This window comes from Puniceicoccus vermicola (assembly GCF_014230055.1).
Classification (GTDB): domain Bacteria; phylum Verrucomicrobiota; class Verrucomicrobiia; order Opitutales; family Puniceicoccaceae; genus Puniceicoccus; species Puniceicoccus vermicola.
Map to the genome: position 1 here is coordinate 1 of NZ_JACHVA010000036.1, position 51,243 is coordinate 51,243.

Genomic DNA, 51,243 nt, shown 5'->3' on the forward strand with positions numbered 1-51,243 from the left:
ACAGGATAAAGGTTGTCACGCATTTGAATCGGCTGGCGACCTTCCGTCGCATTCGTTCTCAATAACGGATGAACGCTGGCAGGCTCGTTTTTACTCAGATTACCGATGGCTTGGACCGGAAGGAGTTCGACCGATGCATCAAGCTTTACCCGATGCCCAAGAGCAGTCGCGGATTTACCGCACGCGACCAATTCCTTGCCATGGTCTTTGCCCAGTTGACTTACCGGGAGGGGTTGCGCGAGATCGAGGCTTGTTTGCGCGGGAATCAAAACGCTTACGCGATGGGGTTTCGCGGCAACATTACCCGCACCAATTTGGCATATGCCAACCAATGGAGGGACTGGCGCGTCTACGAAGCCATGGCTCATATCCTCATTCGAAGGACGCGGAGACTTTAGGCAGGCGAGACGAACCCGATGGGTCTCGATGGCATGGTCGTCGCGGTCGATTCGAGCACCATCGATCTTTGCCTGACTCTCTTCCCTTGGGCGGACTTTCGTTCCACGAAAGCGGCGGTAAAGATCCACACGCAGTTCGAACTTCAAGGCTCTATCCCGCTGTTCATCGACGTTACGAAGGGACGGGAACACGATGTGTCTTTCCTCGACCGAATGCCAGTCTCTCCCGGAACGATCTATGTAATGGATCGTGGATACCTCGACTTCGGTCGACTCTTCGGCCTCAGCCAGGCCGGAGCGTTCTTCGTTATCCGTGCCAAACGCAACCTCGACTGCTATGTCCGGGAGTCCCGCAGAGTTGCCAAAATCACAGGTCTGCGCAGCGATCAAACAATCGGTCTGAGCGGAGCCCTGTCCAAGGAACGATATCCCATTGCTTTGCGTCGAGTTCGTTTCTTCGACGAGGAGACTGGCAAGGACTTGGTATTCCTTTCCAACAATTTTTCCATCCCAGCATTGACCGTCGCCTTGGTCTACAAGAGCCGCTGGCAGATCGAACTTTTCTTCAAATGGATCAAACAGAACCTGCGGATCAAGTCCTTCTTCGGAACCTCGGACAATGCCGTCAGAACCCAAATTTGGATCGCCATCTGCACCTATCTTCTCGTCGCCAGTCTCAAAAAGACTCTCTGCCTCGACCACAGTTTGACCCGGATTCTGCAAGTTCTGAGTGTTAACGCTTTTCAGAAAGTTCATATCAATCAGCTATTTACAGAATCCTTCACAAATTTTGACGAAACTCAATTATCTAACCAACTCAACTTCAACGACTTCCTAACTGGACAGTAGTGAGTTTGTATTTTACAAATTATTACGATCTATTATGAATTTCGGTGGCTTTTCTTCCGAAATATGCTCACGAAGTTCTTTATCGTTTCTTATTTTCCTGGGGATTGAAGGGGGGACATGGATTTGAGTAAGAGGAGTGATTCGGCTGATTATTCCCGGTTTTGGGTGCTCTCCCGTGAGAAAAGGAGTTTTTTAGTGGCCTCTTGACGCGTCGCAGTCTGTGGCTGCGTAATCCCATCCCGCCATAACTATCAACAAAACTTACTAAATTCGGGAAAAGGTCTCACGCAGGGTCTCATGACATCCTTTCCGGTCTTTGCCTGGCCAACCTTGTCAAAATCGCTTCCAGGCTTTTGCTCCGGAGAGGGGAGGTTTACTCGAATTCTGCCTTGGCTGGGAGGCGAGCGTCGTGGGAGAATGAGAAATTCGAGGATCGTAGCTGAAAAAGTTTTGAATCGAGGCTATTAGGATTAGAAATACTTTATGGAGTCGGAAAACAGATCTGAAGTTTTCGCGGAGTGTCTTGGTCTGGGCCGGGGGGTGCGTGAGTATCTTCTCGTGGTCTTGGCCGGGTCTCTTTACGCGATCGCGTTGAAGTACTTTGTTCTTCCATCTAAGGTGGTCTTGACGGGGACGGAGGGGATCGCGGCCGCTTTGTCCTACTATTATGAGAGTGAGGCGCTGTTTACGGGGCTTTATTTCGTCTTTCAGTTCATCTTGATTGTTTTTGCGTTCTTCGCGGTGGGCCGGATGTTTGCCCTGCGTTCGCTTTTGGTGGTGGGCACGGTGGTCGGTTTGCTCACCGTTTTACCGGAGTTGAGGGTGGCTGATCCTGAGCCGCAGAACGAACGGATCATTCTGGTGATTTTTGGGGGGCTGCTTTCCGGGGTCGCCAAGGCACTGGCGTTTACCAATCGCGGATCGACGGGGGACGAGGACATCCTCGGGGCTTATTTTGCGATGAAGTATCTGAAGCCGGTTGGGTTTATCGCAATTTTTGCCGCAATTATTTCAACGGGTTTCGGGCTGGTCATGGCTTTCCTGAAGAGCGGGGAGTTTGAGCCCGTGGTGAATACCCTGATGTATACCTGTATCTATATCTTTATCTCCGCGGAGACCCTGAATAACCTCTACAAGAAGTTCAAGCTGACCATGCTCTCGATGATCACGAAGGAGAGGGAAACGGTGGGAGAGGCGATCAAGAAGACTTTTCCGCATCGGACTTACACTTACCAACCTGTTTTCGGTGGCCATAGCCAGGACCCCTTTTGGTTGGTTCGGACAATCGTGACCCACGAGGAGTTGCCCGGGATCAAGGACGCGATCGAAGATGCGGATCCGAAGGGGTTCCTTTATCATAATGATATTGAAGGCACCTCCCGACGATATTTCATCTCGCCGATTCGATGAGCTGATCATATCGGAGCAGATGAGGGGTCTTGGGCCTTATTGAGACTCGTTTGCGAATATTCTGAGGGTCTCGGGCCGATTGAGGATTGTCCTTCTCGGAAGATTTCGTCATCAACAGGAACTTGATGCGATTGGTGGGACTTTTATTGCTCGTCTTTATGGTCAGTGCTCTCGGGGGCTGGTTTGGCGTGCGTTTCGCAGCGAATGAATCGACGAATTCTTCGCTAACGGCCGAGCTGTCGAGTGAGGTTCGGGCGTTGCAGAGTCGGCTGGAAGCGTTGGAGTCCGGTCAGGAGCCCGCGAAGGCCTTGGTCGCCGCCCTGGAAGACACTTCCGGCGAAGAGAATTTCGCAGAGGATCAGAGTTCTTCCGAGGTCGTGGAGGACGAGATGACGGAAAGCCCGCTGGATTCCAAGTGGCCTCCGGCGAAGCGTGAATGGTTTGAGGCGAGGGCGAGTCGCGAGATTGTTACTTTTACGGATCTGGAGGGCCGAGTGGTTGAAGCTAAGCTCGTGGATGTTACCGATGATAGCGTGAAAATCGTCCGGTCGAAGGATGAGCGTCAGTTTGTTTTGCCCTTGGATCGGCTAGTTTCTTCGGATCGTGAGTTTATCGAGTTTTTGGTCGAAACGGGAAAGTTTTCTCCCACCTCCGAGGAAAAATCGGATGAAGTCGACTGGGGCGCAATTTTTGGAGAGGAAAGTGCTTAATGACGAATTCATTGAAAATGAGGTCGGGGCTTGCGTTAAATTTTGATCGCCCAAGGGTTTGGGGAAGTAATTTAACAGGAATTTCCTTTTATTCCTCGAATCTTCGTTTTGAATGCAGGTGAGCCAGATATGGAGACGAAAAGCAGCCAAGTAGGATATAACTCTAAGGTCGAGGGTGACGTGATTGTCACCAAGGTCGACGCCGTAATCAATTGGGTCCGGAAGAATTCCGTTTGGCCAATGCCGATGGGGCTCGCCTGTTGTGCGATCGAGCTGATGGGGGTAGCCGCATCGCGGTTTGACATTAGCCGGTTTGGGATGGAGGTCATGCGCTTCTCTCCGCGGCAGTCCGATTGTATGATTGTAGCCGGGACGGTTACGTATAAGATGGCTCCAGTGGTTCGCCGGATCTATGACCAGATGGCGGATCCGAAGTGGGTCGTTGCCATGGGGGCCTGTGCTTCGAGTGGGGGTATGTATCGTTCCTATGCCACCCTGCAGGGAGTGGACCGTATCGTTCCAGTGGACGTCTACGTGAGTGGATGTCCTCCGCGGCCGGAAGCGCTCCTCGATGCAATGATGAAGCTTCAGAAGAAGATCGAGAAGGAGCCTTCGTTCAAGAGTCTCGGGAAAGAGGCCGAAGAGAAAAGGGTTTGGGCATGAACGCATTGATCGAAAGTTTGCAGCCTCGTTTTGAGGGGCTGGAACCTCGGAAATCCAGTGATCACCCAGCGGTCCAGTGTCCAGCGGACCTGATTTTGCCGTTGATCGAGTGCCTGCGCGACGAGTTTGAGTACAATCTCCTCAGCGATGTGACTGCGATCGACTGGAGTGAAGAGGAATCTCCGCGATTCTCGGTGGTCTATCACCTCTATTCCGTGAAGGAAGCGCGTTACATCCGAGTGGTCACGAACTGTGTCGACGACGAAAATCCATCGGTCGCCTCGATTGTCGCCTTATTCCCCGGTGCGAATTGGCACGAGCGGGAGACCTTTGATATGTTCGGGATCCGTTTTGAAGGGCACCCCGATCTCCGCCGAATTTTGATGTGGGACGAGTATCCCTATTATCCGCTGCGGAAAGAGTTTCCTTTGGCGGGGATTGAGACCGAACTTCCGGATTCTGAAATCGGCGAGGAAACGAAGGCGAAGGTATTGCCGGCTCCGATGATGGGCGGGCCTTTCGTCAGTAAGAGTGGGGCTCCGATGAGCAAGGCCGAACCTCGGGCGAAGGATCAGAGCTGGACCGAATGGCAGAAGAAAACTTCTCTTGAAGACGGGGGAGAGGACAAGTAAGCGACTATGGCTAAGACCAAAGAAATTTCGATTGGGGACATGGGGGCGCGTGCGAGCGCCTATCAGGATGAGCTCCAGGGCGAAGATATGGCCCTCAATGTGGGGCCTTCTCACCCGACAACACACGGGGTTTTGCGCCTTCTGATGGAGCTCGATGGTGATTTGATCACCAAGTGCGAGCCGGTGATTGGCTATTTGCACCGTGGGGATGAGAAGATCGCCGAGAACATGACCTACAACCAGTTCGTTCCTTATACGGACCGGCTGGATTATATCGCGCCGCTCGCCAATAACGTAACGTATGCCATGGCGGTGGAGAAGCTCGCCGGACTGGAAGTGCCCCCGCGCTGTGCGGCCATTCGTCTTTTGGTGACGGAGCTGGCCCGGATTTCTTCTCACCTCCTTGGGGTCGGGGTTTACGGGATGGATGCCGGAGCATGGACTCCGTTCATGTACACCTTTACCGAGCGTGAAAAGCTCTATACCCTTTTCGAGGAATTAACCGGAGCCCGTTTCACCACCTCCTACACCCGGATTGGTGGCGTTGCCCGCGACATTCCCGAGGGCTGGCTGAAGCGTGTGTCGGACTTCTGCGACCAGCACCTCCCGATCCTCGAGGAAACCACCAACCTGTTGACCCGGAACCGTATCTTTATGGACCGGACCGAAGGGGTCGGGGTGATTTCTCAGGAAGACGCCCTGGCGTACGGGATCACCGGGCCGAATCTTCGTGCAACCGGCGTCGATCTCGATCTCCGTAAGGATCGTCCCTATCTGGGCTACGATCAATATGAGTTCGATGTTCCCGTTGGCACCACCGGAGACTGCTACGATCGCTACCTGATCCGGGCCGAGGAGATTCGCCAGAGCATCCGGATCATTCGTCAGGTGATCAAGAGCTTCCCGGACGGGGCTTGGTACGCCGAAGATGCGAAAAAGATTTATAAGCCGCCGAAGGGCAAGGTCCTGACGAGCATGGAGGAGTTGATTCAAAACTTCATGATCGTGACGGAAGGCCCCCGCATGCCGGAGGGGGAAGTCTATTTCGAAGCGGAGAATCCAAAGGGGATTCTCGGGTTCTTCGTCGTCTCCAAAGGGGGCGGGGTGCCGTATCGCTTGAAGATCCGCTCCCCCAGCTTCTGTAATTTGAGTATCCTCCCGAAAATCTGCCCGGGACTCTACCTGACTGACATCACGGTGGTCCTCGGGAGTCTGGATTTCGTGATGGGGGACTGTGACCGATAATTGTCGCCGAATATTTGCAACCGAATTCCAAAACGATTCATGAGCCAACCGACTGAAATTGCGGAACCCTTCGCGCTCCCCAAGGAGATCATCGCGAAGATCGACAAGATTGTCCCGCGCTATCCCTCCGCACGGAGCGCGACCTTGCCTCTTCTCCACCTGATTCAGGACGAGAAGGGATACATCTCTGAGCAAGCCATTGAGTGGATTGCGGAACGTTTGGGAATCGAGCCGATCAAAGTTCTGGAGCTCGTCACATTCTATCCGATGTTCCGCCAGAAGCCGATTGGGCGACGCCACGTCAAAGTGTGCCGAACCCTTTCCTGTGCGCTCAACGGGGGAGCCAAGGTTTGTGAGAAATTCAAGGATGCCTTTGGCGTGGAGCTAAACGAGGTCTCGGAAGACGGCGAAGTTACAGTGGAATACGTGGAGTGCATCGCCAGCTGTGGAACCGCTCCGGTTGTGCAGATCGATGAAGTTCTCCACGAGAATGTGACCGAGGAGCGGGCCGACGAACTGATCGAGGAGATCCGGTCCAACGCAAAGGGGGGCTCCTGAAACCTGGAGAACTGGATATGGCAGCAGGCGAAAATAGAATTTTGTTAAAGAATGTGGATCAACCCGGTTACGGTCGGGACATTGATTCCTACATTTCGAAGGGTGGCTACGAGGCCTTGAAAAAGGCCGTTGGCATGAAGCCGGAGGAAATTTGCTCCGAGGTCATGGATTCCGGTGTTCGTGGCCGTGGAGGAGCTGGATTCCCCGCGGGGATGAAGTGGAAGTTCCTCGACCGGAAGTCGGGCAAGCCGATTTACCTCGTCTGCAACGCCGACGAATCCGAGCCGGGAACCTTCAAGGATCGCCAGCTCATCTACAAGGACCCGCATCAGCTGATTGAGGGAATGATGATCGCCGCCTACGGAACGCAGACGGCTCTCTCCTTTATCTACATCCGCGGGGAAATGTATGACGGCGCCCGCATTCTCGAGGAAGCGATCGAAGAGGCTCGTGCCAAGAACTTCCTCGGCGACGACATTCTCGGATCCGGTTATTCCTGTGATCTGATCGTTCACCGCGGAGCCGGAGCTTACATCTGTGGGGAAGAAACGGGACTCATCGAATCGATCGAAGGCAAGCGTCCTTATCCGCGCATCAAGCCTCCGTATTTCCCAGCGGTTCTCGGACTCTACATGTGCCCGACGATCGTGAACAACGTCGAGACTCTCTGTCACGTAAAGCACGTCATTGAACGCGGGGGCAAAGAGTACGCGAAGCTGGGTAAACCCGGCAACACTGGCACCCGAATCTGGTCGGTCTCCGGCCACGTGCAGAAGCCCGGCTACTACGAAGTGGAGTGCGGGGCTATGACTTACGGTGAGTTGATCAACGAGGTGTGCGGAGGGATGAGACCTGGCCGCAAGCTGAAGGCGATCATCCCCGGAGGATCCTCCTCGAAGGTCTTACGCGCCGATGAACGTTTTCAAGGGAAACTGAAAGACGGCACCGAATTTGACTGGGGGGTCGAAGACATCCCTCTCGATTTCGACGGACCGATGGCCGCGGGCACCATGTCGGGATCCGGAGCGATCATCGTCATGGACGATTCGACGGACATCGTTGCCGCCCTGGCAAATATTAATGCCTTTTATGCCCACGAGAGCTGTGGTCAGTGCACTCCTTGCCGCGAGGGTTCCCTCTGGTTGAAGAAAGTCACCGCCCGCATGGTCGCTGGCGAGGCGCGCGAGGAAGACGCGGATCTTCTCAAATCCATTGCGGATCAGATTGAAGGCCGCACAATTTGTGCTCACGGGGAAGCGACGGCATGGCCGGTGCAAAGCTTTATTCTGAAGTTCCGTGATGAATTTATCGATTACGCCCGGAAACAGGCGGCGGAACGAAAAGCGAAAGATTCCAAGACGGCGGCAGTTGCCTGACCCGGTCTGGAACGGAGCGAAGGACACGATTACAGATAGGACGAAATGAGCGAGAAAGGTCAGACAGAGAAGGTCACCGTAAATATCGACGGTAAGGATGTCGAGGTGCCCACCGGGATCACCATGATTGAGGCCGCCGAGATCGCCGGTAAGGAGATCCCTCACTACTGCTACCACCCGAAGTTGAGCATTTCTGGAAATTGCCGGATGTGCTTGGTGGAGATGGGGATGCCAATGCGTGACCGCGGAACGGGTGAGCCCGTGATGGATGACGACGGCAAGCAGAAGATCGGCTGGATGCCCAAGCCCGCGATCGCTTGTAACTCGAAGGTCTCTCCCGGACTCCATATCAAGACCGACACGGATCTGGTCAAAGATTGCCGCAACGGTGTCATGGAGTTCCTCCTCGTCAATCACCCCCTCGATTGCCCGATCTGCGACCAAGCAGGGGAGTGTCGTCTGCAAGAATTTGCCACGGATTACGGTCGGGGCTACTCGCGCTTTATCGAAGAAAAGAACGTGAAGCCCAAGCGGACCGTTCTCGGCCCGCGGGTCATGCTCGATGATGAGCGCTGCATCCTTTGCTCCCGCTGTATCCGCTTCATGAGCGAAGTGGCGGACGACCCGGTTCTCGGATTTACCGAACGGGGCAGCTATTCGACGCTTACCTGTTTCCCCGGGAAGAATCTTGATAGCAACTACTCGCTGAACACCGTGGACATCTGTCCGGTGGGAGCGCTTACCAGTCGCGATTTCCGTTTTAAGATGCGGGTTTGGTTCCTGAAGTCGGTGAAGAGCATCTGCACCGAGAGTAGTGTCGGGGCCAATACCGAGGTCTGGCAGCGCGAAGGGAAAATTTACCGAATCACACCGCGGCGCAATGACGCGGTCAATGATACTTGGATGACCGATAGCGGCCGAGCCCTTTACCAACAGGTCGAGGCGGAAGGGCGCCTACGTCAGCCCGTGGTCAAGGGCTCCAACGCCACCGCGACCGAAGCGGTTCGCGCGGCAGGCGAGATCCTCAAGTCATCGGAGAAGATTGCCATTGTGGCCTCCACGCACTCTTCGGTTGAGGAGCAATATTACCTGAGCCAGTTGGCGCGGTCTAAAAAGGCCAAGGTTTTCGCCGTTCAGCACCTCGGAGAAGAAGACGGTCTCCTGCAATCGGCTGACCGCACTCCCAACACCCGTGGAAGTCTAGTGACTGGGCTCTTGTCCGACCTGCCGAGCGCAGATCTCAGCGATCTTGCTTCGCAAATTGACAGTGGGGCGGTGGATACCGTGCTAGCAGTGCATGAGGATTTGGTGGCCGCCGGTTTGACGGAAGCGCAAATTGCCAAGGTGCAGCTCATTCAGGTCGCCACTCAGAAGAGTGCATCGACCGCGTTGGCGGCGATCTTGATCCCGTCATTGACGGTCTTCGAACGCTCCGGAAGCTTCATCAATCAGCAGTTCCGACTGCAGAAGTTCCACGCCGTTATCCCTGGACCTGCGGGTCTCCTTTCCGATTTGCAAATCTTTGCCTCTCTGAAGTCTTTGGTCGAAGGGGAAACGGCAGCGACCGTGCAGGTCAAAGACGCCTGGAACTCCCTTTCTTCGGAGATCGAAGAGTTGCAGGGCATTCAATTCCGTTCGATCCCCGACGATGGGCAAACCATCTCGGCGGGGAATCTCGCCAATCTTCCATTCCCGGAGAAAAAATCGCTGAAGTTCGATGCACGCGAGTTCGCTCGCGAAGCGATCGGCGTCTCGGAAGCCTCCTGATCATTTTTGCCAATCCAGTCAGATTCCAATGGAACTCACATCCGTCCTCCTGAAAATTGTATACGCGGTCTTGATGATCGTGGTGGTCATGACCATGGCCGGATACTCCGTGCTCATTGAGCGCAAGGTTTCCAGCTGGGTGCAGGGCCGAGTCGGACCGAACCGGGCCTCTCCGTTTTTCGTCAAATATTTGCCTGTGATCGGGCCCATGCTCGTGCGATGGGGGATTTTCCAACCGGTGGCTGACGGGTTGAAGTTCCTTTTCAAGGAGGAGATCACTCCGGGGCACGTAAACAAGGTGTATTACTACATGGCCCCGATCATCGCGTTGGTGCCGGCGTTGACGACGATGGTGGTCATTCCGTTTGGGCAGTATACGAATCCGGATACCGGAGCGGTCAATCCGCTCATGTTAGCCCCGCTCGACATTGGGATTCTCTTCATCTTTGCAGTCTCTTCGCTAGGGGTGTACGGGATCGTGCTCGCGGGTTGGTCCTCGAACAATAAGTATTCCTTCCTCGGCAGCATCCGGAGCTCGGCGCAGATGATCTCCTATGAGCTCTCGCTGGGCCTCTCCATCTTCCCGTTGTTCCTCTGGCTCAACGCACCGGGGGTCGAAGGCGGCTTGGGTCTGACCTCGGTCGTCGGCTATCAGCAGAATATCTGGTTCATTTTTGTCCAGCCGCTGAGTGCGCTCCTTTTCCTCGTCGCCATCTTCGCAGAGACGAATCGCCTGCCTTTTGATATGGCTGAGTCGGAGACTGACCTCGTCGGTGGGTTTCACACGGAGTACGGCTGCTTCAAATTCGGGATCTTTTTCGTCGCCGAGTACGCGCACATCGTCATCGGTTCCGCTCTTTTCGCCCTGCTGTTCCTCGGGGGATGGCATTTCCTTCCCGGCGTAGCCAATCCTTGGCCCGATGGCTGGATCGGAGGCGTTCTCTCAACGATCTGGTTCATCATAAAGGTCGTGGCGATGATTGTCTTCTTCGTTCTGATTCGTTGGACGATCCCCCGGTTCCGTTACGACCAGGTGATGAAGCTTGGCTGGACCATCCTCCTGCCTCTGGCGATCGCCAACCTCATCTTGAACGCGATCATTATCGCTATCATCGATACACAGTAAATTTTGACTCACCATGGCTGAAACCAAAGTAATCGAGCGCAAGCCGCTGAGCCTGTCGGAGAGAACCTATCTCCCGCAGATCGTGTCCGGCTTGAAGACGACGATCTCGCAAATCTTCAAGCCCTCAGTCACCTTGCAGTACCCGGAGGAGCGTCCCCCGATCCCGAAAGGGTATCGAGGTGTGCCGACCCTGGTCAAAGACCCCAACGGTCGCGAGAAGTGTGTCTCCTGCCAACTGTGCGAGTTTGTCTGCCCTCCGCGGGCGATTCGGATCACCCCGGGCGAAATCCCTGAGGGCTCCGAGTATGAGCACGTCGAGAAAGGACCGGAAGAGTTCGAGATCAACATGCTGCGCTGCATTTATTGCGGGCTCTGCCAAGAGGTTTGTCCCGAGGAGGCTATTTTTCTTCAGGACGTGTTTTCACTTTCTGGATACTCGCGTGAGGAAATGGTGAACGATAAGAAGAAACTTTACGAACTAGGTGGAACGCTCCCCGACGAACATTTCAAGTGGGACAAAAAGAAGGCAGCAGAGGAGGCTGCGGCAGCGGGCGGACACCATTGAGGGCGCAATCCTTTCGATTTTTGTCTTTTCCCGCTAACACCTTTATTACAGGTTGATTTCCCGTGGACGTGCTTTTCATTATTTTCGCGGTATTGACGGTGCTACCGGCCTTTTTGATGGTCGTAGCTCGCAATCCGGTCAACGGCGCCATGTTCATGATCGTCTCCTTTGTGGGGATGGCCGCGCTCTTTGTGCTTCTGGAGGCCTTCTTTTTGGCCATTCTCCAGATTCTCGTCTACGCGGGCGCGATCATGGTGCTCTTTCTCTTCATCATCATGTTGCTCGACATGGATGAGGTGGAGAAGATCAAGCCTCGAACCGTAACGGCTTTTGCCAGCGGGATTTCCTTGGCCTTGATCGTGGTCGGGATCATTTCACTGCTCGGCTCGGACGGTATGTCCGGGCAGGCGTTTGCTTCCCTTGCGGCAGCCCCGGATTTCCCCTCCGCTGCGGCTCCGATGGAACTTTCTCTGAGCACCAAGTCCTACGGATTCGGGCTCTTCACGAAATACATGCTTCCGTTCCAGTTGACGGGGCTGTTGTTGTTGGTGGCGATGATCGGTGTGATTGTCATCAGCAAGAAACGGGAACCATCCCAGGAGCAGAGCGCTTCCTGACCTTTGATTGGTACGGATATTCGTCATGACACTTAGTCTGAATTCTTTCCTTTTCGTTGCGGGGCTGTTGTTCGCCATCGGTTTTTTCGGAGTGCTTCTCCGGAGGAACGTTCTGGTGATCTTCATGTCCCTGGAAATGATGCTCAACGCCGCGATTTTGGCGCTCGTCGCATTCTCACGGTTTAACGGCATTATGGACGGAAACATCTTTGTCTTTTTCATCATCACGGTCGCAGCGGCGGAAATTGCCGTCGGCCTGGCCATCATCGTGGCGCTTTTCCGGAAGCGTCAGTCGGTGATGGTTGAACAGCTCAGCAGCTTGAAGAACTGATCCGATGGAATTAAACACCCTCATGGTTCTTATCTTGGTGACCCCGCTTCTGTCGGCGGGGCTCATTGCGCTTTTCTTTCGCGATCGCGGAGGAATCGCTTCGGGGATCTCCGTCATTGCGAGCGGTCTGATTCTCGTCTTGTCGATTTTCCTCCTGCTGAACGCTCCGGACAAGCCTTACACCACCTCGATCGACTGGTTCACAGTGGGCGACCTCACGATCTCGTTGGGGTTCCTGCTCAATGGGCATACCCACCTGCTGCTGTTTGTGGTCTCCTTCGTCGGATTCTGGATTCATTTGTTCAGCATCGGGTATATGGATGACGACAAGGCGAAGGGGCGCTTCTTTGGCGGACTTTCGATCTTCATGTTCTCGATGCTCGGGATCGTCCTCGCGGACAACCTCGCGATGATATTCATCTTCTGGGAGTTGGTCGGATTCAGTTCTTACATGCTGATCGCCCACTACTGCGATACGGATGAAGCCGCCGAAGCTTCGAAGAAGGCTTTCATCGTCAATCGGGTAGGGGACTTTGGTTTCCTGATCGGGATTGTCTGGTGTTTCTGGAAGTTCGGCACCCTGAATTTGAGTGAAATCGATTTGGCGGTGGGAGCGAATCCAGCATTGGCCGTGACCGGATTGGGGCTGCTCTTGATCTGCGGATTCCTCGGAAAGTCGGCTCAATTCCCACTTCACGTCTGGTTGCCGGACGCGATGGCGGGCCCGACTCCGATCTCTGCTCTCATCCACGCCGCAACCATGGTGGCCGCGGGGATTTTCCTCCTCGTGCGGATCGATGTCCTCCTCACTCCTTTCGTTCTGGAATGGATCGCTTGGACGGGTGCTGGCATGGCCTTGATTGCTGGTTTTGTCGCTTTGGGGCAGAACGACATCAAGAAGATCCTCGCCTATTCGACGCTCTCGCAGCTCGGTTACATGGCGGCGGCAGTCGGGATTGGGTTGCCGGGATTGGGTCTGTTCCACCTGACAACCCACGCATTTTTCAAGGCTCTGTTGTTCCTCTGCTCGGGCTCGATTATTCACGCCTGCCACCACGAGCAGGACATCTTCAAGATGGGCGGATTGCTCAAGAAGATGCCCGTGACCTCGATTGCCTTCCTCGCCGGAATGCTCGCTCTCATGGGGGCAAACTTCACTGCCGGATATTGGAGTAAGGAAGCCATCATGACGGCCGCCTTCGCAATCGACGGACCGATCTTTTGGTTCCTCATCGGAGGTGCTGTGCTGACAGCCCTCTATATGGGACGACTCTTCCTTATCGCCTTCCTGGGCAAACCTCGCACTGAAAAAGTGGAGCATTGCAAGGAAAGCGGTCCGGTCATGCTTCTGCCGCTTCTGGTTTTAGGGGTCTTGGCGTTAATCGGTGGTTTCTACACCTTCTGGCCTGAGGTTCTCTCTCAGTCGTTTGTGGGTGAAGTAAATGCCGTATATCACGGGGAGGAGTTCCACCACGCTCACGAAACCCTCAAAATCTGGGGAACGGTTGCCTGGATTTCCGGGTTGGTCATTGCCCTCGTTCTCTACGGAATCGGCAGCTCCAAGGATCGCTTGGCTGAGAAGGTTCCGGCGCTCTACACAGTTTTCCGCCGCCGTCTCTTCATCGACGATGTCTATGATTTTTACGTCACAAAGATTCAGCAGCGGTTTGTCGATATCCTCGGTTTCATTGATCTCTTCCTGATTTCAGGAGTGATGGTCAGGGGATCGGCGGGAATCGCCGGACTTGTTGGGGTTTTCACTCGAAGTCTGCACGTCGGCAGTCTTCACGGATATGTTTATTGGTTTCTCTTGGGGATCGTTCTGTTTTGGGCGTTTTCCATGGGCTGGTTCTGATCGGAAATGGTTTTTGATAGTACACTTCTCCTCCTGGCGATTTTGATTCCCCTTTTCGGGGGATTAACGCTGCTCGGGTTCCGAAATCTTTCCGCTTCGGTGGTTCGGCTCGTGGCGTTGACCGGGTTCACTCTCCCTCTGCTGATCGCGATCTGGCTCTACTTTATGTTTGCCGGTGCGGATCAGGTGGATGGATACCGATTCTTCACTGAGCTTGATACAGGGCTGGGCTTCTTTGGCATCAACTTGACTCTGGGGCTGAACGGGATCTCTCTCCCGCTCTTTTTCCTCGCGGGACTCGTTGGGTTGGCCGCGGGTATTCAAGCGCTGCATTCCGACGCCGGACGCCGTCAGCTCTACTTGAGCTTGCTTCTGATCATGCAGGCAGGGCTCATGGGAACCTTCGCTTCAGTCGATATCTTCTTCTTCTATTTTTTCCACGAGCTCGCCCTCATCCCGACTTTCGTGATGATCGGCATCTGGGGAGGATTTGGCCGACGCTCCGCGGCGATCGAGATGACGATTTATCTGACGCTCGGTGCGATGCTTTCGCTTCTCGGGTTGATCCTCATCTACTCAGCTTCGGGAATCGATTCCTTCAATCTGATCGATATTCGCCAATACCTGATAGAGCAGCCATTGAGTGAAACCTTGAGCAATAATATCTTCGGATTGCTGCTCTTCGGTTTCGGGATTCTGGTTTCGCTCTTCCCCTTCCACAGTTGGGCTCCGCGTGGCTATGCGGCGGCGCCGACGGCAGCTGCGATGCTGCACGCCGGGGTATTGAAGAAGTTTGGCCTCTACGGGTTGATTCAGATCGCCTATCCGCTGCTTCCACAAGGGGCAGCACATTGGGGCCCTCTGCTCATGTGGTTGGCTTTGGGGAACGTGGTCGTCATCGGCCTCATCACCATGGCTCAGCGTGATCTGAAACAGATGGTTGGGTACAGCTCGGTGATGCACATGGGCTATTGCTTCCTCGGATTGGTAACCCTCAACTCGATCGGGGTAGGGGGAGCCGTGATCCTCATGTTTGGTCATGGTCTTTCCGTGGCGCTTCTCTTCATGCTCTCCACCGCGGTTTTCCATCGGACTCAGACTTACGACATGAAAGAGATGGGAGGCCTCGCCACCCGGACTCCGATTCTGGCCGGAATGTTCGTTGCCGCGACCTTTGCCAGCATCGGGCTTCCCGGATTTGCCAATTTCTGGGGTGAGTTTGCGATCTTCGTCTCGCTCTGGCACTACAATCCATGGGCTCTCGCAGCTGCGGCTACGGGCATCATTATCTCAGCGATTTACGGACTGCGGGCCGTGGCTTGGATCTTTTTCGGAAAGCCGTCCGAAGCCTTGGCTGAGCATTGGAAAGAGAACAAACCTTTCGAGTTGCGGCAGGGCGAACGTCTCTCGGCGACCCTGCTATTCTCCGGTCTTATGATCGTGGGATTCTTCCCGCGGATCTTCTCTGACTACGTCGATATGGATCTTACGCCTTATTTCTCGTCGGAACCGACTGCTTCGGTGCAGGCCGCCTCACCGGCGGAAATCGCCGCCCAGCAGAACGATTCCGAAATGTTTGTCGCCAACGCGACGTCCAATGATCTTTCCGCGAAAGTGGAGGTGGCTCGATGAATCTCGAAGTTTTTAAAACACTCTCGGAGTCCAACCGCTGGGGACTCCTTCTGCCCGAGATCTTTCTCGTCGGGCTGGCCTTGGTTCTTCTCGTCTTCGAGATGTTGTTCAAGCGCCAAGACCTTCTTCTCATCGTACGTCTCGCCATTTGGGGGCAGGTCTTGCTGTTGGGCTTGATCGCCCTCAGCTACTTGGAAGGTTTCCCCACCGAAACCGTCTCAGCATTTTCCGGGTTGATTCAGCAGAATCCGGCGACCGAGGTGATGCGGATATTCTTCATCACCGGTTCTCTTCTGGTGAGCTTTTTGGCGATGACCTACTTGAAGAAGCAGGATCTGCCGCGGACGGAGTTCCTCTCCATCACGATGTTGGTGACGGTGGGCATGATGATTCTCGTCCAGAGCTCGCAGTTCGTTCTCTTTTTCGTCGCTCTGGAAACCGTGACCGTGGGGTTCTACGTTCTGGTGGCCTATTGCCGGAAGAGCCCGTTCTCTCTGGAGGCTGGTTTGAAGTTCCTCGTCCTCGGGGCGATGAGCTCGGCGATCCTCCTCTTCGGAATTGTTTTTCTTTACGGTGTAGCTGGGAATCCCTCGTTGCCCGGGCATGTCTCGGATCCGATGAATTTCTCGCAGTTGGCCTCCTTTATTGCTGCCAACCCCAGCCATCCTTTGGTGCTGATTGGAGCTTCACTGGTCTTGGCGGGCGTTGCCTTCAAGGTGGGAGCGGTTCCTTTCCAGATCTGGATTCCCGACGTCTACCAAGGCGCGCCCACTCCGGTGACGGCCTTTCTGGCGGTTTCTTCGAAAGCCGCCGGTGTCTTCGTTCTCATGACGCTGGTTCGCGGTCCGTTCGCTCCGTTGAGTTCTTTCCTCATCCCGCTCCTTTCGACGGTGGCGGTCTTGACCATTCTCTTCGGAAACCTGACTGCACTGCCTCAGCGTAATGTGAAGCGCTTGATGGGGCTCTCTGGAATTGCCCACGCTGGATATCTCCTCGTCGGAGTAGTGGCTTCGATGACGGTCGATTGGGCCGTGTATGCGGTGGTCTTCTACCTAATCACTTACCTCTTGGCCTCCTTTGGCGTATTCGGGGTCATGATCCACTTGGCAGGAGATGATGACTCGGATCAGGAAGTGGACCATTACGAAGATCTCGGGCAGCGGCAGCCATTTCTCGCCGGAGTGCTGACAATCGGACTTTCAAGCCTTGCAGGAATCCCGCCTCTCGGCGGATTCATCGGGAAACTCCTCATCTTCATTGCCGCCTTCCAAGCCGAACTCTACGGACTCTTGGGCGCAGCCATCATTGGTGTGGTCCTGTCGATTTACTATTACTTTGGCTGGATTCGGGAAGCGGTTTTCCGCGTTTGGCGCAGTCCGGAAGGCAGTGGTGCCAATTCGTCCGAGGCCAATCCCATTACCGTATCAACGGTGGAGACGGTGACTCTCGGGGGACTCTCCGCGCTTACGATCGGCATTGGGCTCTTCCCCACATTGGTGGATTGCCTGATGCGGCTTTAGTGGAGCCTCCTCGTCAACATCTTTCGCCGACAGGGTTTAAGTCTAGCTCCACGACCGGAGGTGGGTTTTCTCTGGCCCGCCGGAGTGTGCCAATGCGTAGGTGTTCGCCATTGAATCGCCGGAGGCGAATGATCCATCGTCGGTTCCCTTTTGGGCGTAGCGAATATTTTAATAATAAGGTGGGTAAGGCTAGAGGCATTTCGAACGGTGGGTGGGTTGCTTCAGCGCCCACCTTGGATTCGACGAAGAGAGACAATTCAGCGGATGGGTATCCTTCGTTCTCTACGAATCCTCTTCGATCTTACACGGGCAAGGCTGAAGCCATGCCCCACAGCAGGTGTGTTGCTTTCTCGGTCCCGCCGAAGTGTGTGGATGCGGAATGCACTACCTTGAACTCCATCTTGAAAAAATCCTAATGCTCGAAGGTGTAGAAAAGGTCTTTTTTCTCGGAATTGGGGGCACGGCCATGGGTAATTTGGCCGTCTGCCTCAAGAGGGCCGGAATCGTTGTGGGAGGATCAGACAATGTTCTTTATCCGCCCATCTCGGATCTTTTGGCGGAACAGAGCATTCCTGTATCGGCTCCCGATGACCTTGCCGTAATGCAGGATTGGAGTGGTTCCTTGTTCATTGTCGGGAATGCGGTTTCCCGCGGGCATCCTCAGGTCGAATGGTTGATGAACCACTCTGCGGAAGTGCGATGTTCGTTTCCGGAGTTTCTTGGATCCTACATGCTTCGGCAGACGCGAAATCTCGTGGTTGCGGGAACTCACGGAAAATCGACGACGACCTCCGTCGCAGCGAAACTTCTTTCGGAGGGGCGCGCGACCGCAGGATGGTTTGTCGGGGGAGTTCTTGCCGATCAGACCCCGGCTTTTACTTGGGATCCGGGATGTGAGGTTTTTGCCATCGAAGGCGATGAATACGATTCAGCCTTTTTCGATAAGCGGTCGAAGTTCGTTCACTACCGCCCGAAGGTCCTGCTCATCAATAATCTGGAATTTGACCATGCGGATATCTTTCGGGATACGCAGGACGTGCAGCGATCTTTTCGTCAGGTCATTTCGCTTGTGCCTGGCGATGGAACGATTCTCTACAATGGGGACGATCCACGACTCGCCGAAATGCTTCCGGTTCCCTGGGCTCCGTGCCTGAGCTTTGGAACCGGGGAGGACAACGATTTTATCATGTCTCGGGTGTCTAATGATGGTGTGACTGAAGTGTCCGTTCGGCGGAAGGAGGAGGACGCGGCTCTATTGACTGTCGAAACGCGTCTGCTCGGGGACTTCAATGCCCGGAACGTCGCTGGGGCGGCTCTGGCAGTCCGTCATCTCTGCCCAGACAGGAATGAGACTACGGTCGATCTCCGGGATTTCCGTGGATTGAAACGGCGGCAGGAAATTCGTTTTCAGGATGAGAGACGAATCCTCATCGAAGACTTCGGACATCATCCTACGGCACTTTCCCTTGCTCTGAAAGCCTTGCGGGAGTCCTTTCCCGGATGGAGGCTTCACGCCATGGTCGAACCGCGTAGTAACACCATGAGGACCAATCGACTGCAGTCGGACCTAATCGAAGCTCTTCGTTTGGCCGATACGGTCACCTTGGCCCCCATTCATCGCCAGGAACGGATCCCCGAAAAGGAACGTTTGGACTCTGAAAAGATCGTTCAAGTCTTGGCCGCGGATTCAATTCCCTGCCGTTTTTGTCGCCAAGAAGCAGAACTGCGCGAGTCCTTCCAGCAGGAGATTCAGAACAACAAAACCCTGACCGTGGTTTTTTCCAATGGCGCCTTCTGTGGGCTGCTGGGGGAATTCGTAGAAACGTTGCGACAGTAGTCGACTCCGGATCAGGAAGAGGAATAAAACCCTCGCCCGAAAAGAATATCGGTCGGGATGATCATTCTCGAGGATACTTTCATTACTGGATTTACTTCAGTTCGGTTCCGGAAAATATCGATTCCTCAAAGCCGAATTTTTGTGGCGACAATTCGGTGATATCCTCGGAACCGAGGAGCCAGTTGAAAGCTTTCTCCTGGCTTTTGGTGGGCGGAACTTGATGGGCACCTTCGAATGAAATCACGGCCACCTTGGCCTTATTTTCTTGGAGGATGGAGACATCACGATCCAGATAATAGTTGGCTCCCTTGTCATTGTTGCCATTCACCATAGCAACTTTGATCGGGAGGTAGCTTGATTCGAAGTATTGCTCGGTCCCGAGCCAGCCACCATTGGAGTAGATTCCTGCCCAAGGCCGGTCAATACGAATGGTGGTGCGAATTGCTCTCAATGCGCCTCCGGAGGTTCCTCCGATGAAGAGTTGGTTCGGATCATTCTGAACGATCTCTTCGATCTTGGGTAGGATCTCTTTGAACCGTTCCGTACTAGCCATTGATTCTTCATGGGAATGGGTGTTTCCAAAATGGTCTAGGGTCACGATAGTCATTCCGGTCGATTCAGCAGCATCCAGATGGCGAAGAAGATATCGCAACCCCTTGGGCCCGGGGCTGAAGAGGATCATTAGCGGGCCGCCCTGCGATTCATACACGGTAGATGGCTCATAAATGTAGAAGTCATAGTTAAATAGATCTCCGATGTAATTGTAGTGGCTGAACCTACCTGAGAGATCGTCTAGCTTCGCATTCAGTCTTTCGCTGACCTCGAGCCATTCGACAAGCCATGCCTGGTCGACTGTTGAAAAATCGGACAATCGGTAAAACTGTGGATCCCGTTCGTTTTTGCGGAGGTAGACGAAGTTTCCAGATGGGTCGACTTCGATGAGCTCTGCTCGGAGCTTCGTTCCATCAGACATGGTCCAAGTCCGGAGATTGGTATTGCCGAATAGGTCGATGACGCAGGCGGTGAAACCGAGCAGGAAGAGAGCAATTTTCATGGTGCCGAGGAGTTGAATACGGAATCGTCAGATCTTTGGGGGAGACTCGATGGAAAATCCCTCCTCGTTTAGAGACTCAAGAAAAGCGTTAAATTCTTTTCGGTTTTTGAAAGAGCGATGCTGTGGCATTTGCGCCTCCTTGATCGAAAACTCGATCTTCACCCCGTCCTCCGTCTCGAATACAGTTTTCTCGCCGACTTTTATTTTTCCGGCAAAAAAGAACTCCCGGGTATTGAAGCTCGCGACGAATTCTTCTTCTGGATTTCCGATCGTGTAGTTCAGTTCTCTTACGCGGAGAACGTTTGTGTAAGTGATGGAGTCTCCATCCTTTTGGGTGATGGAGTCGAGTTCGCTCCCCAAGTTTATGGAAAGAGTGCCATTGGGATCATACCTCTGAGCGACGAGGACTCGGGAAGGGTAGTTGGTCATGTTCTTCCAGTTCATTTCGGAGATGATCTCACCATCCTGCTCGGCGCGTATTTGGAAATCGAGCAACTGGGCGGAGGTGATGGAAGGTATGATGAAGGAAAGGACGATCAGCAGAGGAATGCAGGATTTCATAGTAGGTTGATTTAGCGGCGGGGTCGCGAAAGTGCGGATTCTCATTTTTCACTTATAGATACAGAGCCCGGATGGAATGATCATTGTTGAGGAAGTGTCTTCGGGAGTGGGATTACCGTAGGGTTTTGAAACAGGTGATTTTTCGATTATGTTTGATTGGGGTAACTTTCTGATACGACTCTGGAGATGATCAGTCGGATCGTTTTGTTGTTCTCAAGTGTAAAAGTGGTCGAGCTTCCAACCTCCATTTTTCCGGTGAGAAAGTATTCCTCGGGATCGAAAGTCGCGATTAGCTGCGTTTCGGGATCTCCTTTGTCTTCTTTTAACTTCCTTACACACAGAACCACGGCATAGGTGACTTGATCCCCGTTTAAGCTACAGATAGACCCCGCTTCGACGCCAAGATTCATGGTGATACTATCGGTCGGTTTATATTCCTGTCCGACAGAGATATGAGCTTTTGAGCCCGGGACGGTCACCCAGCGAGGGGCGGAAATAAGATCGTCTTCCTTCATGAGTTGTATCTCGAAGGTAAGCTTCGATCGGCTTTCCGCCAAGACGGGTGGGCCGAACGTAAAACACAGTAGAATTGCGATCAGAAGCTTCATAAGATCAGGGGTGTGTGGATTGGGATAAGGATTCTCTAGCGAGGTTCTGTTATCGGATCAAACGAATAAGCGTCGATCCCTTTGTAGGTCTACAGTTAAACGCCGAAATGCGTAGCTCTCCTTGGTAAGATGAAACCTACTATTTCTATGATGAAGAATCCCTATCCCCTCTACCTTCTGGTTGCATGCTGCGTATTCCTGATCGGATCCAATCTCTTTGGAGAAGAGGTGTTGCGAGAGAATATCCCGTATTTGAGAAACGGATTGCCGATCCAGACGTTAACCGTTTTTCGTCCCGAGAACGCCGAAACTTTGCTTCCGGCGGTGGTGATGTATCACGGAGGGAGTTGGAAGAAAGGCACTCCGGGTCAGCTAGCGCAACTCGGGAACTATTTAGCAGAGAGAGGAATTGTACTGGTCTCGGCTGGATATCGTCTGGTTGGGAAACAAACGGAGGACGTGGGAGATTGTGTGAAGGACGCGATCGTTGCTTATGATTGGGTTTGCCGAAACGCCGAATCGATCGGTGTTGATCCGGATAGGATCGCAGTCGGTGGAGCCTCCGCTGGGGGGCAGCTCGGATTGAGCGTCGCGCTTTTGAGCGATTCTGCCTTTGAGGAGATTGCGGGCTCCGAGAGACAGGCTCCACTCGCGTACCTGGGACTGAATCCTGTGGTCGATACGAATGACCCTCGTTTTCTAAAAACGTTCGAGGAGTATGGGGATGACTTTAATCCGGTCGCTCTCTTGGAAGGGGGAGCGCATCTACCTCCGACATTCATTGCCCACGGACAGAAGGATGCGGTGGTTCCTCTCAATACGGTTGAAAGGTTCGCGGAAATTGCGACCGATCAGGGAGATGAAGTGGAAATTATGATTTTTGAGGGACAGTCGCACGGATTTTTCAATCCTCGGAAGGGCCGTGAAAAGATGCTGAATGAGCTCTATGTGGCCGTGTTTGGCTTCTTGAGTGAAAGTTTTGATTCGGCCGGGTCGTGAGTCTTTGATTGGTCGTCGTATTTGGGCGCAAAAAAAAAACGGCGAACCCGAAGGCTCGCCGTTTTACAGCTAAAATCGATTGAAAGGGCGGTTATGCCTTTTCTTTGTCCTTACCCTTGGAGCCGTCACAGCTGCCGGAGCAGAGAGAATCGGCGGAAACCGTTTGGGTGATGCTGGTCTTTTCCTTTTCGGACTTCTTGTCCTTGGAAGCGTCACCGCCACCGCAGCATCCACCTGCGTAGACGGAAGCGCTCAGAGCGGGAATAGCGAGAACGAGGAGGAGGGTTTTGATGGATTTCATGGTATATCTTGGGTTCGTTTTCCGTTGTTCGAATGGTGAATAACGAGGAAAAAATCGGCTTTTTCAACTCGAGGAGGCAAATTTCTGGCGATTTTTTGGATTGTTTCTCAAGTGGCTGATATCCAGAAGCTTTTGTTGCCGGAATAGGAGTGATTTGGAGCGCAAAATCTTCTCCGTGATCCGGAGACCAGAACAGGGGTTAGCTTGTCAAAAATTCGACCAGTGCTTCGCCAAAGGCCGGAAGGTCCGGAGGACGGCGGGCTGAGATGAGGTTCTGGTCCCAAACGACCGCTTCGTCGATCCACTTGGCGCCGGCGTTGGTCAGATCATCCTTGATTCCGGGAGTGCTGGTGACGCGGCGTCCTTTGACGATCCCGGCGGATATCGGAATCCAGCCCGCATGGCAAATCATCCCGATCATTTTGTTCGCTTCATCGAACTCGCGAGTGAGTTCCAGGATCTTCGGGTTGCGGCGTAGTTTGTCGGGCATAAAGCCTCCGGGAATCACCAGACCGGTGAAATCTTCCGTGCGAAGGTCATCGACCAGGCATTCGGCTGAAGCCGGATACCCGTGCTTTCCAGAAAACTCTTTCATCTCTTCCCCCGCGACAACCGTCTCCGCTCCCGCCGCTTGCAGGCGATAAAGCGGATACCAGAGTTCAAGGTCTTCGTAGATGTCGCCCACGAAAAAGAGAATGCGGTGATCGGAGAGTGATTGGGTCATAGAGGCAGGGTAGGGCATGTTTCCGGGATTTCCAATGAAGGAGGGAAAAAGGTGGCAATTCGCGATTGTCGAATGAGAAGGAGGTACCGTGCAGCTTCAGCAAACGGACGCGTGAGAAAAGCAGCGTCTGAGGGGCGGCATCCGCTTGCTGAAGCTACAGGCTACGAAATTCCAAAGTATCAATTCATTCTGGATTGCGAAAATAGAGCAAAGATGCTCCGTTAAAAACATGTCCTTAATTCCGACTCAGGAACGATGGCGGTCTCGTTTGCCGCACTGGGAAGTCGAAGGGCATTGGCACTTTGTCACCATTCGATGCAAAGGGAGCTTGCCTCAAGTAGCAAAACGCCAGCTCGAGGAGATTCATCAAACAATGGCTTCAGTTCAGCCGCGCTCTGACTTATTCGAAAATCTCCAGCGACGATATTTCCAAACCGTCGAAAAGTATCTGCACCAGGCTCAAGGTTCATGCCCTCTTAGCAGCAATTCGGCCTCTGAAGCGTGCTTAAAGGCCTGGGAGGAAATGGAGGAGGAAGACTGGCATATTGGCGAGGCCACCATCATGCCCAACCACATTCACTTCCTCACTTTCAGACATGGATCAGCATTTTCTCTTAAAGAAGTCCTCCGAAGATTCAAAGGGCGCTCCGGCAGATGGATCAACCAAGCCTTGGGGCGCTCCGGTCGATTCTGGCAGGAAGATTGGTTTGACCGATGGATGCGCACAGAAGCTGAACGAGACAAGACTATTGCTTACATTCGTAACAATCCGGTGAAAGGGAAATTGGTCACAGACTGGGAGGATCACCGGTGGAGAATCAGTAGCAAATTTCCGAAATAGGAAAGGGCCGGAGAGAAATCTTATCGTGCCGTGCATCCCGCATGTGCGGGAGAACGGGATGCCTGCCTCTCAGAGGTTACCTTTCTAACGGGCCGTTTGCTGAAGCAGCACGGTAAGAGGAGAGTTAGCGTCCTTTTATTGCAGTCCCTCGATGGCTTGAGCGACTGCTTCCTCCTTACCCGCTTCGATGCGGATGAAGAGTTCTTGGAGGCCTTTCGCAGACTGGGTGACTCCCTTGAGTCCACCGGGTTCGCGCCGTTGGATTTTGACAGCGCCGGTGCGGCCTTTCTGGCCGAGGGATTTTCCTCCGTAGGAGAGACCAATGATGACACCAATCACTCCGTCCAGCGACTCGATCTTTTTGATCGTTCGCTGGCATTCTTTTGAAGTGCTTTGATGGCGTCCGCGTGAGGGCATGGGGCTGGACTAGGGCAAGGCCGAGGATCGGTCAACGGGTTAAGCGGATTGCTGGCGGGATGGGTTCCCCTCCAGAACCTCTTGTGGGCGCGGATACTTTGCCATTTCAGTTGTTCCTTCGGGAATAAAATCGAGGGTGGGGGTTCCTATGTGAAAGGACTGTTACGGACTGGGGATGCTTCAAAATATTCCTAGCGCATCCGTCTTTTTGTCGATATCAGTATCCCGATACATCAATCACCTCAACTTATGAAGACGATAAGAAGTCATTATTCATTCTCCCTCCGCGCGCTTTCGATCCTCGGTGCCGCTTTTTGTCTTTCCTTCGCTCCCGCGCTGCAAGCAGCAACCCTCCACGGAAATCTCGATGTGGCTGGAGGAAAATCGAAAAAGTTTGGGAAGAACGTGTTGGTGACTCTCTATGAGGCGGCCGAGTTTACTCCTCTGGCTCTGGCCACGACTCAGACCGACAGCAGCGGCGATTTCCGGATCGAGATCGCCAAAGAAAAGTCGGACAGCATCTTCTTTCTCTCTGCCAATCTTTCTCCGGAAGTCCGTTTCATGGCGGTTCTCGGAGAAGAGTTGCCCACACAAGCGGTCGTGAACGAGCTGACCACGGTGGCCGCTTCCTATTCGATGGCGCAGTTCTTCCGGACCGGGCAGATTGCTGGGAGTGCGTATCGATTGCAGATCGCTGCGCAAATGGTGCCAAACATCGTCGATCCGGCGACGGGCCAAGTTTCGGATGTTTTGCTGACCTCTCCCAATGCCGATGAAACCAACTCTCTGCGACTGACCCGTTCCCTCGGCAATGTGCTCAATGCCTGTGTAAGAAATTCGACCGCCTTGACCTTCTTCCTTCAAGCGACGGATGACGAATACGGGCGGACTCCGATCGACACTGCGGAAGCCTTGGCCAATCTGGCCCGCGATCCGTCGCAGAACGCCTCTTGGATTTACTCGATGTCGAAGTACAATCGTCCCTATAAGCCTGACTTGACCAGCGAACCCGACAATTGGTCTGTGACGGTGAAGTTGAACCGCACGGGACGCGATGATGTCTTCTTCGGTGGCGCGGCCAACGTCGCGTGGGATTCGCGGGGATACGCTTGGGTGGCGAATAACGTGGTTCAGGGCACTCCTAATTCCACGACTTACAATGTTGTCCTCAAGCCAGACGGAACGCCTTCCGACGGGACCAACGGCACCCCGGATTCTCCCATCAGCGGTGGCGGCCTTCTCGGAGTGGGTTGGGGAGTCACGATTGACTACGAAGACAACGATTGGTTTGGCAATTTCGGTTGGGGGAAGCCCAAGAGCCAAACGTATCCGACTCAACGCGAAGGCGGCAAGAGGGGTGCGGGGACCGGAAGCGTTTCCCGTTTTCTCCCCGATGGAACCCCGACCTCAGAGAATGGATACTACGGCCCCTTGCGGGTTCAGGGCATCGAGCCCGATATCTACAACAACATCTGGATGGCCAGCCTCGGAGACACCGACCGCACGCTGGGTAGTGGCGTTTGGGTATATCGAAACGGAGATCCGACGGATGTGGTCTCCTCCATTGTGGATTGGGAATACGCTCCCTTCGGAGTCGCCCCAGTGCCCAATGGCAATGCAGCCTGGGTCACCTTCTCTGGTGGTCTGGCCGGACAAAACCAGAGCGGGCTAGCGAAGTATCGTCTCAATGAAGACGGCTCGCTGGAGCAGACCTTCTATGAGGATTTAGGCAAGACCCTCAAGATTGTCACCGTCGACTTTGCGGGCAATGCTTGGGTCGCCTCGCAGGGTACCAGCTCCATCTTTGCCTTTAGCCCCGACGGAACTAAACTCGGGGAATACACGGGTGGAGGCATCTTCGGGCCGTGGGGGCTCGCCGTCGACGGCGAAGGGAACATCTGGATATCCAACTTTGGGGACATCGCCGCCAACAACGATTACCCCTATGGACGGGTATCCAAGATCTGCGGAGCGAACCCTGCGGCTTGGCCCGAGGGAATGACAATGGGGGATCCCATCTCTCCGAATAGTGGTTACACCGTTCCGAATGAGGGTGACGAAGTTCTTCTTCCCAATGGAGATCCTCTCTACGGCCCCGGAGCGCCCCCAAGCTACAAGCCCATCATGCGTCAAACCAGTGTCCAGATCGATGCCGCCGGAAATCTCTGGAGCATCAATAACTGGAAGCCTCGTTTCGACGTCGATGCCACGGTTAATCCGGGGGGCGACGGCATCATCATCTTCGTTGGTATCGCCCCTCCACCTCCGTTGCAGTTCTAAGATCGGGTTGACCGAAAATCCAGAATTTCCGTGCTCGAAAGTAGGGGTGCAGCTTCAGCTGCCCCCATCTCGTCGTTCTTGCAGACGGTTTTGTCGAAAGGAGTGAGAGCTTCCAGCTCTCTCCCGCGTATCAGAAGACAGATGGCGAATGTCCAAGTCCGAACTCTCAAATTCGAGGAGGTAAGAATTCAGACCCGCACCCGCATGGAAGATGCAGAACTTCTCGATGTTCACCAAAAGTAGCACAGGCTGCCAGCCTGTGTGTTTTCTCGGGAGCACCCATGCCTCAAGCTACAAGCCCATCATGCGTCAAACCAGCTGTCCAGATCGATGCTGCCGGAAACCTCTGGGCCATCAATAACTGGAAGCTTCGTTTCGACGTCGACGCCACGGTCAATCCGGGGGGCGACGTCATCATCTTCTTCGTTGGCATCGCCCCTCCACCTCCGTTGCAGTTCTGAGATCGGGTTGACCGAAAATTCAGAAAATCTGTGTTTAAAAGTAGGGCCGCAGCTTCAGCTGCCCCCATCTCGTCGTTCTTGCGGACGGTTTTGTCGAAAGTAGTGAGAGCTTCCAGCTCTCTCCCGCGTATCAGAAGACAGATGGCGACCGTCCAAGGTCGAACGCTCAACTTCGAGAAGGTAAGAATTCAGACCCGCACCCGCGAGGAAGATGAAGAACTTCTCGATGTCCACCAAAAGTAGCACAGGCTGCCAGCCTGTGTCTTCCCCTCTGGCCATCAATAACGGGAAGCTTCGTTTCGACGTCGGCGCCACGGTCAATCCGGGAGGCGACGGCATCATCATCTTCGTCGGCATCGCGCCTCCACCTCCGTTGCAGTTTTGAGTTCGGGTTGACCGAAAATCCAGAATATCTGTGCTTGAAAGTAGGGGCGCAGCTTCAGCTGCCCCCATCTCGTCCTTCTTGCAGACGGTTTCGTCGAAAGTAGTGAGAGCTTCCAGCTCTCTCCCGCGTATCAGAAGACAGATGGCGAATGTCCAACGTCGAACGCTCAACTTCGAAAGGGGATGAATCCAGAGGCGCACCCGCATGGAAGATGCAGAACTTTTCGATGTCCACCAAAAGTAGCACAGGCTGCCAGCCTGTGTCTTCCCCCGGAGGACTCACGTCCCAAGCCCGGCAGCTACCCGGCTTGGGGGCGCTAGGGTGGTTGAGGCCTCAGCCTGCCCGGCCTGCCTTTCCGTCGAAACCGTTTGCTGAAGCGGCACGGTCCGAGAAGAGGGGGACGTCAACTATTGTATTCAGCTGGGGAATTCGTGACGCGCAAATCTCTTCTCCAATGTTGAAGTTGGAGTTACTCTTCGCCTTTCCGGAGAGTCATAGTGACGGTGTTCTGCGGATTCTTCATGAGGACCACGGGTTTGTCCAATTTGAGGACCGCCGTGGAATTCCAGCCGATCGAGGTCGCTGATCTGGATATCCCGACTGAAGAGTCCCCGTAAGTCATCCAAACATTTCGTTCAATGGAGTAGGTGATAAAATAACGAATGCCGTCGAGGTTCTGGATCTCCCCTTGGGCTTTAAAAGGAGAAGGATCGTCGTTATCCGCGATGCCTTGAAATGAAAAAAGGGTTAATTTCTTTTTCTCAGGATACGCGGCGACGACAAACTCGAAGGTCCGGCTGTTCTCTTCACTCGTTGCAAAATCCAATGAGACGATCAGATTTTCTGCGGCATTTTGAGTGGAAGATTGTGAAGCCGATCCGGAAGCTTTGTCCGGCACGGACGTGGTTCTAGTGATAGGGATTGGGGTGGCGTTTAGGATTGCTCCTTGGATCAAAACGAATCCGTAGAACAAAAGAAAGGTAGGCCATTTTATATTGATCATCGTTTGCATATGCTGAGGGTGACGGATGGGTGAGTGCTCTAATATTGGAATTTGCGGGAGAAAGGCGATCCTAGATTCTCGAAAAGTCTATCTTTTCGGTCTCTAGAAAGCCTTAACCCACCCGAATAATCTTCACCGGGCAGCCTTCGGCGGCGGTTTCCAATTCTTCGCGATCTTGGGGAAGTCCCTCTGCGTACTCGAACTGCTTGTCCTTCCGCTTCACCTCTCGCAGTTGGGCCTCGCCCCGGTCGTCTAAACACCAGTACTCCGGAGCCACCTCGGTGCAGAGGGCGCAGCCGATGCATTCGGACTTTTTGTGGGAAATTTGTAGAAAGGCCATTGCGGCTACGCTTGTGCGGGCTCGGCGGTGCGGACAAGGAAGAACTTATCTCCGGCACGAACCTTTTGACGGACGGGGATGGAGACCGTTTCTCCGGATTCGGCTGCCGTTATGGGTCCCTCGTGATTGTGGAGGGTTTCAATCTTCCCTTCGAGAACCCCGGTTGTGTTGCCAATGATGAGAAACGGGTCTCCGACGGCGACGGCCTGGTGGGTCTGGATTTCACCAACGCCGATCTTCGGGTAATAGTGGGTCACTTGGCCGGCGAGGATCTTTTGCTCGGTGGCTTTGGAGCCGTAGGTCCCGGACCAGCCTTGTTCCCGACCGACGTAGTATCCGCTGGAATGGCCCCGGTTGTAGACGGTCTGGAGTTCGGCCAGCAGTCCTTGGACGGACTCTGGGCCGTATTGCCCGTCCTGAACGAGCTTCACGGCAGACCGGTAGGCACGGGTGACCCGCTGCACATACTCTGGTGATCGGCCGCGCCCCTCAATCTTCAGGGTGTGGATGCCTGCGGCGAGAACCTGATCGAGGAACTCGATCGTCGCAATGTCGTTGGGAGACATGATGAAGTTGTTGTCAATGACCAGCTCCTTGCCGCTCTCCTTCTCTTTGACGGTGTATTCTTTGCGGCAGTTCTGGAGGCAGGCGCCGCGATTAGCGGAGGCGTTGTCGGTGAAAAGGGACATCCCGCAGCGCCCGGAGACGGCAATGCAGAGGGCTCCATGGGCAAAGGCCTCGATTTCAACTCTCCGGCCTGACGGGCCTCGCAGGTCATTTTCGAGAACCTTCTCACGAATCTTGCGGATCATCCCGAGGTTCAATTCACGGGCGAGGACGATGCGGTCACAAAATTGGGAGTAGAATGCAAATGACTCGTAGTTGGAGACGGAAAGCTGCGTAGAAAGATGAACCTCAATCCCAAGCTCCCGGGCTTTCAGAATGCAGGCCATGTCGGAGGCGATCACGGCATCCACTCCATTTTCTTTGGCCGTAGCGAGTAGCTCGTAGCAGAGTTTTAGATCGTGGTCATAGAGAAGGGTATTGAGGGTCAGATAGCCCCGGATCCCACCGGTACGGCATCGTTCCATGATCTCCGGCAAGTCTTCCAGGTGAAACGAACGACGAGCCCTGGCTCGCATATTCAGCTGGGCCAGCCCAAAGTAAACGGCATCGGCCCCCGAGTCGATGGCCGCCTGCAGGGAGGCGTAGCATCCGGCGGGAGCGAGGATCTCGACATGTGATTCGGCGAGAGATTGATCGATCATAGCACGAATCTTCTCTGGAAAATTCCTCGGATTGGCGACCCTTGTTTTCAGGGTCGGGACGATTTTGAGTCGGTTTATTTCGAGTAAACCGGAGGGATGGCTGGGCCGGTATCGGATCTAGATTGCCATATCAGGGACGAAGTGGTGAGATTTCATACGATGTTAAAGAGAATCACTCGGTTTTTGGGGATAGTCGTTTTTATGGGGGTTATGATGAAGAATTTAGGTGCAGATCCGATCGTGGTCATCAAGGCGGATGATCTTGTCTGTCATAGTAATGGAACCGTTTTCGGATCCCAATGGGATCGCTTTTTCGAGCTGGCAGCGGACGAGGGGATAAAGGTTTCGGCTGGAATCATTGGTAAGTCCCTCCAGCAGGGAACTCCGGAATATTTTGATCAAATTCGGGCTTTGGAAGAGAGCGGGCAGGTCGAGTTTTGGAATCACGGATACACGCATGGTCGGGATTCGGAGACAGGGGAGAGTGAGTTTAAGGGACCGGATTTCGAGACCCAGTTGGAGACCTTGGTCCGAACTCAAGACCTTGCTAGTGAGAAACTAGGTTTCACTCTTCACAGTTTTGGTTCTCCGTTTAATGCGAACGACGCGAATACGGTTGAGGCGATCCGTGCAACCCCGGAGATTATGTCTTGGCTCTATGGCTCGAAGGACGCCGAACTCCTGCCGGGGCAGGTTGCTTTAATCCGTTTCATAGACATTGAGCAGCCAGTGCATCATCCCAACTACGAGGCGTTCAAAAGCGATTATCTCGAGAAACCTGATATTCCGTACTACGTTCTCCAGGTTCATCCCGGCGGATGGGATTCCGAGCGATTGGATCAATTTCGACAGGTCGTGAATTTCCTTCAGGAGCAGAATGCAGAGTTCCTCACTCCTTCAGAATTGAAGGAGCGGCTTCTTTCCAAAGAGTAGAACAGGCAGCTTGCCTGTTGGCGTCCAGTTAAGGCGCTTGCGGAAGATGGGAAGGTTCGGCTCTGGAGATTGAGAAAGCAAGTCTGCGAACGGAGGCGATCCTTCTTCTCAGAAATTTGGATTCAAGAGGGATGCCATTTCCGCGTCATCAAGCGTGATGATGACCAAATCGTCAAAACGCAGCTGTATGGGTCCGGTGTTTGCTGGGAAATTGATTCGGAAGATCATTGGGATCTGAGTGACCTCAATTTCCAAGCCTTCGATTTTTCCCACCTGAATCCAGTCTTCCGACTCTCGGTCGTAGTGTTCCAGCTTGACCCGCATTTCTTGGGTTTCCCCTAGAGCTGTGGGGATGAACCACGTGATCCGGTTCCAAACCTCCCGATCAAAGTAATTCACGGCTTTCGTTTTCCAAGTGCCGTCGGCGTTGACGAGAGTAATCGGGTCTTTCCCTTTTGAGGAACCGATATTAGCGTAGTAGAGTCGATTATTCGATTCGGTTCGGACTTCCAAAGAGGCTTTGGCTTCAGTGGCGGAACCCTCGAATTTGAAAGCAAGCCGGACTCCGAGCCAATCGGCATTGTAGGATGGAAGAGTCAATCCCACGCCCCAACTTCCGGGAGTGGCATCCTCTTGACGGTCGAATAAGAGACAGTTTCCGGTGCCGTCGTAGGTCTCCAAATTGTCCACGCGCCAGATGTCCTCCTTCGCCCTTCCCCAGTTTCGTTGGATTGGAGGAGTTTCTCCGGGAACAAGATCATCTGCGTTGATCGAGGCTAAGGGAGTTCCCGCTGCGAGAAATTTTGTAGCCAAGAGAAGAACCGGGATTAGTGAGGGAAGGGTTGAGCGGAGCCGGATCTCCCTTATCTGTATCGGCTTACCAATAGTGATATTCATAGGGGTCGAAGGGCTTGGGTAAAGGCGAGTACAGTTTCGTTTGTTCTTCTTGTTCATCTTGTTCCGCCTTGAGCTCGTCAATGTTTCCTTCGGAGAGACTTGCCCAGAAGCCGAAACCTTTGGATCCGGAGACCACTTTCACGGTGATCACATTCTCACCGGGTTGAAGCAGAATCTTGACCGATTGGGTGTTGGCACGCGGAGATCCCTTCCGGTTCACGAAATGATAGATTTGCTTTCCATTTAAATAGACGTCCGCCCAGTAATCGGCTCCCAGTTTCAGGATTGCAGCGCGAGCCTCCTCGCTTTCCACGACCGTGGTTGCGTAGGCAAGGTAGCCATCGAACTGGTTCACGGCTGACCCAATATTCACAAAGCCATTTTCGTCGGCCAAGGTTGTCTTGCGGAAGTCGATCTGATTGCCGTCGGACTGTTGGTATTGGAAATTCGGATTCGTATCTCCTGCGAGGGCGGCTTCTTCGCCAGGGTAGGAAGGCTTGAGGGCTGCCTCACCTTTGCCATTGGTGGGAATGGGGCCGAGAATATGCCAGTAGGAGATCCATTTGAACTGAGGTCCGCTTTTCATGGTTGTGACACGTTGGGCGAATGAGGGTGCCGGAGAGGCGCCTTCCTCTGTTAGGAGTTGGGAGGTGAGCTGTCGAAGGCGTTGGGCTGCCACCTGAGAAGAATAGGGCTCTGCGTCATCAAACTGTTCGGGGAGCCACTGAGCAAACAGAACGCTTCCATTTTCTCGATCTTGTTGCAGGAGGAGTCCGTCTCCCAGAACCGAGGCTCCGGTTGGTTGAGAGTATTGGGAAAACAGTGAGGTTTTCAAGGGGGAGCGCCAGCGCAGAAGGTTTGGTCCGAAGCCCATTTCTTGCAGTTTGGCTGAGTCTTGAACCTTATACAATTCGGTTTCCTCAATCTGATAGCCGAATTCGGCGAGAAGTGATGAGGGGGCTCGGAAATAGATCAGGCGTTTGCCGTCGCGGATCATGGATTCAATCTTCTCGCGGGATAGACCACAGTCACTGGCGGCGATTACCAAGGGCGTATCGCTATCCTCCTGGATTGCTAGACCGAGAGCGGAAAAAGCTTCTTTCTCCTGCGTCTGACCAAGGAAAGTTACCGCTTCGGTCGTGTGATCGGAAGTGTCCTCCAATAAGAAATTCGCAAGCAGGGTGGGAGCGGGATCGGATCCGACTCGGTGAGTCAGCGCCAGGCTACTGAAGAGGACCTGTCCTTTTCCATCCGAGAAGCGGAGGAGAGGAGAATAATTCATGTCGAATTCGCCAGCGATGAGAGGGGTGAATCCAACTCTCTGTGGGATCTCCAGCATGACCGGAGCGACAACATGCTTGTTGTTCACGCGTGGGGCTCGGCGGGTGTCGTAGCTACGGGCCGGTTTGTTCTCGGGGAGAAGGTCCGCATCGCCGGACCAGGTCGACAAATCCGTTCCGGTCAGTGCCGTCACTCCTGGGCGGTTTAGGTTGCGGGGTTCGAGGATTCGGGTGCCTACCTCGATGCTATTCAATCCGAGCGTTTCCCAATCTTCGGGCATTTGCTGAAGAATGAGGACATTCAAGCCGGATCGAATGTCCTCGGCAGAATAGGGGAGCGCTTTGAGATCTTTCAGCGATTCCCGCCCGAGGACGAGAAGATCGACACCTGCGAGAGATTGATTTGGTTCCCAGGATTGAGCTTTGGGGGCTAGGGATTGAATCCACGGTAAAGACATTCCTTCCGGGTCAAAGACGACGATGTTCCGTTTTAGGGATTTGGGAGCAAAGGGCGGGAATACCTCGATTTGAATCTCGTCCTCGGAAATCAGTTTTCCCTCCTTCTGAACGGTGAGTTGGATCGTAAGCGACTCCCGCTCCTCGACTGTGGGGGCTCGGAATGAAAAGGGTTCGAGGAGAACATCACCGGCCTGTAGGTGAACCTCTAGATCTCCTTCGTCAATCACGTCTCCGGTGGAATTAACGGCTTTCCATTCTACGGAAAGATTATTTTCTCCGGGGCCATCCCAAACGAAAGCAATTTGCTTCTTTATCTTATTCCCCGAGTAGAACGCGTGGGACCGGTCGGTGTGGGTCGGGAAACCAGCGATGTAGGTGAGCAACGGTTGTTGGCCCTTTCGGTGAATGTAGAAATTTTCATTTACCCATTCCGGCACCTCGGTTGGAATTTCGGTGAAGTATTTTTCATAGCGGGTGAAGGGTTTGTCGATTCCGGGACGGAAGCCTGGCGGATTCCCAAAGCCAATGGTGTAGTCCCAGTGGTAGCCAAGAGCGGTAAGGCTGTAGGTGCGCCAGGCGCGGTTTTTGTTGCCGAGGATAAGATCCTGGAAATCCCAATACAAATCCTGGTAAAGTGGGATATAGTTATGACCGGAGACCGCCCACCGCCCATTGGGAAGAGCGCCGATTTGCTCGATGGACTCAATCTTTTCGCGGTCATAAACTTCGTCTCCTAAAAACATGGCCATAAATTCGGGGAGGTAGACCTGCTGGCCTTTGATGAAGTTGGCTGTAATCGGATTGCCTAGCTCCACCGCGCAAAAGGGCATGTTGCCGGACTCGGCCCAGTACATCGGCCAGTCGTCCTGTTCCTGCAAGGGAAGGAAGTTTGGGTACAGATTCGAAGTGCTCATATCGAGCTGGTTCCCATCCGCGTGCGAGTAGACGAGAGTGTTGGGGTCTATCTCTTTAGCGGCTTCGGAGACCAATTCCATCGCCTCGGACAATGGGTGTTGATAGTCTGATCGCCGTCCCATCTCCGTGGGGTGGATTGCGTCCTTCGGGTTCATCATGTTCATCCCTAGGGTCCAGAAGAGCACACTGGGATGCCCGCGATAGCGTTTGATGAACGCCTCCTGCTCTCGGAAATAGACTTCGCGCAGTGCGGGATCGGAAAGGAGCTTTTCGCGGAAATGGTCGATTCCGGGAATGGGCAAGCTCAGGCCGATCCCCTGCTCATCGGCGAAGGTGAGGGTACTCTCTGCGTAAGAGCGGCTTTCCTTCCAATCCTGCCACCATCCGGTGGGGTTGGGCTGGATGTAAATGAAGTTGTAGCCCATTAGTTGGTAGAAGGCTAAGGTTTCGGCCGATTTCCCACCTCCGACGGAGGAAGAGGTTCGCAGCCGGGTGTTGATTCCATTGATGTAGAGCTTCTTGCCATCGGCCCAGAATTCACGAAACCCGAAAGGCTGTGGTTCGGTCTCGTCGAGATTGTCATCCCCCCTGGAAATGGAAACTTGAACGGTATACAGGTACGGGGCGTCCAGTTGCCAGCCGGTCGGATTGGGCCAAGTTTTTTCCAAGGTGATTGTCTGGCGCCCAGACTTGAGAGTCAGCGATTGCGATTCGAACCGCAAGACTTCCCGGCCGTCGGCATCTTGGATAATCGCGTCGAGCTTTGCTCCGTCAAGATTGTCGGTGGCGTCGATTTCGATCTCCAGTTCGATGTTCTTGTTGCGCCAAGAGCAAATGGGGAAAACGTCAGTGACCGCTGCGGGCGTCGGGAGTTTCTCTACCGTGATGGGATTGCTAATACCCAGCCCCCAGCGTCTCATGGGGATTTCACGGCGCTCTTTCCGGGCATAGTATCGGAGAAGGTCTTCTTCGAAGCCGCGGGAGATTCCCTGGTAGTCTCGGGTGTTGTAGAGGAGGAGTTCGTTGTTCTTCCCAATGTTTGCGAAGCCGGTGAGTTCAACCTCTCCGCCGGGCCGGAGGAGTTCGGTCACTCGTTGGCCATTACAGTACAGGATCGAGTCGCCTTGGATGTTCTTTAAATCAATTAGGACACGTTGGTCTTTCCAGGTTTCCGGTAGTTCAAACTGGGTTCGCCACCAAACGGCATCGACATTGCCGTTGTTCTGATCCTTCCAGCTGGCGGGCTTGTTAGGGATTCTGAGGTATCGCCAGTCGTAGCTTTGGTTGGGGGATAGATGGGGAAGTTCCGCCCAGTCTTCTTCCGACGGCATTGCGGGGAAATCGCTAGCAGGTTGAATTTGCCATGGTCCATTCAAAACGAATTGTCCGGAATCGCCGCCGGTCTTCGAACTCTCATTTCCGCACATACTCGAGGGGATGAAGGTATACACGGCTAGCAGCAAAGAAGGGAGCGGAACGAAAAGATGTTGTACTTTCATCATTTAGTAGAGTTTTAAAGTTTTCGGAGGGGTGGAGGATTTTTCGGGAGATTTTGAAATTTCGGTGGCGGTTCGCTGATCCGAGCCCGCTTATTCGAGCACCGATCGGGCCACCGCATCGGAGAGGGCTTTGTATCCTTCCCGGGAAAGGTGGGGATTGCTCTCTGTGCCCCGGTCATAATATCGGTTTGCAACCATTTCGGCATGAGGCACGAGTTCCGGGAGCAGGATGCATCCGGCGTGCGGAAGCTCATCGGCAAGATCGAGAGCTTCTTTGCGATAGGGGCGAAGCGATCCGTCTTTCTCATCGCTGAGGACGTGGCTGGGCATGAAGGCGAAAAAGAGGGAATCCGGGTCGCCTCCAGACTTTTCCCAAGCCGATTGGAGGGTTTGAACAATGCGGAGGAGGTTGTCGCGGAATCCTTCGGGGCTGGAGCTGGAGAATCCGCTTTGAGGTCCCTCGCTGGGCCTGTGCTCGTTGCGATCGTTGAGCCCAGAGGAAATCATGAGGATGCACCGCTTGTCCCCGTTCAGAGGGGCTCGAATATGCGTGAAGTAGTCGATGAGTTTGGCTTCGCCGAGGCTGTTCCGGAAATAGGTCAGCATGTCAAAGAGCGATTGCCCACCTTGAGCGTAGAGGGTGCTGTAGGCGATACCGGTCGACTTGTCGGTATTCACCGCCTGCATGGATTCTGCGTAGAAGGGGCCGCGAATCTCTTGGTTTACCGGGGAGACGGAGAACATGATCTGGGTATCTCGCCCGGCGTCCGCGGGCAGTTTCAGGGAGACAGTCTGGAGACTGTATTCGCCAGTGACGGTGGATATCGGTTCGTGGGTCTCGAGAATGTTGAATGGGGGTTGATCAATCCGAATGCTGGGGCTGAAGGAGCCGGTCTCTCCCTTTGCGAAAGTTCCGTAGGTCAGGGAGAATTTAAGAGGGCCGCTGACATCTATTGGGTCGTCGGCGGGTATGTGCATGCTTCCATGTTTCCAGCTGACTTTGTCCGTGTTTCCCTCGGGAACGTACCATCCGGTGAAGGTAGGACTGGTGAGTTCAGTCGGGGCCGGTCCGTAGTCTTCTTCTTCGCCTTGATAGGCTGAAATCCATTTGAGTTCAGTGCCCCAGCAACCGAAAGTCTCGGCTAGGGCCGCCGCCATGTATTTGGACCATCCATGACCGCCAAATCGTTGATTGCTGTCCCCAATACCGACTACGGCAATTCTTTCCGTACGGGAAGTGGCAAACGCTGCGCGTGTGTCTTCGGAGACAGTATCGGCCTGAGTCAATTGAGAGCCCAGAAGACCGCACAATAGGGAGACCACGAAGAGGTTAGGTTCTTTCATGAAGGGGATTTTTTAGGTTTTCAGGGAGCGGACTCACCGCGATCTCCTGTGTTTCGACGCCAAATTGAAAAAGATAAAGGTTGACTGCAAGAACATTTGCGGAAACATTTCGGCAAACGTAATGGTTGCTACTCCTCACAGACCCACTCCGAAGCGTGTCACGATCAAACATGTCGCCGAAAAGGCAGGTGTGGCTGTGACCACCGTGTCGGCTGCTTTGAACGGCACAGGGCGGGTAAGTCACGAGCAGGGGGAGCGCTTGCGGAAGATTGCGAAGGAGATCGGCTATCGTCCGAAGCTCGCGGCCCAGCTTTTGCGGGCGAACTCCACGGGTTATATCGGACTGCTCTTTCTGCAGAGTGAGGGTTCGTGTTTGGACAATGTCTTTCAGAGTGGCCACTCCGGGCCGATTACCTCCAGTTTTATCGGGCTTTGCGAAGAACGGGGGCTGAACTACCATTTGGATGTCTACAGTCCTCACGGTGACGAATCCCAGCCGCCGCGATTGTTGGCGGGAGGTTTGGTGGATGGATTACTGATCGAGGGTGGGGGGATGTCGAGTCGCCTGCGCTCGTGGTTTGAGGAGCTACAGATTCCCTACGTCACCTTGGACGAGCCTTCCGACTATTGCGCTCTTTCCGCGACGGACGAAGGGACGGCCCAAGCAGTCGAACGTTTGGTGGCTTTGGGGCACCGCAGAATCGGGTTCACGGGTGGGCCTGCGATTTATGAGACACACCGACTGGGGCGCCTCGGGTTCGACCGGGCCGCTCGGGAATTCTTGGTGGATACCGGTGAGGGGCGTTTCATCAAAGACTATTTCGGTCCGAAGAATGATTTGAAAGACGCTGCTGCTTGGGCGAAGAGCATTTTGGAATGCAAGGACCGACCTACCGCAATCATCTGCGGTGGTATGATGGCGGCCCGGGGAGTGGTATATCAGGCAGAGCGCATGGGATTCGACGTTCCCAAGGACCTGAGTGTCTTTGCGATTGGGACCGCTCAAAATGCAAGCTCCGCTCTGCCGTTGCTGAGTTCGATCGAAATTGATTTTCCCGAAATGGTGAGCCACGGGCTCTACATGCTCAATGGCTTGATTGAAGGCACGCTTCGCAAGCCCAAGACGGAATATGTGCGCCCCTCTCTGGTCATCCGGGAAAGCACAACATTTTGCCCTGAGTAGAATTCCTTCAACCGACCCTAACCTCAATCCCCCCTATAAATATGAATACTCCAACTCTATCACGTGCCGCGCGCTGGTCTCTTGCTGTTTTCGCCCTGAGCGTTTCATCGAATTCTGTCGTTCATGCGCAGGTGTCGATGGATGCTTCAGATCTGGGCGGAGAGACTAGTTTTAATACAGGACTCCATTGGAGCGACGATCTGGCACCTTCTGCTGGAAAAGACTACGTTGTCGACCAAAAGACATTAAGGACGCCGAGTGGGACCCATACTTTTCAGGGCGATTCATTGAATGTCGGCAATGGCAGCTATGGATTTATTCGCCTGGATCAAAGTAGTAGCGATATTACGATTGATGATTTGATCCTCCAAAACGGGGAGATCTATGTCGGTGCGTTTGGGACGTTCACCTTAAATGGAAACATGAATTTGTTGGGCAATGGCCGCTTGGAGAATGATCATAGCACTGGCAAAACTTTTGTGGTTACGTCGACGATTTCCGGAGGTTCTGTTCTGACCCTCGCGGGAGGTGGAAGCTCAGGTGGAGTCATTCGTCTGAATTCGACCAATTCATTTTCTGGAGGAACCAGAGTCGTGGACTCCGGGTTCGCGGTCGGAAACGCCATGGATGCATTTGGGACCGGGAATGTGACGGTCGCAAACAATTCCACCTTGACCCTCAATGTAACCCAGGCCCTGAGTAGCACGGCTTCGTTGATTCTAGATGCCAATTCTATGGTGAATCTTGATTTTACGGATGGAAATACGATTGTCTCGGGGATTTCGCTTGACGGTGGCAGCTCCTTTCTGACGGATTCAGGCACCTACGGGGCGATTGGGTCTGGAGCCACCTACGAATATGCTCAGTTTGCGGGTGATGGTTTTATCGCGATTCCAGAGACTTCCATGTCAGTGCTCCTTATCGGGGGCTTGAGTATTCTCTTCGTGCTGCGTCGCAATCGTCATCGGTGAATCGGCTATCTGGTCGTTTGCAACTCCTACCATGTAAATGGGTTGGTTACGGTGCGCGGAATTCGATCATCGGCCAGATGTTCTCTTGATCCTGTCAACCTACGCTGAAGCTCTGATGCCTAGAAAAAGTCGATTTATTCGCTTTGTCTCTCGTGGCTTCACCCTCGTCGAATTGCTCGTGGTCGTTGCCGTTCTGGGGGTGCTCGCTTCGATCCTCCTGCCGGTCATCGGCTCGATGGTCGACCGCTCCCGAATGGTAAAAGCGACCAGTAACATCCGGAGCTTGGTGCAGGCCCAGAATTTGTATGCCAATGATCATCGCGGGTTCTATACCCCATTTTACAAAGCTCCGGTCAATACCACGACTTGGCAGGCGGCACTGCTTCCGTACCTTTACGATGTAGAGGGAACGAATCAGAATATGAAGCCGATTCGTGAAATGGGGGGAGGCGTCTATCAGGTGCCCGAGGTGGATTCGCGTGACCCGGAGTACGAGTATGCGAAGAGTATTGCGCTGAACTGGAGTTTGTATGGAGGCCCCAGCGGAGGTGGGGGATGGTTCGGAAATCGTCAGAATGTTCCTCGTCCGGGATCCATAATTCTTCTCGGAGAGATCGAGCCGAGAAATACGGATTCCATGGTGCCGTTTGAGATCAATGGAGCCCATCCGGGACTTCGCCGTGACGGGGGCACCAAAGCCTTAATTGGTTTTTGCGATGGCCATGTGGAGGCTCTGACGGCCGCTGAGCTCGCCTATCAAGGCGTGGACAAGGAAGAGAACCCTTGGCGCTGGTGGTGATGCCGACCTCGGATGGGGTCGATCTGGAATAGTTTGATGGATACAATTAGAGTCTCTCCGTATTCTCTGCAAAAGAAAGAACTGACCGATTGGGTCAGTGTGCTTGGGAATGACCCAGCATTTGCAGACCCTCGAACTTCTTCGGTTGATTGGTGTCGGGTTCGTGTTCCCCATAACTGGGACGACTATCATGGTTACCATGCGGTGTCTCATGGAAACCTTCATGGCACGGCGTGGTACCGAATTGTTTTCGAAGAGGACGCTCTTGATGCGGGTGCCCGGCGCTATGCGTTCTTCGAAGGGGTGGGCAGTTATGCAACGGTCTACCTGAACGGAGAAAAATTGGGATACCACGCAGGGGGAAGAACCACTTTTACCGTGGATCTTACGGACGCGCTGATCGAGGGTGAGAATCATCTGGCAGTCAAGGCCGAGCATCCGGAGGGGATTGACGACCTTCCTTTTGTCTGTGGAGGATGTTGGGGATCTCCGAATTCGGAAGGGTCGCAACCCTTCGGCATTTTTCGCCCGGTCTGGTTGGAGTCTACGGGGCCTGTTCGTGTGGATCCGTTCGGGGTCCATGTTCTGACTCCGCTCGTTTCGGCGGACTTGGCAAAAGTAAAGACCCGGACCTCTTTGTCTAATCCCGGCGACGAAACCCGCTTGGTACGATTGAGGCAGGAGGTTTGGGATGAATACGGAAACTGTCTCGCGGAGTCGGAGGCGGAACTTTCTCTCGCACCGTTCGGAAAGCGGACCCTGGAAATCGATATCCCAGAGTGGAAAAGCCCGAGACTTTGGTCGCCGGAATTCCCGGAGATGCACCGAATTCGTTCAGAAGTGTATGTGGAGGATCAGCTGTCTCATGAGGTCGATACTTCTTTCGGACTACGGTGGCTGGATTGGCCGAAGATTGTGGAGCCGGAGAAGGGGGCTCTTGGCGCTTCGTCGAGAGGAGCGCTCATACACGATGGTGAACAGCCTCGAACTTTCGAAAACAATGGGCTTAGTCATATTCTTCATCGCGAAGACGAGTCGAAGGTGGTCTCGGCTCCGATGGGAATTGCGGTCCGACAACTGGAGGATACCAACCTCGACCGGGCCGAACTCTCGGTGGAGCTGAGTCTGCGAGGGAGCGCTTCTGCCGGGGAAGAGTTTCAAGTGCTTTTCGAAATTCAGAACGAGGCGGGGACGGTATTCTTTTATCAACACAGAGTCTCTGTGCCTCTCTTCGAGGGAGAGAACTCAATTCAATGGGAAGTTCCTACGATCCGCTATCCTCGGAGGTGGTCGTCTCCGGACCATTATCTGCATCGTTTGTTGATCGAGATTCGCTCTCCCGCAGGTGAACTGTGGGAACGCAGCGAGACTTTGTTCGGAATACGCGGGCTCGATTGGAACTCGGACCTTCCCTTGAATCTCGATCGCCCTCGTTATGAGAAGATCGAAACAAAGGCGGGGGAGGAGGAAAAGCGTGAGCGCCGTTTGAAACTCAATGACAAACCTCTCTTTCTCCGGGGAACGTGTGAGTACGAGACGATGTTGGGGAATGACCACGCGTTCACCGACGATCAGATCGAAGCGGACGTTTCGATGATGCTGGCCGCCGGATTCAATGCCTTTCGGGATGCTCACCATCCTCACAACCTGCGGTACTATGATCACTGGGACCGCGCCGGGATTGTCTGTTGGACGCAGATGGGATCACACGTCTATTTCGACAACGAACGGTTTCGGGAAAACTATCGACAGTTGGTGCGGGAATGGGTTGTGGAACGCCGCAATCACCCCTGCATCATTCTCTGGGGGCTTCAGAATGAATCGACCCTTCCCAAAGATTTCGCGGAGGAACTGAATGAGATTATCCGGGAACTGGATCCGACCAGTCCTCAGTGGCGGTTGACCACCACCTGTAACGGTGGGGAAGGCTCTGATTGGAACGTGCCGCAGGAGTGGAAGGGCACTTATGGCGGAAATTTTAACGACTACTCGATTCGCGATTGCCAACTCGTGGGGGAATACGGAGCCTGGCGGGAATTCGGTGTTCATACAGAGTTCTCCTATTCCGGCAACGAGAACGACCGCAGTGAGACTTGGGCCTGTGCGGCGATGGAGGCCAAGATTCGAATCGGCGAAGAAATGCGGGACGAAGCGGTCGGTCATTTTCATTGGGTCTACAATACCTTTCCCAATCCCGGCCGAGCCTGGGATAATTGCGAGGGGCCAGGCAACGCTCAGATTGGCTCGGTGAACAATAAGGGAATGGTGACGACTTGGCATCAGCCCTCCGATCTTTATTATCTGTTCTACGCGAATTACGCGGATCCGCAGGTCCGGCCGATGGTCTACATTGTCTCCCACACTTGGCCCGACCGATGGAAAGATCCCCAGCCGCGGACGGTTACCGTCTTTAGCAATTGTGAGGAAGTCGAGCTGTTCAATGGGGTCTCAGAACGTTCCTTGCGCCGATTGAAGCACCCTGGAGTGGGCAAGCGCTACCAATGGGACCATGTCTTGCCGGTGACCAACCTGTTGCACGCCGTGGGGTATCACAACGGTGAGAAAGTTGCGGAGGATCTCATCCGTTTGGATCACCTACCCGAGGATCCCGGCCTGAGGCGATGGATCGGTGAAGACGGAAACTCTTCGGATACCCCTGGAGATTGCCTCTACCGGATCAATTGCGGATCACGGAAGGATTGGGTGGAGTCAACGGGAAAGGTATGGACCCAGGATTCTCCATGGAAGAAGGGCGCCGATTGCGGCTGGGAGAGTTGGGGAAACCGTTTCGATAATGTCCCAGACGATCTGGCGAGCTTTGGCGATACGATGACTCCGGTTCGCAACACCCGTTTGCAAGAGATCTACCGGACCTATCGATTTGGTCGTGAGCACCTAAAGTATCATTTCCGAACCGGTCCGGGGCGGTTCCGCTTTGTCTGTCATTTTGCCGAACCGTGGTTTGGGGTAGGAAGCGAGAAGGATGCCTCGCGGTTGCGCCTATTTGACGTGGCGATCAACGATACCGTGGTGGAGGAAGGCTTCGATGTTTGGGAACGAGCGCAGGGGCATCATCGGGCGATCACCCGCACGTATGAGATTGAGTCGAATTTGGAGATTCAAACTCTTCATTTCCCCTATGTCTCGGTGAATCAAGCAATCCTCTTCGGCGTCGAGTGCTATCTGAGTTGAGGACTGACCTTGGTCGGGAGTCCATTCACTGTGCCGGGAGAGTTCACCGGAGAGAGGATCATGCCGGGATTTTCCACTATCATTTCCAACTTCGGTAATTGCCGCGGAGCAGGGATGTGCCGTTTGATTGGGTCTGAAATTTCTCAATATAAATGCGATGGCCTGGTTTTTGCGTAGGCCCTCAGATTTGTGGAGCGCGAGTCGTCCAGCCGCTCTGCCATACACCGGGTACCATGACGCTTTGTGGATATTGTGGTAATCCGAATTGGGCCCGTTCCAAGCGACTCGTCAGTCGATCAATCGTGGCGGCTGCCGTCTGTTCAAGATTTTGAGTGACGCCGCTTTCCTTCCCATCGACTGCTTTATCGAGATTGACGAGTGATACCGTCCCGGGAATTGCGATGCCGTTTGCCGCAAATGTTTTTTGAGCGATTTTGAACTCCGTTCGCGTCGATAGCAGAATTGCTTCGGGACGATGGCGTTGGTACCAGCGCCATAGATTGGCTTCGGTCAGCCCCTCGACAACGAAAGCGTAAGGTCGGTGAGGGATCTGCGCCTGACACGCAACCAGATAGGCGGCTTGGGAATGATGATTCACGCGTTCGTCTATATGGCGCGTCGTAACGAAACCAATTTTCCGATACCGCATTGTCCTGAGCTGCTGTATCGCAACGGACACGATGTCAAAATAGTTGACGGAGACATGATCGATTGCGGGGGATTTCAGTGTTTGACCCAGCGCGATGGCGGCGAAATCGGAAAAATCGAACTCCAAGCTGTGGTTTTGGCCGGGCAGCGGAGCCACGACAATACCGTGCATCCCTCGGGCAAGGAGTATATCGCGGAGACGCTCCGCACTCATGCCTGCTTCCTGTAGCCAGAATTCCTCCAGTCGATAGCCGCGCAGATCAGCGTAGTAGCGCAAGTAGTCGTAGAGCGCCTGGTAGTTGGGGGATTTTCGCCAGCCCTCCTTTTGCCCGAATGCGGTCAAAAAGGCGAGGGTGGCCCCTCTTTGCTGTTCAGTGCTTTTGCGCCGTCCCGCTATCAGGGCGGAGACCATGGGATTGGGACGGTACTCCATGGCGCGGGCGAGTTTACGGATGCGCTCCCGCGTTTCCATGGGCAGGCGGGGATCATTTCTCAGAGCGAGTGATACCGTCGAGGCGTGGACTTGAGCCGCCCGGGCGACATCTGCCATGGTGGGGTTGCGCGACATTTATGCAATGATGTGAATTACCGGGTCTTTTACAACAGCACTTTTTCCGGGGATATTCGTTTTAGGAAGCGGAATTTTCTTCCGCCCTGACAAAAACACAACCATTCACCCTAAAATGATACTTCCAATGCGCACACGAAATATGTACCTGTTCTCCTCGGCAGTCCCAGGACTATCCGCGTCGCTGACTCATGCGGATAGCTTCAGTATTGACTATCAATTCACCGGGGGATCCCAAAATCCCAACACGATTTCCGGCGATATCTCCGGCGATTCGGCCGCTTTCACTGGATACGACAACAAATTCGGCTTCAGTAGCTCGTCGAACACGGCATACATTCGGACCACTGCTACACCTTCTTCAATGGATTCTGGAAAATATCTCAGCTTTACCATTTCACCAACGGTCAGTGGCGAATCTTTGTTCATGGACACCTTTAGCTTTTCATTAGGCGGAGGCGGCACAGAGCAAGCTGCCCCCTTTACGGCCTTTGCTAAAGTGAGGGCGGGCCATCCCGATGATGATTTCGACACACTGCCGGATTTGCTCTTCACCCCGGGAGGCGTCACGACACCATCTCATTCGGCTCCTGGAGGGGGTGAGAACTCATTCAGCTCTTTTACTGCCGACCTGAGCGATGCTTACTACCAGGGTCTGGATGAGATCACCTTTCGCATATATCTATTTGATGACGTCAATTCGGCTTACTCATTTACCCGCATTGACGACATGTCGGCAACCGGGACCGCCGCAATACCGGAGCCTGCGACATCCGCATTGTTGACGGCAGTGGGGGGACTTCTGGTGTGCGTGCATCTGAAGCGAAACGGCCGTCGGTAGTCGGCGTCTGCTTCATCTCGTATGCACGGGCAAGGTGCCGACCGGCACTTTGCCCTAGATGATCTGTATCCATTTTTTATGAAAACACTGTCCAGTATCCGAGTCCCTTCGGCCGATATCCCGGTGCAGGCAGGGTATGATGTCATTGTGTGTGGCGGGGGGCCGGCGGGAATCGCCGCCGCGATCGCCGCCGCCCGATCCGGTGCGAGAACTTGCCTTGTGGAGCATCACGGCTATCTCGGGGGCGTGTGGACTGCGGGTCTGCTGTCATTCATTCTTGATGCCCGTGAGAAACCGGGCCTGATACGTGAGATCCGCCGGAACCTCGCAGCCCAGAACGCTATTCAAGCGGAACGCGATCTGTACGATGCAGAGGTCATGAAACGGGTGTTGGAAACCTTGTGCGCGGAGGCCGATGTCCACATTCGCCTTTATAGTCAATTGGTATCGGTTGCCATGCAGGGGTGCAGTATCAGCCATGTGATTTTAGAAGGGAAAGAAGGACGATTCGCTTTGGAGGCGAAGTCATTTGTCGACACGACAGGGGATGGCAATCTGGGTGCATTGGCCGAGTGTCAATTTGAGTTGGGGCGCCCCAGTGACTCGAAAACGCAACCGATGACTCTCATGGCTTTGGTTTCGGGAGTCCCCGAAACGGTGCGTTGCCAGCCCTATGCCAGTCGCATGAGCGGCTCGTGCATCAACAAGGATGAGTTTTACGGTAAGTTATGTGACGAGGGATGTGAGACCAGCTACACCAAGCCTAGTTTGTTCCCGTTGACGAATGGGTTGTGCTGCTTGATGGCCAACCACGAGTACGAGCGCAGTGGTCTCAAGTCGCAGGATCTGTCCGAGGCGAGTATCCATGCACGCCAGGAGTTACACGCCGTTGTGGAGGCGATGAAGCGATTCCCGGGAGAGGGATGGGAGTGTGTTTCTCTGGTGGCAACCGCTGCGTCTATCGGTGTTCGTGAAGGACGTCGTTTACGCGGACGGTATGTCGTTTCATTGGAAGATGTGCTCGGCGGGGCCCGTTTCGACGATGCCGTAACGCGTGTGCAATTTCCCATTGATGTGCACAGTATTCTCAGGAGTGAGGGAGGTGGCTACAGCTCGGATTCCGTCCATACCCCCGCACAGCCATTTGATATCCCTCTTCGTGCATTGATGGCGCTGGATGTGGATAATCTTGCGATGGCCGGACGCTGCATCAGCGGTGATTTCTTCGCTCATGCCAGCTATCGGGTGACGGGAAATGCAGTTGCCACCGGGGAGGCGGCCGGGATCATCGGTGCGGTGATGTCTACCGAAAGCACGGACTCCAATTCGGTCGATCCCCACCGTATTCTCAAGGAGCTATCTGCTTTCCGTCGGGCATGTGATTCTGTCGGAAGTCACTGAAGTTCGTGTTTTCCTGATTCGTTCAGCGGAGAAGGGTTGTCCGGCTGGTTCTCTTGTCTCGTGGAATCACAGGCTCGCAGCCTGTGGTGCGGGGGATGCTTGGACTATACTTTGATCTCGAACGAATACCGACCGGAAACCATCTCGGCCGGGGAGCCGGGAAGGATGATTTGAGCCTGCATTCCCTTCGGTAGCTCGAGAGACCCTTGAATAGTGTCTCCCTTGCGGTGCCACTCGGAGTGGATCTTTCCGCGGGGGGTGGGAATCGTCGTTTGCGCGGAATCTCCTTGGATAGTGGGCTCGAAGGAGATCTCTTTCCATCCGGGGGCCGTCTGGCGAATTCCTCCGAGGATTTGCATGAAATGGAAAAGAGGGTGGGCGGACCAGGCGTGGGAGAAGCTTTCTTCGGCTTTCACGGGTTGGAAGTTTTCCCAAGTCGTGCCGTGTGACACCATCGGCGCCCAATGTTCGCGGATGTGGGCGATGACTTCTTTGCCGTAGCCCCGTTCGCCGAGAAGCGAATAGACGTAGGTGATCCAGTAGGCCGAGGGATGAGCGGTGGTGGTGAGCTCGCCGCGCAGGTAGGGGAGGAGGATTTGGGAAATCATCGCCTCTTCGCTTTGGGGAGAAAGATGATTCAGGATGGCAAGGGTCTGGGCGTGGACGGTAGTCGTTGGCACTCGCTGCCCGTCTCCCGAATATCCTCCGATGACGAAACCTTCCTCATTGAGGAGGGCTCGGAGATTCTGGCGAATCTTGTTGGCTCGTTGTTGGCATTTCGAGGCGTGGGATTCGTTGTCCGTTATCGAATACATTGTCGCCAATTTCTCTAAGGCATAGAGATACCATAGGCTGTAGAGGCTGGAACAACCTTCTTTCGGAATCTCGGTCCAGTCGAGGAAGAGCCAATACCGCGGGTCATAGCGGAGGAGGCCGGTCTCGTTGTCCGTCCAGGTCTCGAAGTAGTTCAGCGCATTCTGGATGACCGCATGATGCTTTTGGAATGCCTCCATGGAGCCGGTCTGCCAATAGTAGTCCCAGAGGGTGAGGATCCAAATGAGAGTGAAGTCGGGGAGGACGCAGCCATGCGCCACCGTCGGGGCGTGTCCATAGGTGAGTCCGTCGGGGGTGGTCTGGCCTGCGATCTGGCGGATGCCTCTCTTCAGTAGGCGGGGGTCGCCGCTTAGGTGGAAGGTGTTCCAGGATTGAACCCGAGCGTCGCCCCACCATTGAGCCTGTTCACGCCAAGGAGTGTCGACGTAGGCATCCATGCTGCAGATTCGTTGGGTCCAGGCGCTTGTGCTCCAGATCTCGTTGAGAAGGGTGTCGTCGGACTGAAACGACCCCTTGATTTCAAGTGGATAGAGAGCGCTGCGAAGTGAGGGGCGGATGGTGATAGGGCCGAGGTTGTCGCGGACCGTGAGAACCATGTAGCGGAATCCAAAGGGATGAAAAAAGTGGTGCTCGTTTGCACCTTCGCGACAGGTGAGGCGATGGCTGAAGGCCATGCGGCAGTGGGCATCGGGTTTGAAATCAGGGCATAGCGAGGACGGGTCGATTGTCTCGAAATGGTGGGTTTCGACGACTTCGTCTCCGCGGGCTCCTTCGACTTCGAGGAGAAGGCAGCCCACTTGAGTTTTTCCGAGATCGATGAGATAGCTTTGCCATTGTCCCGAGGTACTGGCGTCGATGTTGATCTCATCTGCGGACAGATCCAATGGCTGGTGATTGAGGCCTTCGTTGAATCGGGTTTCCGTGAGGTTGCGGGAAGTGCGGTAGTTTGAGAGGGACTCGCCGCGGGCGGTTCCGATGACCCGACCTGCAGGGATCACGGATTCGTCGAGCATGGGAATGTCACGTGGTTCGAGCGAAGTCCAGGGGAGTCCGTTCCTGGTCGTTTCCACGGTGTTCGCGGTCCATTCAAGATCGTCGTAGTCGGGGCGGTTCCAGGAGGGATCTTCTTTCCGGAGGTCGATATTCTCCTGAGGGAAGAGCTGGAGACTGGTTTGGATCATATCCCGCTTGAGGCCGGTCTGGCGCCGACTTTTCCAAGAGGAATCGGTCAGGATTGTCGTAGCTCCCCATTCCGCGGCAACGAGGAGGCCTGCGTAGCCTTGATGAAGGTATTGAAAGGTGCTGAAACCGGGATTGTGAGCGCGAATGGCGATCAAGTTTTCGCCGCGGTGCAGCCAAGGGGCAACATCGATCTCATCGTAGGGCCAGGATCGCTGGTATCCACGGGCTGGGCCGCGGCAGACGTATTTTCCATTGATGAAAAGTTGGTACGATTGGTCGGCCGTGATAAAGAGGGGAGCGGTCGAGGGAACTTCTTTGAGAAGGAAATTTTTACGGAAAAGGGCGTAGCAGTTGTGAAGGTCCCAGTGCGGGTTGTCCGGCCAAATCCAGCGAGCGCGCTGAAGAATTGCGGGAATTTCGGGAAGGGCGGAATCTGGAAAGTTCATCTGGATATTGAAGCATATATGCCGAAAAGAGTGTTACCGATTTCTCGCTGGAAATATTCCGTAAAATTGACATATTGGGGGCTGTGGTAAGATTGATTCAAGGTTCTGATCAGTTAGGGATGCACCTCGAGGTAGAACCAGATATGGGGTTCTACATGAATCATATCAAGAATCAGGAAGATCATGCCGCCCATACTCATAATTTCCTCGAAATTGCCTTTTTGCTGGGAGGGAGCACCCGTCACCGGACGATTCGTGGAGAAAATCTTTGTCGGGCCGGCAAGGTGATTGTGGTTCCTCCAGGGGCTTGGCACGCCTACTCGGAATGTGACCAGCTCGAAATCGTTAACTGTCTGCTTTCGCCGCGAATGTTAGCGCGCGAACTGGCTTGGTTGCGGAATGAGCCTGGGTTTTCATTCTTGTTTGAGACGCCGGAAAATGGCTTGGCTCAAGAAGTTCGAATTTTCGACCTTCACGGAGGAGGTTTGGAGCGAGTGAAAGAAGGATTGGGGAGGCTGGAAGAAGCTTATGTCGGAGGATCTTCCTCGGTCTCGGTGACTGGATGGGTCCTGTTGGTTTTGGAGATTCTTCGAGATTCGGCAAAGACTCCGGATGAGAAAGGAAAAGAGTTGGCAAGACGCCATCCCGCTGTATCGCGAGGGTTGCAACTTCTTGCGACGAGGATGGGAGAGGATTGGTCTCTGGATCAATTGGCCGAAGAGTTGAATCTGAACCCAAGCTATCTGGTTCGACTCTTTCAGAAAGAAATCGGGCATTCACCGATGAAGCTTCTCGCGGCAGTTCGTGCCGAAGAGGCGGCAAACCTATTGCTCGGGACGGACGCGCGGGTCGGAGAAATTGGAGAAAGGGTAGGGTGGTCTGACCCCAAGCGATTTGCGGAGAATTTTCGTCGGCACTTCGGAATGAAAGCGAGTGAGTATCGGAAGCGAATGCTGGGTGTTTTCGAGGAATAATAGGCTCAAGTTTGAAAAGGGTTATTCAGCATTTGGGTTCCTTTTTGATTCGCGAGCTACACGAGAATTTCTTGTTCCGGGTGAAAGGTCCTGATCTGTTTCGCTTGGAGGCCTGCGAACTTACCTATCTTTGGTAGGCTAAAGAAGCTAGGGCGGACATCGGAGGATTGGTTTTTTTTGGGTTCATCGTCGATTGGCGGGAAAGAAGTAGCAAAGAAGCGGAATCGAAGTTAACTGATATTGTAACTACACTAACATCAATCACTTCAAAACCGCTTCAACATGAAGTCTGTACTATGTTCCCTGTTTTGGGAAGGCTACACTTTGTATAAACACAAGCATCTGGGAAAAGGGCATTTGTTGTTCATCCTAGAGGCCCTAAACGATCCGGTCTGTGGAGGTTGTGGGCAGAGTTGCCGGAGGATTCACGACCAGTCGCTGCGCCGTATTCGCGACTGTGATCTGTTGGATCAGCGGTTAAGTCTGGAGTTGAGTGTCCGTCGGGTTCGCTGCGGGCGCTGCGGGACGAAGACCGAACGCATTG

The 51,243-nt window shown here is 54.0% G+C and carries 44 protein-coding genes and 1 pseudogene; 31 read left to right on the forward strand and 14 right to left on the reverse strand.

All coding sequences use genetic code 11. The annotated features are described in order from the left end of the window. Positions 1-68 precede the first annotated feature (68 nt). From H5P30_RS03095 to H5P30_RS03175, 17 genes and pseudogenes are all read left to right on the forward strand, one after another. Positions 69-1,247 (forward strand): annotated as a pseudogene (locus tag H5P30_RS03095) (IS4 family transposase). Positions 1,248-1,730: 483 nt separating this feature from the next. Then, positions 1,731-2,657, forward strand: a complete 927-nt coding sequence (locus tag H5P30_RS03100; protein ID WP_185691501.1) for a YitT family protein — start codon at positions 1,731-1,733, stop codon at positions 2,655-2,657. An 86-nt stretch (positions 2,658-2,743) separates the two neighbouring features. Further along, the gene (locus H5P30_RS03105) at positions 2,744-3,367 is read left to right on the forward strand and encodes a hypothetical protein (protein WP_185691502.1); all 624 of its coding nucleotides are present in this window, start codon (positions 2,744-2,746) and stop codon (positions 3,365-3,367) included. Positions 3,368-3,496: 129 nt separating this feature from the next. After that, positions 3,497-4,030, forward strand: coding sequence for an NADH-quinone oxidoreductase subunit NuoB (nuoB, locus tag H5P30_RS03110; RefSeq protein ID WP_185691503.1), 534 nt, complete (start codon positions 3,497-3,499; stop codon positions 4,028-4,030). Continuing rightward, positions 4,027-4,662, forward strand: coding sequence for an NADH-quinone oxidoreductase subunit C (locus H5P30_RS03115; protein WP_185691504.1), 636 nt, complete (start codon positions 4,027-4,029; stop codon positions 4,660-4,662). The genes nuoB and H5P30_RS03115 overlap by 4 nt, the downstream gene beginning before the upstream one ends. A gap of 6 nt (positions 4,663-4,668) precedes the next feature. Then, positions 4,669-5,907 (forward strand): NADH dehydrogenase (quinone) subunit D, encoded by a 1,239-nt coding sequence (gene nuoD, locus H5P30_RS03120; RefSeq protein WP_185691505.1) that lies wholly within the window; start codon positions 4,669-4,671, stop codon positions 5,905-5,907. Positions 5,908-5,946: 39 nt separating this feature from the next. After that, positions 5,947-6,465: an NADH-quinone oxidoreductase subunit NuoE family protein gene (locus tag H5P30_RS03125; RefSeq protein WP_185691506.1), complete on the forward strand. Its 519-nt coding sequence runs from the start codon at positions 5,947-5,949 to the stop codon at positions 6,463-6,465. Between the two features lie 17 nt (positions 6,466-6,482). Continuing rightward, positions 6,483-7,841 carry an NADH-quinone oxidoreductase subunit NuoF gene (gene nuoF, locus H5P30_RS03130; RefSeq protein ID WP_185691507.1) on the forward strand — a complete coding sequence of 453 codons (1,359 nt, stop codon included), beginning with the start codon at positions 6,483-6,485 and terminating at the stop codon, positions 7,839-7,841. Positions 7,842-7,886: 45 nt separating this feature from the next. Further along, a complete protein-coding gene (locus H5P30_RS03135) occupies positions 7,887-9,608 on the forward strand; it encodes an NADH-quinone oxidoreductase subunit G (RefSeq protein WP_185691508.1) in 1,722 nt (573 codons plus the stop codon). Between the two features lie 28 nt (positions 9,609-9,636). Then, positions 9,637-10,734 carry a complex I subunit 1/NuoH family protein gene (locus H5P30_RS03140; protein WP_185691509.1) on the forward strand — a complete coding sequence of 366 codons (1,098 nt, stop codon included), beginning with the start codon at positions 9,637-9,639 and terminating at the stop codon, positions 10,732-10,734. 13 nt (positions 10,735-10,747) lie between these two features. After that, on the forward strand, positions 10,748-11,299 hold the full coding sequence (locus tag H5P30_RS03145; RefSeq protein WP_185691510.1) for a NuoI/complex I 23 kDa subunit family protein: 552 nt from the start codon (positions 10,748-10,750) through the stop codon (positions 11,297-11,299). A 116-nt stretch (positions 11,300-11,415) separates the two neighbouring features. Continuing rightward, positions 11,416-11,916 carry an NADH-quinone oxidoreductase subunit J family protein gene (locus tag H5P30_RS03150; RefSeq protein ID WP_185691543.1) on the forward strand — a complete coding sequence of 167 codons (501 nt, stop codon included), beginning with the start codon at positions 11,416-11,418 and terminating at the stop codon, positions 11,914-11,916. 25 nt (positions 11,917-11,941) lie between these two features. Next, positions 11,942-12,247, forward strand: a complete 306-nt coding sequence (nuoK, locus tag H5P30_RS03155) for an NADH-quinone oxidoreductase subunit NuoK (protein WP_185691511.1) — start codon at positions 11,942-11,944, stop codon at positions 12,245-12,247. Positions 12,248-12,251: 4 nt separating this feature from the next. Beyond that, positions 12,252-14,102 (forward strand): NADH-quinone oxidoreductase subunit L, encoded by a 1,851-nt coding sequence (gene nuoL / locus H5P30_RS03160; protein ID WP_185691512.1) that lies wholly within the window; start codon positions 12,252-12,254, stop codon positions 14,100-14,102. Positions 14,103-14,108: 6 nt separating this feature from the next. After that, on the forward strand, positions 14,109-15,734 hold the full coding sequence (locus tag H5P30_RS03165) for a complex I subunit 4 family protein (RefSeq protein WP_185691513.1): 1,626 nt from the start codon (positions 14,109-14,111) through the stop codon (positions 15,732-15,734). Then, on the forward strand, positions 15,731-17,254 hold the full coding sequence (locus H5P30_RS03170) for an NADH-quinone oxidoreductase subunit N (RefSeq protein ID WP_185691514.1): 1,524 nt from the start codon (positions 15,731-15,733) through the stop codon (positions 17,252-17,254). Before H5P30_RS03165 ends, H5P30_RS03170 begins: the two co-directional genes overlap by 4 nt. A gap of 379 nt (positions 17,255-17,633) precedes the next feature. Beyond that, the gene (locus H5P30_RS03175) at positions 17,634-19,091 is read left to right on the forward strand and encodes a UDP-N-acetylmuramate--L-alanine ligase (protein WP_185691515.1); all 1,458 of its coding nucleotides are present in this window, start codon (positions 17,634-17,636) and stop codon (positions 19,089-19,091) included. A gap of 91 nt (positions 19,092-19,182) precedes the next feature. Here H5P30_RS03175 and H5P30_RS03180 read toward each other — a convergent pair whose 3' ends face one another. From H5P30_RS03180 to H5P30_RS03190, 3 genes are all read right to left on the reverse strand, one after another. Next, positions 19,183-20,145 carry an alpha/beta hydrolase family protein gene (locus tag H5P30_RS03180; RefSeq protein ID WP_185691516.1) on the reverse strand — a complete coding sequence of 321 codons (963 nt, stop codon included), beginning with the start codon at positions 20,143-20,145 and terminating at the stop codon, positions 19,183-19,185. 27 nt (positions 20,146-20,172) lie between these two features. Continuing rightward, a complete protein-coding gene (locus H5P30_RS03185) occupies positions 20,173-20,706 on the reverse strand; it encodes a hypothetical protein (RefSeq protein WP_185691517.1) in 534 nt (177 codons plus the stop codon). A gap of 146 nt (positions 20,707-20,852) precedes the next feature. Next, on the reverse strand, positions 20,853-21,314 hold the full coding sequence (locus tag H5P30_RS03190; RefSeq protein ID WP_185691518.1) for a hypothetical protein: 462 nt from the start codon (positions 21,312-21,314) through the stop codon (positions 20,853-20,855). 150 nt (positions 21,315-21,464) lie between these two features. Here H5P30_RS03190 and H5P30_RS03195 point away from each other — a divergent pair, with 150 nt between their 5' ends. Next, complete coding sequence (locus H5P30_RS03195; protein ID WP_185691519.1) at positions 21,465-22,313, forward strand: alpha/beta hydrolase; 849 nt, start codon at positions 21,465-21,467, stop codon at positions 22,311-22,313. A 91-nt stretch (positions 22,314-22,404) separates the two neighbouring features. On the opposite strand, the gene H5P30_RS03200 is transcribed toward H5P30_RS03195, so the two are convergent. After that, the gene (locus H5P30_RS03200; RefSeq protein WP_185691520.1) at positions 22,405-22,614 is read right to left on the reverse strand and encodes a hypothetical protein; all 210 of its coding nucleotides are present in this window, start codon (positions 22,612-22,614) and stop codon (positions 22,405-22,407) included. A gap of 199 nt (positions 22,615-22,813) precedes the next feature. Then, positions 22,814-23,338, reverse strand: a complete 525-nt coding sequence (locus tag H5P30_RS03205) for a type 1 glutamine amidotransferase domain-containing protein (RefSeq protein ID WP_185691521.1) — start codon at positions 23,336-23,338, stop codon at positions 22,814-22,816. Positions 23,339-23,711: 373 nt separating this feature from the next. Here H5P30_RS03205 and H5P30_RS03210 point away from each other — a divergent pair, with 373 nt between their 5' ends. After that, positions 23,712-24,179 (forward strand): transposase, encoded by a 468-nt coding sequence (locus tag H5P30_RS03210; RefSeq protein WP_185691522.1) that lies wholly within the window; start codon positions 23,712-23,714, stop codon positions 24,177-24,179. Between the two features lie 135 nt (positions 24,180-24,314). Here the strand turns inward: H5P30_RS03210 and H5P30_RS03215 are convergent, their stop codons facing one another. Next, positions 24,315-24,596 carry a hypothetical protein gene (locus tag H5P30_RS03215; RefSeq protein WP_185691523.1) on the reverse strand — a complete coding sequence of 94 codons (282 nt, stop codon included), beginning with the start codon at positions 24,594-24,596 and terminating at the stop codon, positions 24,315-24,317. A gap of 249 nt (positions 24,597-24,845) precedes the next feature. Here H5P30_RS03215 and H5P30_RS03220 point away from each other — a divergent pair, with 249 nt between their 5' ends. The 3 genes from H5P30_RS03220 to H5P30_RS03230 all read left to right on the forward strand — a co-directional run bounded on the left by H5P30_RS03220 (position 24,846) and on the right by H5P30_RS03230 (position 27,722). Further along, the gene (locus H5P30_RS03220; protein WP_185691524.1) at positions 24,846-26,876 is read left to right on the forward strand and encodes an NHL repeat-containing protein; all 2,031 of its coding nucleotides are present in this window, start codon (positions 24,846-24,848) and stop codon (positions 26,874-26,876) included. 281 nt (positions 26,877-27,157) lie between these two features. Then, entirely contained in the window at positions 27,158-27,337 is a 180-nt protein-coding gene (locus H5P30_RS03225) for a hypothetical protein (protein WP_185691525.1), read from the forward strand. 226 nt (positions 27,338-27,563) lie between these two features. After that, positions 27,564-27,722: a hypothetical protein gene (locus tag H5P30_RS03230; protein WP_185691526.1), complete on the forward strand. Its 159-nt coding sequence runs from the start codon at positions 27,564-27,566 to the stop codon at positions 27,720-27,722. 469 nt (positions 27,723-28,191) lie between these two features. Here the strand turns inward: H5P30_RS03230 and H5P30_RS03235 are convergent, their stop codons facing one another. The 3 genes from H5P30_RS03235 to H5P30_RS03245 form a co-directional block, all read right to left on the reverse strand. After that, positions 28,192-28,725: a hypothetical protein gene (locus H5P30_RS03235; RefSeq protein ID WP_185691527.1), complete on the reverse strand. Its 534-nt coding sequence runs from the start codon at positions 28,723-28,725 to the stop codon at positions 28,192-28,194. Between the two features lie 112 nt (positions 28,726-28,837). Then, the gene (locus tag H5P30_RS03240) at positions 28,838-29,065 is read right to left on the reverse strand and encodes a ferredoxin (RefSeq protein WP_185691528.1); all 228 of its coding nucleotides are present in this window, start codon (positions 29,063-29,065) and stop codon (positions 28,838-28,840) included. Positions 29,066-29,070: 5 nt separating this feature from the next. After that, the gene (locus tag H5P30_RS03245) at positions 29,071-30,333 is read right to left on the reverse strand and encodes a peptidase U32 family protein (RefSeq protein ID WP_185691529.1); all 1,263 of its coding nucleotides are present in this window, start codon (positions 30,331-30,333) and stop codon (positions 29,071-29,073) included. A gap of 210 nt (positions 30,334-30,543) precedes the next feature. Between H5P30_RS03245 and H5P30_RS03250 the strand changes: the two genes are divergently transcribed. Beyond that, positions 30,544-31,266 (forward strand): polysaccharide deacetylase family protein, encoded by a 723-nt coding sequence (locus H5P30_RS03250; RefSeq protein ID WP_185691530.1) that lies wholly within the window; start codon positions 30,544-30,546, stop codon positions 31,264-31,266. 108 nt (positions 31,267-31,374) lie between these two features. Here H5P30_RS03250 and H5P30_RS03255 read toward each other — a convergent pair whose 3' ends face one another. The 3 genes from H5P30_RS03255 to H5P30_RS03265 all read right to left on the reverse strand — a co-directional run bounded on the left by H5P30_RS03255 (position 31,375) and on the right by H5P30_RS03265 (position 37,660). Next, complete coding sequence (locus H5P30_RS03255; RefSeq protein ID WP_185691531.1) at positions 31,375-32,079, reverse strand: hypothetical protein; 705 nt, start codon at positions 32,077-32,079, stop codon at positions 31,375-31,377. A gap of 64 nt (positions 32,080-32,143) precedes the next feature. Beyond that, the gene (locus H5P30_RS03260) at positions 32,144-36,316 is read right to left on the reverse strand and encodes a glycoside hydrolase family 2 protein (RefSeq protein WP_185691532.1); all 4,173 of its coding nucleotides are present in this window, start codon (positions 36,314-36,316) and stop codon (positions 32,144-32,146) included. A 90-nt stretch (positions 36,317-36,406) separates the two neighbouring features. Further along, positions 36,407-37,660 carry an SGNH/GDSL hydrolase family protein gene (locus tag H5P30_RS03265; protein WP_185691533.1) on the reverse strand — a complete coding sequence of 418 codons (1,254 nt, stop codon included), beginning with the start codon at positions 37,658-37,660 and terminating at the stop codon, positions 36,407-36,409. Positions 37,661-37,781: 121 nt separating this feature from the next. Here H5P30_RS03265 and H5P30_RS03270 point away from each other — a divergent pair, with 121 nt between their 5' ends. From H5P30_RS03270 to H5P30_RS03285, 4 genes are all read left to right on the forward strand, one after another. After that, positions 37,782-38,843 (forward strand): LacI family DNA-binding transcriptional regulator, encoded by a 1,062-nt coding sequence (locus H5P30_RS03270; protein ID WP_185691534.1) that lies wholly within the window; start codon positions 37,782-37,784, stop codon positions 38,841-38,843. A gap of 41 nt (positions 38,844-38,884) precedes the next feature. Continuing rightward, entirely contained in the window at positions 38,885-39,814 is a 930-nt protein-coding gene (locus H5P30_RS03275) for a hypothetical protein (protein WP_185691535.1), read from the forward strand. Positions 39,815-39,929: 115 nt separating this feature from the next. Next, positions 39,930-40,613: a prepilin-type N-terminal cleavage/methylation domain-containing protein gene (locus H5P30_RS03280; protein ID WP_185691536.1), complete on the forward strand. Its 684-nt coding sequence runs from the start codon at positions 39,930-39,932 to the stop codon at positions 40,611-40,613. A gap of 36 nt (positions 40,614-40,649) precedes the next feature. Next, positions 40,650-43,805, forward strand: a complete 3,156-nt coding sequence (locus tag H5P30_RS03285; protein ID WP_185691537.1) for a glycoside hydrolase family 2 TIM barrel-domain containing protein — start codon at positions 40,650-40,652, stop codon at positions 43,803-43,805. A 181-nt stretch (positions 43,806-43,986) separates the two neighbouring features. Here H5P30_RS03285 and H5P30_RS03290 read toward each other — a convergent pair whose 3' ends face one another. Continuing rightward, positions 43,987-45,021 carry a LacI family DNA-binding transcriptional regulator gene (locus H5P30_RS03290; RefSeq protein WP_185691538.1) on the reverse strand — a complete coding sequence of 345 codons (1,035 nt, stop codon included), beginning with the start codon at positions 45,019-45,021 and terminating at the stop codon, positions 43,987-43,989. A gap of 127 nt (positions 45,022-45,148) precedes the next feature. Between H5P30_RS03290 and H5P30_RS03295 the strand changes: the two genes are divergently transcribed. Together H5P30_RS03295 and H5P30_RS03300 are read left to right on the forward strand one after the other, a co-directional pair. Beyond that, positions 45,149-45,862: a hypothetical protein gene (locus H5P30_RS03295; RefSeq protein ID WP_185691539.1), complete on the forward strand. Its 714-nt coding sequence runs from the start codon at positions 45,149-45,151 to the stop codon at positions 45,860-45,862. Positions 45,863-45,940: 78 nt separating this feature from the next. After that, positions 45,941-47,263: an FAD-dependent oxidoreductase gene (locus tag H5P30_RS03300; RefSeq protein WP_185691540.1), complete on the forward strand. Its 1,323-nt coding sequence runs from the start codon at positions 45,941-45,943 to the stop codon at positions 47,261-47,263. 104 nt (positions 47,264-47,367) lie between these two features. Here the strand turns inward: H5P30_RS03300 and H5P30_RS03305 are convergent, their stop codons facing one another. Beyond that, positions 47,368-49,725 (reverse strand): alpha-L-rhamnosidase-related protein, encoded by a 2,358-nt coding sequence (locus H5P30_RS03305; RefSeq protein WP_185691541.1) that lies wholly within the window; start codon positions 49,723-49,725, stop codon positions 47,368-47,370. A 155-nt stretch (positions 49,726-49,880) separates the two neighbouring features. On the opposite strand from H5P30_RS03305, the gene H5P30_RS03310 reads away from it, so the two are divergent. Together H5P30_RS03310 and H5P30_RS03315 are read left to right on the forward strand one after the other, a co-directional pair. Continuing rightward, positions 49,881-50,699 (forward strand): AraC family transcriptional regulator, encoded by an 819-nt coding sequence (locus H5P30_RS03310; protein ID WP_185691542.1) that lies wholly within the window; start codon positions 49,881-49,883, stop codon positions 50,697-50,699. 282 nt (positions 50,700-50,981) lie between these two features. Continuing rightward, positions 50,982-51,243 (forward strand): transposase family protein (locus H5P30_RS03315; protein ID WP_185691151.1); only part of this gene is annotated, 262 nt, incomplete at its 3' end.

Excerpts from the sequence above, each read along its gene's own strand:
- H5P30_RS03100 (WP_185691501.1), top strand. The coding sequence starts at position 1,731 with ATGGAGTCGGAAAACAGATCTGAAGTTTTCGCGGAGTGTCTTGGTCTG.
- nuoB (WP_185691503.1), top strand. The coding sequence starts at position 3,497 with ATGGAGACGAAAAGCAGCCAAGTAGGATATAACTCTAAGGTCGAGGGT.
- H5P30_RS03115 (WP_185691504.1), top strand. The coding sequence starts at position 4,027 with ATGAACGCATTGATCGAAAGTTTGCAGCCTCGTTTTGAGGGGCTGGAA.
- nuoD (WP_185691505.1), top strand. The coding sequence starts at position 4,669 with ATGGCTAAGACCAAAGAAATTTCGATTGGGGACATGGGGGCGCGTGCG.
- H5P30_RS03125 (WP_185691506.1), top strand. The coding sequence starts at position 5,947 with ATGAGCCAACCGACTGAAATTGCGGAACCCTTCGCGCTCCCCAAGGAG.
- nuoF (WP_185691507.1), top strand. The coding sequence starts at position 6,483 with ATGGCAGCAGGCGAAAATAGAATTTTGTTAAAGAATGTGGATCAACCC.
- H5P30_RS03135 (WP_185691508.1), top strand. The coding sequence starts at position 7,887 with ATGAGCGAGAAAGGTCAGACAGAGAAGGTCACCGTAAATATCGACGGT.
- H5P30_RS03140 (WP_185691509.1), top strand. The coding sequence starts at position 9,637 with ATGGAACTCACATCCGTCCTCCTGAAAATTGTATACGCGGTCTTGATG.
- H5P30_RS03145 (WP_185691510.1), top strand. The coding sequence starts at position 10,748 with ATGGCTGAAACCAAAGTAATCGAGCGCAAGCCGCTGAGCCTGTCGGAG.
- H5P30_RS03150 (WP_185691543.1), top strand. The coding sequence starts at position 11,416 with ATGGTCGTAGCTCGCAATCCGGTCAACGGCGCCATGTTCATGATCGTC.
- nuoK (WP_185691511.1), top strand. The coding sequence starts at position 11,942 with ATGACACTTAGTCTGAATTCTTTCCTTTTCGTTGCGGGGCTGTTGTTC.
- nuoL (WP_185691512.1), top strand. The coding sequence starts at position 12,252 with ATGGAATTAAACACCCTCATGGTTCTTATCTTGGTGACCCCGCTTCTG.
- H5P30_RS03165 (WP_185691513.1), top strand. The coding sequence starts at position 14,109 with ATGGTTTTTGATAGTACACTTCTCCTCCTGGCGATTTTGATTCCCCTT.
- H5P30_RS03170 (WP_185691514.1), top strand. The coding sequence starts at position 15,731 with ATGAATCTCGAAGTTTTTAAAACACTCTCGGAGTCCAACCGCTGGGGA.
- H5P30_RS03175 (WP_185691515.1), top strand. The coding sequence starts at position 17,634 with ATGCACTACCTTGAACTCCATCTTGAAAAAATCCTAATGCTCGAAGGT.
- H5P30_RS03180 (WP_185691516.1), bottom strand. The coding sequence starts at position 20,145 with ATGAAAATTGCTCTCTTCCTGCTCGGTTTCACCGCCTGCGTCATCGAC.
- H5P30_RS03185 (WP_185691517.1), bottom strand. The coding sequence starts at position 20,706 with ATGAAATCCTGCATTCCTCTGCTGATCGTCCTTTCCTTCATCATACCT.
- H5P30_RS03190 (WP_185691518.1), bottom strand. The coding sequence starts at position 21,314 with ATGAAGCTTCTGATCGCAATTCTACTGTGTTTTACGTTCGGCCCACCC.
- H5P30_RS03195 (WP_185691519.1), top strand. The coding sequence starts at position 21,465 with ATGAAGAATCCCTATCCCCTCTACCTTCTGGTTGCATGCTGCGTATTC.
- H5P30_RS03200 (WP_185691520.1), bottom strand. The coding sequence starts at position 22,614 with ATGAAATCCATCAAAACCCTCCTCCTCGTTCTCGCTATTCCCGCTCTG.
- H5P30_RS03205 (WP_185691521.1), bottom strand. The coding sequence starts at position 23,338 with ATGACCCAATCACTCTCCGATCACCGCATTCTCTTTTTCGTGGGCGAC.
- H5P30_RS03210 (WP_185691522.1), top strand. The coding sequence starts at position 23,712 with ATGGCTTCAGTTCAGCCGCGCTCTGACTTATTCGAAAATCTCCAGCGA.
- H5P30_RS03215 (WP_185691523.1), bottom strand. The coding sequence starts at position 24,596 with ATGCCCTCACGCGGACGCCATCAAAGCACTTCAAAAGAATGCCAGCGA.
- H5P30_RS03220 (WP_185691524.1), top strand. The coding sequence starts at position 24,846 with ATGAAGACGATAAGAAGTCATTATTCATTCTCCCTCCGCGCGCTTTCG.
- H5P30_RS03225 (WP_185691525.1), top strand. The coding sequence starts at position 27,158 with ATGCCTCAAGCTACAAGCCCATCATGCGTCAAACCAGCTGTCCAGATC.
- H5P30_RS03230 (WP_185691526.1), top strand. The coding sequence starts at position 27,564 with ATGTCCACCAAAAGTAGCACAGGCTGCCAGCCTGTGTCTTCCCCTCTG.
- H5P30_RS03235 (WP_185691527.1), bottom strand. The coding sequence starts at position 28,725 with ATGATCAATATAAAATGGCCTACCTTTCTTTTGTTCTACGGATTCGTT.
- H5P30_RS03240 (WP_185691528.1), bottom strand. The coding sequence starts at position 29,065 with ATGGCCTTTCTACAAATTTCCCACAAAAAGTCCGAATGCATCGGCTGC.
- H5P30_RS03245 (WP_185691529.1), bottom strand. The coding sequence starts at position 30,333 with ATGATCGATCAATCTCTCGCCGAATCACATGTCGAGATCCTCGCTCCC.
- H5P30_RS03250 (WP_185691530.1), top strand. The coding sequence starts at position 30,544 with ATGATGAAGAATTTAGGTGCAGATCCGATCGTGGTCATCAAGGCGGAT.
- H5P30_RS03260 (WP_185691532.1), bottom strand. The coding sequence starts at position 36,316 with ATGAAAGTACAACATCTTTTCGTTCCGCTCCCTTCTTTGCTGCTAGCC.
- H5P30_RS03265 (WP_185691533.1), bottom strand. The coding sequence starts at position 37,660 with ATGAAAGAACCTAACCTCTTCGTGGTCTCCCTATTGTGCGGTCTTCTG.
- H5P30_RS03270 (WP_185691534.1), top strand. The coding sequence starts at position 37,782 with ATGGTTGCTACTCCTCACAGACCCACTCCGAAGCGTGTCACGATCAAA.
- H5P30_RS03275 (WP_185691535.1), top strand. The coding sequence starts at position 38,885 with ATGAATACTCCAACTCTATCACGTGCCGCGCGCTGGTCTCTTGCTGTT.
- H5P30_RS03280 (WP_185691536.1), top strand. The coding sequence starts at position 39,930 with ATGCCTAGAAAAAGTCGATTTATTCGCTTTGTCTCTCGTGGCTTCACC.
- H5P30_RS03285 (WP_185691537.1), top strand. The coding sequence starts at position 40,650 with ATGGATACAATTAGAGTCTCTCCGTATTCTCTGCAAAAGAAAGAACTG.
- H5P30_RS03290 (WP_185691538.1), bottom strand. The coding sequence starts at position 45,021 with ATGTCGCGCAACCCCACCATGGCAGATGTCGCCCGGGCGGCTCAAGTC.
- H5P30_RS03295 (WP_185691539.1), top strand. The coding sequence starts at position 45,149 with ATGCGCACACGAAATATGTACCTGTTCTCCTCGGCAGTCCCAGGACTA.
- H5P30_RS03300 (WP_185691540.1), top strand. The coding sequence starts at position 45,941 with ATGAAAACACTGTCCAGTATCCGAGTCCCTTCGGCCGATATCCCGGTG.
- H5P30_RS03305 (WP_185691541.1), bottom strand. The coding sequence starts at position 49,725 with ATGAACTTTCCAGATTCCGCCCTTCCCGAAATTCCCGCAATTCTTCAG.
- H5P30_RS03310 (WP_185691542.1), top strand. The coding sequence starts at position 49,881 with ATGAATCATATCAAGAATCAGGAAGATCATGCCGCCCATACTCATAAT.